Below are 57408 nucleotides of genomic sequence, written 5' to 3' on the forward strand. Positions count from 1 at the left end.
CCATGTGCAAACGATGTCAGAATAGAGTTAAATTTCCTATTGATTGACATATTCCGTCAAAGGTAATAGATTTCATCCTGACACTTTTGCCTTTGGAGGCATCTTGCAAGGTCAACGCATCGGCTATGTCCGCGTCAGCAGCTTCGACCAGAACCCGGAACGGCAATTGGAGGGTGTTCAGGTGGCGCGGGTGTTCACCGACAAGGCTTCTGGCAAGGACACCCAGCGTCCCGAGCTGGAAAGGCTGCTGGCCTTCGTCCGCGAGGGCGACACCGTGGTGGTGCATAGCATGGACAGGCTGGCACGCAACCTTGATGACCTGCGCCGCATCGTCCAAGGGCTGACACAACGGGGCGTGCGCATGGAGTTCGTCAAAGAAGGGCTGAAGTTCACCGGCGAGGACTCACCGATGGCCAATCTGATGCTGTCGGTCATGGGAGCCTTCGCTGAGTTCGAGCGCGCCCTGATCCGCGAACGTCAGCGCGAGGGAATCGTGCTGGCCAAGCAGCGCGGTGCCTACCGGGGACGAAAGAAATCGCTGAACAGCGAACAAATTGCCGAGTTGAAACGGCGAGTTGCGGCAGGCGACCAAAAAACCTTGGTGGCCCGTGACTTCGGCATCAGCCGCGAAACCTTGTACCAGTACCTGCGGGAAGACTGACCATGCCACGCCGCTCAATCCTGTCCGCCACCGAGCGCGAAAGCCTGCTGGCACTGCCAGATGCCAAAGACGAACTGATACGGCACTACACGTTCAACGAAACCGACCTGTCGGTGATCCGTCAGCGTCGCGGCGCCGCGAATCGATTGGGCTTCGCTGTGCAGCTTTGCTACTTGCGATTCCCTGGCACCTTTTTGGGCGTCGATGAGCCTCCGTTTCCGCCCCTGTTGCGCATGGTGGCCGCGCAACTCAAGATGCCAGTGGAAAGTTGGAGCGAGTACGGCCAGCGCGAACAGACACGGCGGGAGCACTTGGTCGAGCTGCAAACGGTTTTTGGGTTCAAGCCCTTCACCATGAGCCACTATCGGCAAGCCGTGCATACATTGACCGAGCTGGCCTTGCAGACCGACAAAGGCATCGTGCTGGCGAGCGCACTTGTCGAGAATCTGCGGCGGCAGAGCATTATCCTGCCCGCCATGAATGCCATCGAGCGCGCAAGCGCCGAGGCCATCACCCGTGCCAACCGACGCATTTACGCGGCGCTGACCGATTCTTTGTTATCACCCCACCGTCAGCGCCTGGACGAACTTCTCAAGCGCAAGGACGGCAGTAAAGTGACGTGGCTGGCATGGCTGCGCCAGTCGCCTGCCAAACCGAACTCTCGCCACATGCTCGAACATATTGAGCGCCTGAAATCCTGGCAAGCACTTGATCTGCCCGCAGGCATCGAGCGGCAGGTTCACCAGAACCGCCTGCTCAAAATCGCTCGTGAAGGTGGCCAGATGACGCCTGCTGATCTGGCAAAGTTCGAGGTGCAACGACGCTATGCCACGCTGGTAGCGCTGGCCATCGAAGGCATGGCCACCGTCACCGATGAAATCATCGACCTTCACGATCGCATCATCGGCAAGCTGTTCAACGCGGCCAAGAACAAGCATCAGCAGCAGTTCCAGGCTTCCGGCAAGGCGATCAACGACAAGGTGCGGATGTATGGGCGCATCGGTCAAGCGTTGATTGAGGCCAAGCAAAGCGGCAGCGATCCGTTCGCCGCCATCGAGGCCGTTATGCCCTGGGACACCTTCGCCGCCAGCGTCACCGAAGCGCAAACATTGGCGCGGCCTGCCGACTTTGATTTCCTGCACCACATCGGTGAAAGCTATGCCACGCTACGCCGCTACGCGCCGCAGTTCCTGGGCGTGCTCAAATTGCGGGCTGCGCCCGCCGCCAAGGGTGTGCTCGATGCCATCGACATGCTGCGCGGCATGAACAGCGACAGCGCGCGCAAGGTGCCCGCCGATGCGCCAACCGCATTCATCAAGCCGCGCTGGGCAAAGCTGGTTCTGACCGACGACGGCATCGACCGGCGTTACTACGAGTTATGCGCCCTGTCGGAGCTGAAGAACGCGCTGCGCTCCGGTGATGTCTGGGTGCAGGGTTCTCGCCAGTTCAAGGACTTCGACGAATACCTGGTGCCGGTCGAGAAGTTCGCCACTTTGAAGCTGGCCAGCGAATTGCCGCTGGCAGTGGCCACCGACTGCGACCAATACCTGCATGACCGGTTGGAATTGTTGGAGGCGCAACTCGCCACAGTCAACCGCATGGCTGCGGCCAACGACTTACCGGATGCCATCATCACCACCGCGTCAGGCCTGAAGATCACGCCGCTGGACGCGGCAGTACCAGACGCCGCGCAAGCCATGATCGACCAGACAGCTATGCTGCTGCCGCACCTCAAAATCACCGAGTTGCTGATGGAGGTCGATGAATGGACGGGCTTCACCCGCCACTTCACACACCTGAAGACCAGCGACACGGCCAAGGACAAAACCTTGCTGTTGACGACGATCCTGGCCGACGCGATCAACCTGGGTCTGACCAAAATGGCCGAGTCCTGCCCTGGCACCACCTACGCCAAGCTGTCTTGGCTGCAAGCCTGGCACATCCGCGATGAAACCTATTCGACGGCGCTGGCCGAGCTGGTGAATGCGCAGTTTCGGCAACCCTTCGCCGGCAACTGGGGTGACGGCACCACGTCATCGTCGGACGGCCAGAACTTCAGAACCGGCAGCAAAGCAGAAAGCACTGGTCATATCAACCCGAAGTATGGAAGCAGTCCAGGACGGACTTTCTACACCCATATCTCCGACCAGTACGCGCCCTTCAGTGCCAAGGTGGTCAACGTGGGCATTCGTGATTCAACTTACGTGCTTGATGGCCTGCTGTACCACGAGTCGGACTTGCGCATCGAGGAACACTACACCGACACGGCAGGCTTCACCGATCACGTGTTTGGCTTGATGCATTTGCTGGGATTTCGCTTCGCGCCGCGTATCCGTGACTTGGGCGAAACCAAGCTATTCATCCCCAAGGGCGATGCCGCCTATGACGCGCTCAAGCCGATGATTAGCAGCGACAGGCTGAACATCAAGCAAATACGCGCCCATTGGGATGAAATTCTGCGGCTGGCCACCTCCATCAAGCAAGGCACGGTAACGGCTTCGCTGATGCTGCGCAAACTCGGCAGCTACCCGCGCCAGAACGGCTTGGCCGTGGCGTTGCGCGAGCTGGGGCGCATCGAGCGCACGCTGTTCATTTTGGATTGGCTGCAAAGCGTGGAGCTGCGCCGCCGCGTCCATGCGGGGCTGAATAAGGGCGAGGCGCGCAACGCGCTGGCCAGGGCGGTCTTCTTCTACCGATTGGGTGAAATCCGCGACCGCAGTTTTGAGCAGCAGCGCTACCGGGCCAGCGGCCTCAATCTGGTGACGGCGGCCATCGTGTTGTGGAACACGGTATATCTGGAGCGTGCCACCAGTGCTTTGCGTGGCAACGGCACGGCGCTGGACGACACATTGTTGCAATATCTGTCGCCGCTGGGGTGGGAGCACATCAACCTGACCGGCGATTACCTATGGCGCAGCAGCGCCAAGGTCGGTGCGGGGAAGTTTAGGCCATTGCGACCGCTGCCACCGGCTTAGCGTGCTTTATTTTCCGTTTTCTGAGACGACCCCTTTTTCTGCTTCGCTGGCTACAAACGGCCCTGAAACAAAAACGGTTTCATCGTTGTGTCGTTCATGATTTTGAATGGCTCATTCACCTTGGCCAACAACGGCTAATGACCTCAAAATTAAAATCACGGTTAGAATATCTGTGGCGTTCGTGTTGTTGTGATATGGCCAGTCAAAGTGATTTGTTTCGTTTAACCTACGCGACCGAGCTGCTTAAAGATTTGGGCTGGGACAGTGTGGTACTCAGTGAAGACCGCTGGCAAAAACTGATAATGAAAAAGCCGATAGTCACTGCAATTCCCACCTTCTATGTGACTGCCTCTGCTTTAACCACTGGATTCAGTGATGAAGGAAAACAGATAGACTCGGTGGCGTTTTGGGTGCTGGGTGATAAAAAACAATTTAGCGAAGTCTTCAAACAACACCATCTTTGCGGTCAGTTCGATGAAAATTTGCCACACTATACGTTGTTGTTCTTACTGTAGGGTATGGATTTGCAGAGTTTTTCTCAAAAATACACTTAACGCACAGTTTGTGTATAGTTAGGCTTTAGTCCCTATGAGACTCAGTTGTTCGAAATTTAAGCTAAAAAAGGATATACTCCATGAGAAAAATCAACATAAGCTTAAACGACTGTTTTGGTGAAAAAATCAAAATGATTAGAGGGCGAGAAAAAAATTTTTCTCCAGATATTAATTGGTTTTCTAAAATGGATATTGAACGTTTAGATACATATATGACAAAATTTCAATTCAATTCATTTGAAGAAATTCCTCAAGATATGTCTAATTTTTCATACCCACCTTTTGAGGAAATTAATTTCGAATTACCATCGCTACTCAAGCCTGAACATATAGCTAAACTTCCTCTTCAACATCAGAAAAAACCAATAATAATAGAAGTAGACGGGCTTCTTTTTTTAAAAAACCTTGGGAAAGGTGCTTTTTGTATAGACCCTCGCCGTTGGCACAGAATTAAAACTTACATAGCCCAAGGGAATGTGACTTATCCAGAAGGGTTAAATGATGAGTTTGGTGTTTTTGATGGCCGTCACAGAACTCTTCTATTGATGCAATTATATAAGCGCAGATTTGTGCCTGTTGTCGTAGATGAAAAACAGTCTAAAGAATTTATAGCGGCTGCAAAACGATTGAAAGCGCTAAAATTCTAAATTTTGATAGATATGATGTTAGGATTTCCGAGTTTTTAGTTCCACTAATTGGGGCCCGCTTGGAAAACAGAAAATATCCTACGTTAAGGTTATGTTATATACAAATTGATATCAACTCTAGTTCCAACAAGTTTAAAAACTACAGTGGTAAAGAAAAATGCGTTCCCATTTTTAAGAGGCTAAAAGATGTCAGTAATAAGAGCAATAACAATACAGAATTTTAGAAGCATAAAAGAGTTTAAGTGGCATCCAAAACCAGGGCTTAACTGTATAATTGGCCCAGGTGACACGGGAAAATCCACAATTCTAGATGCTATAGACTTAGCGCTCGGAGCGAGACGAAGTTATAATTTTACTGATGCTGATTTTCATGGTCTAAATACTCAAGAGCCTATCGTGATAACAGTCACTATCGGTTGCCTAGATGGTGAGCTCATGAATATTGACAAATACGGCTTTTTTCTTCGTGGTTTTAACCACACATCACTTGAAATACACGATGAACCACAACCGGGTGATGAAACAGTTCTTACCATTAAACTAATAGTTGATCAGGATTTATACCCAGACTGGCGCTTGTACTCAGAAAGAGCAGAAAGTGAAGGTTTAGAGAAGCGTCTGCAATGGAAGCATAAAGAGTTACTAAGCCCAGCTAGACTTGGAACTACTACATATCAACACCTCGCTTGGGGTAACAGCTCTATCCTCAATAAACTCTCAGAAGATACCCTCGATGTTTCAGCAACACTTGCAGAATTAGGAAGACAAACTAGACAACACTTCGCAGATCAGCAAGTTGATGGTGTTAATGATGTTCTATTAAAAGTACAAAAAATCGCAAATGGATTGGGAGTACCAGTCGGTAAACTTAAAGCGCTATTAGATGTCAATGGAGTATCCCTTTCAAACGGCGCTATAAGCCTTCACAATGATGACAATACCCCTTTACGTCAACTAGGCACTGGCTCATCTAGATTGCTTATTAGTGGGTTACAAAAGGCTGCAAGCAAATCAAACATTATTTTAGTTGATGAAGCAGAATATGGGCTAGAACCATATAGAATAACTCGTTTGCTAAATGAGTTAGGTTCCAAAGATACACAGCCAACTCAGCAGGTGTTCATTACTACACATTCACCATATGTTCTCCGAGAGCTACAGGCTCAACAATTAAATGTATTAAGAAAAGTATCTTTAGCTACTCAAGTTTTTGGTAATACCCAAGAATCTCATAAACTTCATAGCCTTGAAGGAACCGATGAGCAACAATCGACTTTGCGTGCTTGCGCTGAATCATTCTTCAGTAAAGCTGTAATCGTTTGTGAAGGTAAAACAGAAATTGGATATGTTCGAGGAATTGATCTTCACAATCAAAGCACGAATTACCGTAGTATTAACGCACGTGGTGTCCATTGTGCCGATGGCGGTGGAGATAGCATGTTCGTAAGAGCGGAAATTTTTGCTCAATTAGGTTATCCCACCGCCATATTTAAAGACTCAGACAAAGCTCAGGAACATGTAGGACCTTCTCAACTGGCTGCGAGTAAAGGCATCGCTATCTATGAGTGGGGTAATAATTCTGCAACTGAAGATGTGCTTTTTATGGCTTGTCCGGCTCAGGTGATTCCTCAATTACTGGCTATTGCAATTCAGCGAAAAGGCCAAGCAGCAATCGAAGACCATATTATTGCTCACTCACAAAACCAAATAACGCTTGATGTTTGTCTAAATCACTTTCAAGAGAGTTATCGAGCGATTTTAGCCAAAGCTGCAAAAAAAAAGTCATGGTTCAAAGATATCGAACCAGCAGAAACGTTTGCACGGAATGTGATTGCTCCCAATTATGCTCAATTTTCAGAAGCTCTCACAACTACGACTAACCAACTGTTTCGATGGGCTATAGAGCAAGGTGATTGATAATGAGCATAGAAGCAATTTTCGATAATGATGTTGGCTCTATAGTGGCTCCGGCAGGGTGCGGTAAAACCCAGTTGATCACTGATACTCTGGTGATAAAACCAAACAAGCCATATCTTGTCTTAACTCATACGACGGCAGGTGTAGCCGCTCTAAAACTAAGGTTGAAAAAATTATCTGTCCCAACAAAGAACTTCTTTGTTACAACAATAGATGGTTGGGCTTTGAAATTAGCAAAAAACTTTCCTGTTTCATGTCCTATACAAACCTCTCCTGAAAATCCAAAGGCATTCTATCCAGAGTTAAGAAGAAGTGTTCTTGCGTTACTCCAAAATGGGAACGTAAACGACATTCTAAGAGCATCATATTCACGACTACTTGTTGATGAGTACCAAGACTGTAACTTGGTGCAACATCAGGTAGTAACAGAGCTATCGTCATTAATTCCGACGACAGTTTTCGGCGATCCGATGCAGTGTATATTTAACTTCGCAGGAAGGATGCCTGACTGGAACACAGAGGTTCAAGCAAGGTTTCCTCAAATACATGAATTAACAGTACCATGGAGGTGGAATAATGCTGGTTCCCATGGTCTTGGACAGTGGGTACTCGATTGCCGAAATATATTGATCCAAGGTAATAAAATAGATCTTTCGACATGCCCTGGTTATGTTCACCACAAGCCATTGTCCGGTGTTGCAAGCACTGACTTACAAGCTCAACAAGCTGCTCAATATGATATTTTTAATAGAGCTCAAAATGAATCTTTGCTCGTAATCGGTGATTCAATAAATGCAAGATCTAGGCATAAATATGCTCAAAGTAGTAGGAATATTGATGTCGTTGAGCCAGTGCAACTCGACGATGTAGCTAATGCTGCTCGCTCTTTTGATAGTGCGCAAGGCATAGATTTGGTTGATGCCATTCTTACCTACTCGGGTGAGATGATGACCAATGTGCAAAGGCCACAGACCCTACAAAGATTACGCACTATTCAAGCAGGGAGAAGTCGAATACCTATCACTTCACTGGAGACTGCTCTCCTCAATGTTCTCCAGAATAGCTCTCGCAATAATATTCTGACGGCTTTGCTGCAATTAGAGTCTAAACAAGGAGCTAAAGTTTATCGCAAGGCTGCATTTTCAGCGCTGAAAGACACTATTTCACTTTCAAGCTCTATGCCTGACCAGACCATATTGGACGCCGCTTCATCAATTCGTGAGCAACTCAGGCTACATGGCGATCGACGAATATCTCGCCGCGCAATTGGATCGACACTGCTACTGAAAGGGCTAGAGTGTGATCATTCACTAATTCTTAACGCTGATAACATGAATGCACAACATCTATACGTTGCTTTATCAAGAGGGGCAAAATCAACAACTGTTTTTTCTCAAAGCAACCTGATTGGCCCATAACGGGGTATTTTGACTTAAAGAACGGTTTGTCTGATTTTTCTAATTTTTATATTCAAAAACAGTATGTTACATTATCAGTTATCTTTCTTTGATTTTATTTTAGTCTTATAACTACTTGAATATAAAAGAATTATTAGTTTTAATGTTTTCATTAAATTAATAGATATTTCAGGTAAAAATAGCCTGTATTGAGCTGATACTTTATATGGTGTTAACTTTTAACCAGAAATCCCACGTAAAACATAACATTTTGAGTATGTTTTATAGGCTATATTGCTTAGACAAAGTGATAATCATTTAACGGTCGTTAATAGCTATACAATAATCCCCTTTAAACTATGAATTTTGAAAAAAATTAAAGTTACTAAAATTCAATTAGTTAAATAAAATTCGCGTCACGGTAAGAAATAAAAATTTCGCCTTAACTTTTTGGATTATAAGAGTTTTAGAGTGGTCGACGGACAAACCGTTCTTTAAGTCAAAACACCCCAATAAGGCGAACATTTTACGTGATTTGATTGACATGTTGACTTGGACTAAAACGAATGAAATTTTTTACTTATCGTCCGTGAGCTAACTAATTCATTGAAATTGTGTGATTAAATTCATTGAATATGTGGGAGAAAATGTAAATTAGGCTTAACGTGAACATTGAAAGCCGAAAAACAGACAGGAAATTAATTCCGCGTTATGATGCACATTCTTTCGTGAGGAGTGAGTAACCGAATAATGAAACCTAAGCACACGCCGACGGCACATGATGCGGCTTTTAAAGGGTTTATGACGCAGATTGACAGCGCAAAGGACTTTTTTGACATTCATCTGCCTGAGCACATCAAAGCGTTGTGTGATTTCAGCACATTGGCTCTGACAAATTCCTCGTTTATCGATAAACAGCTGCGATCTCGATTATCCGATGTGCTCTATTCGGTGCAAACCACCGAAGGTGAAGGGTATATCTATCTTCTCGTCGAGCACCAGTCTACGCCCGATAAACTCATGGCCTGGAGACTCATGCACTATGCTTTCTTAGCCATGAACCAACATCTTCAGCAAGGGCATAAAACGTTACCGTTAGTCGTGCCGGTACTGTTTTATCACGGTGGTCGTTCACCCTACCCCTATTCTCAATTGTGGACCGATTGCTTTCCGTTACCGGATATGGCTAATGAATTATATACCCAGCCGTTCCCGTTGGTTGATGTAACGGTGATTGACGATAACGAACTAGTTAATCATCGCAAAGTGGCCGTGATGGAGCTGGCGATGAAGCACAAATATTTGCGGGATGAATTTGACACAATTATCCCGCTATTGGCACAAGCGCTCAATCAACAGTATAATAATGATAACGACATCGTCACTATCCTCAATTATCTGTTCATTGCACTGGACTCCCCCAACTTTGAACATATTGTCCAGCAATTGAGTGAACAGGCAGATAGGCATCAGGAGGTTATCGTGAATATCGCACAACGCTTACAAGATAAAGGCGAGAAAATCGGTTGGGAAAAAGGACTAGAGCAAGGACTAGAGCAAGGTATTGAGAAAGGACGTGAAGAAGAACGACTGCTTGCACATCAGCGTCAACTGGATATGGCGCGTAACTTACTTAAAAATGGGGTTAGCCTTGACCTTATCATTGAGAGTACCGGCTTAAGCCGCGAAGAGCTGATTTCCTTGCAGTAGCTTCACCCTATTCCTTTGTCATTTTTTGTGCTTAACGCAAACGTCGCTAGCTCAATGAGTTTAGCGATGTTTTGCGCTTTCTCATAACGTTTATAGCTTCGCACGCTCACCCCCAGTTCTTCAGCCGCGCGTTCCTGATCCCAATTCATTCCTCGTCGCCACAATTTCAATTCAAATCCAGTCATATGTATTATTTATAGTGTTAAAAGTGTCATTTTGTCACTTTTAACAAGTTTATTTGAGATTGTAAAGTGAAGAATTTAGATCGACATTTCTACCTTATTCATTTAGGGAAGATGGCGTATAATCATCCAAATAACCATTTTATACGGTGTAAGGAAACCCAAATGAAAGATATTAATTTAATCTCACTCACACAAGCGGCAAATACATTAAGTGAAGCCTATTTTACGCGTTATTATCAATATTATGGTATCGAGATTAAACCGGATGAAGTCGAAGTATTAAAAAACTTTGTCAAAAAGTTAGGTTATGAATGCGTTGATAAAAGAATATTTAATCATTTTTTTGTCGGTTACAAAATCCCTCAAATCAGTAAAGAGTTTGATTTACTCCGAATTGGTGACAATTATATTGTCAATATAGAACTAAAACGCGAATGTACCGAAGAAAAAATAAAAAAACAATTAATCCAAAATCGCTACTACTTGAAATTTCTCAATGAAAAAATTTTTAATTTCACCTATGAGTTATCGACAGATTCGTTATATTTTCTAAAAGATGATAACCTAAATGTAGTCGATTTTAAATTTCTGCAAGGAATATTATTAGGTCAAATCTTGAGTGAGATTAAAAATATAAATTCATTATTTAATCCTTCGAATTATTTAGTTTCACCTTTTAACTCAACGGATAAATTTTTAGACGGACAGTATTTTTTAACAGGGCAACAAAGTAATATCAAACGGGATGTGGTTGCCAGAGTTAATGCTTCTTCAGCGAATCATTTTACGGCGGTTATTGGTAGTGCTGGTACAGGAAAAACTCTGTTAGTTTATGATATTGCAAATGATTTGAAGTCTGCAGGTAAACGAATATTGATCATTCATTGCGGGAATTTGAATCTAGGGCAAGATAGTCTAAACGCACGAGGGTGGAATATTCTACCGATAAGAATAATTGGTAACATTGATGTCAATGAGTATGATGTTATCATCATCGATGAAGTTCAACGAATGCGTTCTCATCAATTTGACACGTTTATTCAAAAAATATTAGCATCTAACTGTAGGTGCATTTTTTCATTTGATAAATTACAAACATTAGATAATTCAGAAGCTCGTAATAATACTGCGGGTAAAATAGAGCTTTTACGAAATATTCAAACTTTTCAATTAACAAATAAAATCAGGACAAATAAAGAAGTCGCTACTTTTATTCGAGGGATATTTAATAACAGGAAAAATGATCCTATATTAAATTGTGGGAATATAAGTTTTGAATATTATGCCTTTATTAATGATGTTAAATCAGCAATGCAGTATTTAAAACAGTCGGGATGGGAAGTTTTACAACTTACAGCCGATGTAAGAGAGCAAAATTATCATGCCCGATATTTAGATAGAACAAACTATGTTTCTCACCGTGTTATTGGACAAGAGTTTGATAATGTCGCCGTCATTATTGATGACTATTTTCATTATAACATCATCGGTGACTTAACTTATCGGGTAACCTCTTATTATAATGCCGAAAAAATGTTATTCCAAAACATGACGCGCACGCGCAATCAACTCAAAATCCTGATCCTCAATAATCCCGTTATCCTCGACCGTTGCTTAACTCTCTTAACGCCTCGGAAGTCCCAGTAAACGAATTGATTTATCGCTTTTTTCTAAAGCACGGTTTTCCCTATTGAGTGACACGTCCTCCAAAGTGTCACTTTTTTGCCCTCTGCCAAATTCTCCTTCTACGCCATTTTACGTGATTTTTTCTTTTAGCCAGCCGATTGCTTTACCTATGCTCTTTTTTCATCGTAGCAGGCTTTCTGTGCGGTCGATTTTTTTCGGGGGTGTGGAGGATTTTAGTCAATTTGCGTTTTACCGCTAGAGTGTGCAATTCCCTATTTTGGCTGCATATTGGGGTATTTTAACGTGATTACCACTAAATGTGGGCGTGTTGGCCTTATTCAGCTGCGCACTGCAAGTCAAAAAATTGCGTTTTACCCGTTATTAACGGCAAATGTGCAATCGGGAGCAGAATTTACGACGTGAGAGTATGGTTAAAAAATCAGCGAATTACTCTGACCGATCATCACTGATTCTTTTAGGGGGAATTAACTAAAAGGCTCTAGGGGGCACACCAGAACCCCTGCATAGTAGGATTTTTCGATGAAATGGCCGCCAACCCAGGCTCCACGCTAGAATTGCAGAAAATTCCGTCACCAAAGCTAAAAACACCTCAGAAAAGTATCCTAATTTTGTTGTGCAGAACAGATAAACAACAGACGAACTAATGAGTGGTATAAACAATTCTTTAGCTTGAAAGTTATAAAGATTATACTCTTCAATAAATTAGACTAAAAACTCAAAGGTTATCTTATGTGGCGAATTGAACTAGAAAGTATAATTAAGAAATTAGATTCGGATTACGAAGTTGCGAAAGAAGAAACATTATGTTTTTTAGGTGCTGTTTATTGTGCCTTCGAATCAAATTCAGAAACCTTCAAGTATGCAATTGCTTTTATAGAAAGACATTTATCGAATAGTGATTTTTTTGCCTACGTCCTATTATCCTATGAAAATCAAGAGGTAATAAAACATGCTAAATCTATTGATAAAATTAAAGATTATTCATTCACTATAGAAGATATTAAAATTTATAATAATTGTGATTGCCTATTAAGGCACAAAAATATTATTAGTCTAAGCTTTATTATTGAACATGGACAAAAAATAAAATTGAAACCTAGTTATGGTAGTTCTTATGAATTTGGATTAAAATATGAACGTGAAAATGTTGATAGTTCAACGTATAACTTGCAAAAAATAAAATCAATTAAAAACAAAATTGATTTATTTGAAATTATAGAAAAACGATATTACTACCCTCCTAATTCAAATGTAAATATTTCTGATGATCAAATCAAACTGTACAAACATAACTATAAGTATTATCATATTTTAAATAATGTTATAGAACAATTCAATATAAACAAATCAAACGACTTAACTGAAATAAGTGTTGATATTGATTCAATTTTACAGGAATATGAAAGTAACGGTGTAAGGTTAAAGCTAGTTGACGTACAGTTTGCTCGATATAACTTATTATCTATTAATGAATTTACTAGCATAGAAAATCATGGACCATTTAGTGCTCTGTATGATAATCGAATAAAAAAGAAATTGCTAATTAATACAAACCTAAAGTTATTAAATGTTTTTAAAGAATTAATCGACTGCGGTTATATAAAAAACTTAGCATTGAAACCAATGAGCATCATTAACGTTGGATTCGGATTGGAGTCTATAGAGCGAGGAGCTCCTCTTGGTGCGTCTCTAAAAATGCTACCTTCTTTATCTTGCTTTTATGGGATAAATTATAATGATAAATTAATAGTCACACATAACAAAGAAAAGCAAGAAATTACATTTGAAGAATTAAGAGATGATTATAACCTATTGGATGACGGCTGTGTTGTAACTCAAGTTATTCATTTAAAATATGAATATAATCAAGATTGTGAAGAATACTTCATTGAGCATTTAGATCATGAGTATATTTTATATGATTCCGCTGAATATGACTCAAAAGAAAATAATTACCAAAAAAAAGGCAGCAAAGATAAAATAAAAACGTTCAAAATTGACAACTCCAAAATTCCTTTTTTCTATAAACATAAAGGGAATTATTTGTTGCTCATTATTCTTGAATTATATTTTTTAAATAAAGAATTATTAATAGAATATTTTGAAAAAGTCACTAAAAGCGTGTAGATAAACTTGATAAATGCCAGGAATAATCTGGCTTTTGAAGTTAGTATTCATCGGATTGGGACCACTCTAGTTATGAAAGCGTGTGCACTGTTGAAAATTTGAATGACCTCTTATGCTAAGTTACCAGCCCTCTACGGAAGTTTTTCTCATGAATACATTTATAATATAATCAATACTTTTAGCAGTATTATTTATTGTTACCCATTGATTTTATGTTCAGATGTTTTTCTTTATAGTCTTTTTAAGACGGTAAAATTGAGCGTGTTTAATACCCGATAGTTGCATAATTTCAGTATCTGTTAACGATAGTTTACCTGATAATTTTTCTGTTATTAATTTTTTTGCTTTTAGTGCGTTGTCAGAAATTGGACGGCCTTTATACCGCCCTTTTTGCTTGGCAATAGTTATCCCTTCACTTTGGCGTTGGCGTATAAATGAACGCTCTAGTTCAGCTACAGCACCTAGAAGTGTGATCATGAATTTACTGGTTGGGTTATTATCAAATCCTATTTGATTATCAATAAATTCAACCTTTACGCCCTGCTCCGTTATTTCAGATAAAAGGGCTAATAGGTCTTGAGTGTTTCTGGCTAATCTATCAACTGATTTTACTCTAACTGTGTCACCATCACGTAATTGTTGTTTCATGGCGTTGAGTTCTGGACGGTCAGCGGATTTACCTGACACTCTATCGATGAAAATCTTATCACATCCAACAAGCGCATCTGTTTGGCGTTTTATATTCTGTTCTTTTGTACTTACTCGAACATACCCAAATATCATGTATTAAACCCCCTAATGACTAGTTGAGAAATAGTGTCCGTAATCATCCTTAATATGTTTACCCTTGTGAGATAGTGCCACTAACAACGGCTTAATTGCATCATAAGTCGTGTTGCTCAGCCCTAATTCCTTTGCATCGATTGACTTGATTGTGTTTACCAAGGTTAACAATGTGGCGTTTTCAGGAAGATTAGTAATAATAGTTTTGAATGCGGCTCTATCATCTGCATTAACATCAATGTCCATAGCTGACAGCAACACATCAATAAGAGTGTCAACATCATCTCGTTTCACTGCTTCAGTAATTGGATTCAGTTTGTTCATTCCATCTTTCCTTAGTTTGTATCATTAAGATTATATAAAAGATAAGGTATCATTTTAGCATTGGTTATAGCTTAAATGATATATAAATAGATATTAACCTCATTCATATCATTTAACTATACTCAAATGAGACATAATAAATACAACTCAAATATTAGAATTTAACTAATAGCTTCTATTAAACATAACTTCTATCTTGCAGCTAGATATCTTTCAGCATGCAACTATCTTGTAGTTGTCTATAATAAATGTAATAAGTTAGCTTTCTTTTAGGTGGCTGCAAGATTGCAGCTATCTATCTTTTAGCATTCAACTATCCTGTAGTTGTCTATAATGAATGTAATAAGTTAGCTTTCTTTTAGATAGTTGCAAGATTGCAGCTATCTATCTATTATGTATTAAAAATACTGCGGAGGTTATATGGCGTGGATAGTAGCGTTTATTTCTCAAAAAGGTGGTGTAGGGAAAAGTACTGAAGCGAGGGCTTTAGCTCGTGAAGCAACAATGGGAGGATTGAAAACCAAACTGGCAGATTTAGATACAGAGCAAGCAACTTCTGCTGATTGGCATAGAAGGCGTTTAGCAGCAGGATTGCCACCCGCAGCTTCTGTCGAGGTTTTTTCTACTGCTGCTCAAGCATTATCAACTACAGAGGCATATGACTTATTAATCATTGATGGACCAGCTCGAGCTAGTAAAGGGACATTAGAAATCGCAAAAGTTGCCGATCTGGTTGTTCAGCCGACAGGAGCATCACTAGACGATTTAATCCCGGCGGTTAAAGTATTTAATGGGTTGCTCAAAGATGGTATTCCTCGTTCAAAGTTGATCTTTTCATTGAGTAGAATCGGAACTGATGCAGAGGAAAATGATGCAAGAGAATATATCAAGGATGCAGGCTATGAAGTTCTTAATGGTTGTCTTTTGGAAAAACCTGCATATAGACAGGCTCAAAATGCAGGGCTAACTATTTCAGAAACTAGATACAAAGGACTTAATACACGTGCAGATGAATTGATTCAATCCTTAATTAATAAGATAGGAGAATAATATGGTTGATGTTTCTAAACTAAAACGAGGGAAATCGAGGCTGGGAACTCCTCCATCTTCAGAGGAAACAGCTCCAGGTTTATCTGCTCCTGAGATTGCTCCATTACCACAAGAATCTCAGTCAATATCAAATAAGAATACTGTTGCTGATAATCATTATATTAGAAAAGATGGACGATCGGCACGCAAAACGAATCGAACACTTGCTTTTGCTACTCGTGTAACTATTGAGTTCGACAAAGAAATTCGCGAAATAGCTGAACGAGAAGGATTGTTACTTGTTGAGGTATTAGAAGAAGCGCTTAACGCTTACAAGGAAAAGAAAGGTTATTAGAGGTTATTGCAGCAAACTAGCTGCAATAATTTTATCACATGTATCTTGCTGCAAACTAGCTGCAAGATATAAGCTATATATATGTTAGATTGCAGTTTGATTGCTGCTAGATTAATGGTTTAATTTGTTATAAGATACTCAATATGAGTTGTATTCCATAGTTAGTTATTATTAATTCTCAAATTGAGTATTGGTTAATTATGTTTATTACTCAATTTGAGTAATATGTGAGGGTGTATGAAATTATATTGCGACGATGGCTCTACAAATGTGAAGCTGGCATGGTTTGATAATCAGGCACTTCAAACTAAATTATCAACGAATTCATTTAAAAAAGGGTGGAAAATTGAAGGATTAGGTGGAAAGGGGACTTTTAACTATGAATTGGATGGTCAAAAGTTCACTTATGACGAGGTCAGTGAGCAGGCAATTAGAACGACTCATATTGAGTATCAGTATACAGATACGAATGTCCTTGCTATCCACCATGCACTTTTAAGTAGTGAGCTTGAACCTCAAGATGTCGATTTGGTTGTCACTTTACCCATCAGTGAGTTCTATACGGCAGATTGTCAAAAGAATGAATTAAATATTCAGCGCAAGATTGAAAATGTTCTACGCCCCGTAAAATTAAATAAAGGAATAACCTTTACGATTAAAAGCGTCGAGGTGATGCCTGAATCTTTACCTGCCGTGTTAACTCAATTAGTTAATGATAATGTGGGGGAGTTTGAAAAGTCACTGGTGATTGATTTAGGCGGAACAACACTGGATGTGGGCGTGATTGTTGGTCAGTTTGATGGTGTGAGTGCCATTCATGGTAACTCTGAAATTGGTGTCTCAATGGTCACTCAAGCTGCGCTGAGTGCATTAAAGATGGCCTCCAGTGATACGAGTGCGCTGGTTGCTGATGAATTAATAAAACAACGCCATAATGACCAGTTTGTACACCAAATTGTGAATGATGAGTCAAAAATTCCGTTAGTATTGGAAACTATTGAGTCTGCAATAAAACAATTAGGAGAGCGTGTTGTCGATGAACTTAGCCAGTTTAAAAATGTGAATCGTATTTATCTGGTTGGAGGCGGTGCATCTTTGATTGAACCAGCGATCAGAAAAGCATGGCACCTGATTGATGATAAAATTACACTGTTAGACTCGCCCCAAACGGCTTTAGTTGAAGCCATTGCCTATTTTAAAGAGGATTAACTCGATGAGTCATGACCGGAAAAAATTTACATTATATCTTCACCCCGAAAACCCAGCGGACAAACAGGCTTTAGAAGTGATTGAGTCTATACCTCGTTCAGCTAGGGGGGAATTTTTCCGTCATGCATTTATCTGTGGTGCGGCATTACAACATCTCGATACTCGATTGCCTGCTTTGTTGGCCACACTCTTTAATGAGACATTGACGGCAGAACAGCTTGTGATGTTAATTTCCCAAACAACGGGTTGGAAACCGTCACAGGCTGAAATTCAGGCTGTCATCAAAGCGATTGGCGTTAGTTCAACGTTGAAAGAAGACAGCAGTATCACAGAGATAAAAGCGGATCAGCCTTTAGCGAAAGTGAAAAACAAGTTGTCAAAACTAGTGTAAAAAAAGTATTCGGGAGATTTGTGTAGTGTGAAAATATGCAGTATATTAATACTGTTTATTTATACAGTGTTTGGTAGCCTATGCAAATCCCTATTTTTGAAAGTCAAATTGCTTGCGGGTTTCCCAGCCCCGCTCAAGATCACATCGAGCGTCGTTTGTCGCTTGATGCAGAACTTATTCGCTATCCTGAAAGTACCTATTTTCTTCGTGCTTCAGGGGATTCGATGAAGGATGCGGGGATTTTTGACGGTGACTTATTAGTCGTTGAAAGTCACCTTACTGCCCGTCATGGGGAAATTGTCGTTGCTGAATACGATGGCGAATTCACCTGCAAGTACCTGCAAATCACACCGACTAAAGCGCTTATTCCTGCTAACAGTCAATTTCCATCTATCCCCATCAATGACGATACGGAAGTGAAAATCTTCGGTGTCGTTCGTTATGCCGTGCATACCTGTCGGTGAAAGACATGTTTGCGCTCATCGATGTTAATTCCATGTACACCGCCTGTGAATCTGTCTTTAGGCCTGATTTAAAAGGAAAGCCAATTATTTGCCTTTCGAATAACGATGGGTGCGTCATTGCGCGTTCAGCTGAAGCAAAACCCTATATCCGTATGGGAGCCCCTTATTTTGAAATAAAGTCGATTATCAAACAAAAGCAAGTGGTTGTTTTTTCTTCGAATTACCCGCTTTATGCCGATTTCAGTAACCGGTTTATGGCGGTAGTCGCTCAAATTGTGCCTCAAATTGAGGTTTACAGTATTGATGAATGTTTTTGTAACCTGACAGGCATGGGTGCGTTGTATTCCTGGCATGAGCTTGGCCATAAATTAAAAGAGGATGTATTCCGGTGTGCTCACTTGCCTGTAGGAGTGGGGATTTCCAGTACCAAAACGCTAGCTAAACTCGCAAATCACGCCGCCAAAACATGGAAAAAAACAGGCGGCGTCGTCGATTTAAGTTCACCCAATCGTCAAAAAAAACTCATGGCACTCGTGCCAGTAGGGGAAGTTTGGGGAATCGGCCGTAAACTGGCAAAACGCTTAAATCAAAGTGGGATTGAAACAGCCTTGGATTTAAGTCGGCTACCAACGTCCCAGGCACGTAAACTGTATTCCGTGGTTTTAGAGCGAACGGTGCGGGAGCTCAACGGGGAATCGTGTCTTCAGTTGGAAGAAATTGCGCCCGCCAAGCAACAAATTATTTGCTCTCGTTCGTTTGGCCATAAAGTCATGGACTACGAGTTAGTTCGCCAATCGGTGTGTGCCTTTGCTGAACGTGCAGCAGAAAAATTGCGCGAAGAAAAACAATATTGTCGGTTAGTGACATTGTGGGTACAGAGTAGCCATTTTTCTCATCATGAGCCGCACTATTATCGACAAGAAACCCAAGCCTTGGTTTATCCCACACAAGATACGCGCGAGATTATTCAAGCGGCCGTGACTTTATTTGACCGACTTTGGCTCCCCAATGTGAAATACAGTAAAAGTGGTATATTACTCAGTGAATTTTCCCCTTCTGGACAAGTGCAACTGAATTTATTTGAGAGTGGCCATCGTTTTCGTAAAAGTGGCGAGTTAATGCGGACAATTGACCAAATAAATCATGGAAAAGGCGCTATCTGGTTTGCAGGCCAGGGAATACAATCGCAATCCGCTTTATGGAAAATGAAACAGCAATTTCTTTCGCCGCGTTGGACAACTCGATTATCTGATATTCCTCGCGTTCGCTGCTAATTGTTCAGTGACTAATTATTAATCAATGGACTATTTTCTTCCGATATCATTTACTTGTTCTAACTATCCACATCCGATTAAGAAGTTATCCACTGATTTTGTGAATTCTTATCGTTAGAGGTTCATGACCAGAGCTTCATATTATGTACTAGATTAAATCTGTTTGTGTTTGATTTATCATTACTATACCGTCACAGTTAAGTTCCAATATCCGTAGAGTGCCAAATAGAGACGTTATAAATATCTCAAGCTTATAAAAATAGCGATTGGATAAGTTGACCGCTATACAACAATTCACTAAGTTGACTAAAACATTCATCATTATGAGGATGCGGATGATTATCACGATGGAATTCTTAATGGCCGGTGCAACTAAAAGAGGCTCCCATAAACGGCGGCAGATTGAGTTACTGGGAGAAAAGTGGCCGCCCATTAGCGGATGGAAGCAACGGGTAGTTGGTAAGGTCATTTCTGATGAAGCAGCGGAAGAGTTTATTAAATTAGGTACTGGAGAGGTTATTGATGAAACTCATGATAAATCTAAAACTCGATACTGGTTTAATGCCCAAAGCCCAATTGATATCTACTTGTATATCCTTGAACTTTCAAATGAATGCTACTACGTCGGATTAACCTCTAATATAAAAAAGAGAATGGATGAACACTTTAATGGTAAGGGGGCAGAATGGACCCGATTAAATACACCTCTTCGATTGATTCATACGATCAATACTGGAACTAAATATGCCTGTGATGCAGAAAAAATGGAGAATGAAGCTACTGTTTTGCTTATGCTTAAATACGGTATCAATAAAGTACGAGGGGGAGTTTATACTCAAACAGAACAGAAGTTAGTTGAAGCGCAATTACGTGCTCATGGAGTCTGGGAACGAATAAGGCAAACTGAGCTTGAAAAAAAAGGTTTTAATTTCGAGCTTAACTGGAGTGATGCACTGGATAATTTTCTTGATATCGCTTTGAACTATTACGATTCAGGCTCTCCGGAGCATATGCATGAAACAGTATTTGCGACCATTTTCTCTTTAACTCGTTACCCCTACTGGGATGAAGATTTTTCACCATGTTTAGGTTGGGATTTTTGGAATAAAAAAGGAATTCTTCCCGTTTTATTGTCTTTCAAACATGCTCGTGCGGTAGGAAGTAAATCACCTTCAGCTTATGACGTTCTTGCCGCAGCACTAAACAGAGGTAAAAATGGTAAACATCCTTTAAGGCGTTTATTCCTGCTGGGCTGGCAAGTTTTTCAACCGCCAACAACAGATAAACAGGCGGAGACCGTTACTCGGTTCATGTCTTATCTCGATGAAGATACAGAATTTGATCGGCAGTATGATGCCTTCGTATCAATACTTTTTCCTGAAATGAGAGCACTGTTGCGATGACAATAGCTAAAGTAGACTGCTTCCCCATTCTTAAAAAATAGGTATTCAGTATTTCAACGGCCTGTTTTCCTTATCATTAATACACCACATTTAAGCTGTGATGAGGATGGCGGCAATATCTCCTTTTTGCTCAATGAGGACATTGTAACGTTACCGTTACAATAATAAATATTGCCTTTATCTTCGCTCTTCATCCTATCCTTTATGTGACGGCCTGCGAATTAAGCCAGGCATTGAGCCAAACTTAATTCGACCCCCCTTTATCCACTTTGACGCACAATCGGTGCAGGTTCCCCGTACACTTTCGTGAGCCCAGCTTTTGAGGGCTGGCCTCACTGGTTCACCTCATGTGGACAATGTGGATAACCGGCTTGAAAGGTCAACCACTGCGCCTTTTTACGCTAACGCGTGGCGCAAAGGGCAGGGGTGCAGCTCCCTGCGGGACCGCCCTGACTCACTGCTTAGCTGCGCTAAGCGTTAATGGCGACTTGCCGTTCGCTTCTCTCGCTGCAAGTCGGGTGCTGCCATTTTCTTCACCTGTGTGATTAATCTTTCATCGAGCCCCTCCGCTTGGCCTAAAACATAGCCTCGTCTCCTCATACAGCAAGGGTTAAGTGAACTCCACCAAAATTCTTGCCGCTGCGCTTTCCAACAATTTTGTCTCCGCCCTTGCTTCCTTCCTCGTCTCGGCTATGTACGGCCTTTGCAGCGGAGGAACTCGACGAAAGAAATCATTAATACAAAGGAGGATTCAAAAATGTCATCACATCAAAACCTTGCAGCTCCAGAATCTAACGAAAGAAGGGTTACAACCCCACTGACGCATGAGCAGAAAGCCGATTTATTGCATTACATTGCGCCATTAACACGGTTATTAGAGTTGTTCGAGGGGGGGATTTCACCGGAGTTATACGACGAAGAAATCACGCTGCACAGTGATGCGTTCGATTCCAACAGTATTTTTATGAAAGACGGCTATCCGATTGGCTTTAGTGACAATTTAAACAACATGTTCTATCTGCGTCCTGAACTCATTCAGGCATCTTAGGTGCTAAGGGAGTTGTTGACCCTCCCTTAGCTTAGACACAATAAACTACATAGGTGATTAATATGTCTACATTAGAAACTATCATTAACCCAAAACAACGTAAAGCAAAAAAAGGTGCAAAATCGGCTCAGGCCGACGCGATTTATCAGGCATTAGACAGCATGGAAGCGCATGTGTTGCCGTTATCGGTATTGGTACAGAGTGAACTCAATGTCCGTAAACGCCCAATCGATGAAAAAGCCTTGTCAGAACTGGCAGACAGTATTCAAGCGGTCGGGGTGTTACAAAACTTGGTGGTTTACCCGATGGACAATGACGTCTACGGGGTTGCTGCGGGTCAACGTCGTTTACTGGCGTTACAACAATTGGTGACAAAAGGGCATTTAGCGTCGAGCTTCCCTGTGCCCGTCAAAGTGGTTTCAGAGTCCGATGCGCTGATTATTTCCCTGACGGAGAACAGCCAACGTGAAGCCATGCATCCAGCCGACCAACTCCATGCTTTTATCGAGCTACAAAAAACAGGGAAAAATGCGTCTGAAATCGGTGACTTGTTAGGGTTTAGCACTCACCACGTGAAAAAATGTCTGCGTTTAGCAAACATGGCTCCCGAGCTATTAGCCGAATTGGATGCGGACAATATCACCCTAGACCAGCTGCAAGCGTTAGCCGGAACGCCTGACCATGACCGCCAAGTCATGGTATGGAACAATGCCATTGGGTGGAAAAAAGAGCCACGTTACTTACGTGAAGCGATTGAAGAAACCAAAACCCCCGTCGAAAATAATCGCTTGGTGAATTTTGTTGGATTGAATGCCTACGAGCAAGCAGGGGGAACCCTTGAAATTGACCTCTTTACCGAAGCCGGATTTATTGAAAATGCGCCACTATTAGAAAAATTGGCGCTCGATAAACTCACTGTCTGTGCGGAACTGTTAGCGGATATTGAGGATTGGCAGTTCGGTATTGCCCGTTTAGAACGTCCGAGTTTTTACGGTAATGACGGGGAAACCTTGTCACTCAGTCATGCGCCCGAGACGGTCATTCCCCCTGAATTTGCGGATTTACTGGCTGAATTGCGTGCTCGTGAAACAGATTTACGTCAGCAATCATGGGAAACGGATGATGAAAATGAACAAGCTGACCTTTGCCAAGCCGTGGCAGACTGTGAAAAGCAAATCGAAGACATTAAAGATCGTACCAAAAATCAGGCGTGGACAGCAGATGGAAAAGCAACAAAAGGCGTAGTGGTCTACCTTGACCGTGATGGAGAACCGTGTGTCATCCGTGGCGTCATTGACCTAGAGCAGCAGGAAACGCAGAACAGCGAAGAGGAAAGTACCACTGAAAATCTGAGTGAGCAATCAACGACTCAAGTTGAGACGGTTTCTACCTACAGCGCAGCGTTGTGCAAAAGTCTCTCTTCTGAGCGCACGTTAGCCGTTCAAGCGGCATTAACACAGCACCCGAACGTGGCACTGGCGATTTTGGTTCATGATGCGTGCATTCAGGTGTTTGGTTCAGGGTATGCCAAAACCGCGTTTAACATTAAGTTTTCATGTACTCAGGACGAATTACTCAAAAATGCCCCGACAGCCCAAGACAGCGAAGCATTACAATTACTCAATACGCAATTTGAGTCATGGTCAGCCCGTCTCCCCGAAGGGTGGCAATCCGATTTCTCATGGTTGTTGTCATGGGAGCAAGCGGATTTAGTCGCATTACTGGCGTTTTGTTCCGCGCAAACGTTGAGTGAAGTGAACCATCATGCTCCGCACGATAACACGTTAGCTAAAGCCTTGCGTCCAATTGAACAAGCGATTGCCTTCGATTTTCGCCAGTGGTGGCAACCGACGAAGGCCAACTTCTTTGGTCGTATCAGTAAAGACCAAATCAGTGATTGTTTAGCCGAGGCTGGCGCATCAGATAAAGCCCTTGAAGCCGTCAAAATGAAGAAAGGGGATGCCGCTGAGTTGGCTGAAAATACCCTTAAAGATACCCATTGGTTGCCGAGCTGTTTTCTAGATGCAAACGCTGACACTCACCACACCGATAACGCGCAATAATCATACTGGAGACACTGCCCGAAAGGGCAGTGTGAATCATCATGACAACGATTCCAAACCATTTAGCTCTTGTTCCCTTTAATGACCGTCAATATGCCGCTGCAAAAGCCATCCTTTTTGTCGAAGATAAAATGCAAAAAGGGCAATACCAAAAACGATTTCCCTATGCCTGTGCGTTAATTCGCATTTTTACGGGGAATAAAGGGGCTATAACCGCAAAAGATTTGCACACTACGTTGGTGTTATCTTTTGATGACAAGCGCGAAATGCCATCAAAAAATCGCTATCTTGCCGCCCTTGATACGTTTATTCAGTCCCGTGGTTATATTTGTCCGTTGCCGTTGTGCGATCATCATGTGCGCGATTTTTTTCCTGAGCTGGATTACCGCGACCGTGAACGGCAGGGGCGAAAAATTCAGTCTCAAGTCCAAGTTGTGAGCCGTGCCCGACAAAAAGCCCAAATAAAAGCGCAGCAACAGTATCAAAATCGATTAGCTCAAGCTGAAATTGAGTTAGCCTTTATTACCCCCAGTGAATTTAAATCGTGGTACAACCGGTTTAATCATGATGGGATTGAAGAGTATGATTTGATTGAATTGCTTGTAAACTGGACGACGCGATTTAACAATTTAAACTTGAGAAAATACCTTGATTTTGCCCCGTTGTGGTCGGCTCTCTTGGATTTCAATGACGATATCGATACCCGATCATACGGTGAGCAATTATTGGATAATTATGCCATTCCCAATAAATTAATCGGTTAAAAGGGTGTTGACGATGAATGAATGGAATGTGGTTTTACTCGAAACTGAAGACAGTTTGGTTCTAATGATGCGCGGTGAACACACAAAAGAAACGGTCATTAATTCGGCAATTGCTGCGAATGAAATTTCACAGAGTGACCGCGAAACGTGGTTAGCCAGTGAAGATATCAACGTGGGGTATTACAAGGCGGTGCCTAGAGAAGGGTATGCGACCTATTATTATCCGGTCAGTCAGGACGTTAAAGGGGCATTTTTAGCCACATGTCTTGTGCTATTTTAAGGATGAGATAAGTGAAAAATATTGAAAATGATGTTACTGAAATCACCGAGCAGCAGCGGTTTGAGTTAGCCTATCAGGATTTATGCAAAATAAAACACGGCGTAAGAACACGCTATTTTGCTGAAAAAATGGGACTTTTCGTTTGGTTTTTGACGTTAACTGTCGGGTCTGTATGGCTGATCTTGGCGAATTTACCGATTGTGGGCTTAGTTGTTCCCGTGGTACTGGTCTATTGGTGCTTGAGCATCACTCTTTTCATTAAATTAAAGTTATTTCTCATTTTAAATAGTGAATGGAAACTTAATGCATTATTACATCAATATACACCAATGAATGTCGAATTATACCGCGCATTGCAAGAAAATGTTCGGTATTCACCCGAACATTTTCTTGTTGAGCTTAAGATCTGGTTAGCAAAAGAAAGTCAGTATTTCGGTTTAAAACCAGTCTATACGGTTAAAAAGAGATTGAGTTTTACTGAGCGAGTGATTAAGTAAGTTACAGCTTTAATTTTAATAACAATGAGTTAAGAGATTTTTAGCATAAACATAAAATAACCCCTTATGGGTTCCTACGGCAGCTCGACGTTATCGAGCTGTCGCCTACACTCCAACGCCATTCGTTTTACGAATGGGTTTCCGCAGAGCCGCAAGCGTCTCTGTCCTTCGGATAGCAAGCGAAACCTAACTGCACGGCATTTCGTGCTTCGCACGGCCGTTAAAGACGCCACGCGTTGCGTGTCGGCCGATTACCTCCTCATCCGACGGTTATTTTCTTACTATCAGCCCATTCGCTAGGGCTATTGATTACGCCCTCAAGCTCAAGAACTTGCAAGGGTTCGCTTCGCCGCGTTGCGCCCCTGCAAAACCTTTCCCTTGTTGGCTTCATCGCCCTTGCCGCGACTGAACTGACAGTAAGATGAATTAACACTTTCAAAGAGAACTACGAGGCCATCGGTGAACGTCAACACCGCCACGCCAAAACCTCCAGAAAGATGAGTTAAAAGCCAAAAACAAGGAGTATCACCATGAATTATCAAGTTTTTATTGCAGAAATCCATAAGCAAAATGTAACAGGGCAAGCGGATGACGTTTATCACTTCAATTCCATTGCTGAATTCTTCACTTTTCTGAGAAAAACGAAATTCGCGGAAAAAATGAACATGAATTACCAATATGCCTTAACCGATGGAACAAAAAACACCGATTTAACTTACCGCGAAATTGAAAGCGCCAACCACCTTAAACCGTTTAAAAAACGGGTTCGCCAATACCGTTAAAGCGACCTATTGAATAGCGCGAAATCGTAACGCGCTATTCAATATCGAGCCAGTTCGATATTGAACCCACCACTAAATCATAAAAGGAGAAAGAGTATGTATCACGCATTAGAGCAGTACGAAACAGACAGTTACCAAGAAACCCAAAGCGCGGAATTGATGTATTGGATAGGGCGTGAACAAGCGGCTAAAACAGCCCCGACAGAAATCACCTTAATGCAATTTATGGATGCGTTATCCGTTATGCCCCCGTTAGATTGGCAAGGCAATAACAATACAGAATCATTTAAGTTGCAAGAAATGGTCATGGGGAACGTGACTGACATTTTTGTCAAAGTGGACGGGCGCTATTTCACGTTTAGGGATGTATCAACGTTATCTCACGCGCAAATTATTTCGCGTGTGCGTTGTGCTGGATTACTGGCGCAACAATGAAAAAAGCAGGCTTGCGCCTGCTTAATCCGTGCCTTGGGGAACTTTTGCGAGGAACTCAAGGCATATCATCAACTCAAAGGAGAAACTCCGATGAATTCAACAATCATGGCATACGCTGCCAATCCTGTAAAGCCCAAAATGCCCGTCGCGTCAAAACGTCGGGTCATGCGTCACGATATCGCGATTAGTGATATTGAGCCTACCTATCGGGCAATGGCGCGACATATCGACAAACAGCTTAAACGCAAACAGCCCGTTCGCATCCCTGCAATGAATAACCATTGTTTAGGGCAACTCTTGCGTTGTTTGGAACTGCGTAAATCGTGGATTTAAGTTAACTCACTGCCCCTTTTCAGGGGCAGTTTTGGAGCGTCGATATGTCACAATTGAGTTTTTTTGATGTAGATTTAAGCCAACCCGTGAAAACACCCAGTCCTATCATCTCAGGCTCACCCAATAAGATAGACACAAAGACAGACAAAACAGTCGAAAAAGCAACCCTAACAATGGCTAACACCAAGTCAAAGCGTGATTTTCACACCGAGTTTATTCAATTATTTAATCAAACCGCACGTTATCACAGTCGCTTAGATGTATTTCACGATTTTATTCATGTTGCCGCGATTTCATTAGAAAACAGTGTAAAAAAATGCGAAGAATTGGAACAAACCTATTTTAAGGTGATTGCGCGTTATGAAAGCGCTGATTTGGATGCGTTTGCGAAACTATTAGCCCTTTGTGTTAACGCCTTAGACCAACAAGCCACCGATTTTTTAGGCGCGGTGTTTATGTCACTTGAGTTAGGCGAAGGGGCATGGGGGCAATTTTTCACCCCGTTTCATATCAGCCAGCTAATGGCAAATCTTATTATCGGTGATTGCAGCACGATAATTGAAAAAAATGGCTATATCAGCGTGTCCGAGCCAACGTGCGGGGCGGGCGGAATGGTGATTGCTTGTGCCAATTCTGTGTTACAACAAGGTTTTAATCCGCAAATGCAAATGATCGCAGTGTGTACCGATATTGATGAGGTTGCCGCCCGAATGTGCTACGTCCAACTGGCATTATTGGGGATACCTGCCATTGTGAATATTGGCAACAGTTTAACGCTGGACGTTCGTCAAACGCTGTATACCCCGATGTTAATGTTAAATTCATTTCGCTTTAAATCCTTTTTAACAGCCTAATTCACGTTATTTCAAGGGGATTTGTTCCCCTTTTTGCGCATCGGCTTAATCCTGGCATCGAGCCAGGCTCAATCCGACAACACCAACCCCTGCGCCTTTTTACGCTGGCGCGTGGCGCAAAGGGCAGGGATGCAAGCTCCCTGCGGGAGCTGCTCCTGATAAACCGCTTAACGTTGTTAAGCTCAAAGGACGCCTTGCGGTTCGATTCTCTCGCCGCAAGTCGGGTTGCGTCATTTTCAGCCACAGTGTTGTTAATCTTTCGCCAAGCCCCTCCGCTCGGGCTTAAACATAGACTCAACTCGTCATCCAGCAAGGGTAAAATGCACTCCAGCAAAATTCTTGCCGCTGCGCTTTCCAACAATTTTGCCTCCGCCCTTGCTTCCTTCCTCATTTCGTCTATGCACGCCCTTTGCAGCGCAGGAACTCGACGAAAGAAATCATTAACCCAAAGGAGGCACTAAAATGACTCAACAACAAAACCTTGCAGCGAGAGAATCTAACGAAAGAAATGGAAAAGACCAAATCGTTATCACGACTATTGAGGTGAAGAATGCTCAAGCTCGTTTAAAATTTTTACCTTCAAAATTAGGGCGGTACTGTATTGCCTTTGAAAATGCAATCTATAACTGGATGACTCGGAACGCCGTAGCCTATAACGGCGGTTATTGGGATTTTTATACGTTGTCGAATGGCGGTTTTTATCTGCAACCGACAAAAGGCTATATGCTCACTTCACCGAATGGATTTATGGACGATGTAAGTGCTCAAGAAGCGGGAATTATTGTCACCTTAATGATGTTAAGCCATTTTTCATTTGTGACCTATGAAAAAGGGCATCACGAAGATTGTGAGCGTATCTCTGCTTATTTTCATCAATTACGGGATTTTATTTTCACATTATCCCCTGAATCACAAACCAAAATATTAAACGCCATTGATTAACACTATCCCGCGCAAGTCTCAGACTTGCGCTTCATTAAACATCATCAATCAATAAATCAGAAAAAGGTAAATGAATATGGAACAGCAAACATTATTATCGGTTGGTCAAGTGGTTTACACTAATTTATATAATCTCGGCAAGGGGGTTATAGTTAATATTCATGGCGAGCAAAAACCACAAAGCATAAAGAATATGTATAATGTTATGGTCACAGGGGGCAATGCTGAATTTGATATCGTATTCTTTAATGGGAATAAATCAAATCGTTTACCGGAAAGTATTTTACACGGCGTACAATGGAAAATTGAAAATGAAACGGTTGATAAAGAAACAATTAAATCATTAATTGAAAAAGCTGAGGCACATGAACAAGCAGAAAAATCCGAAGAAGAACGAAAGATAAATGAATTTAAACAAGGTGTCGAATTCCAAAAAAGCAACAAAGAATATTCGCACTTAACACAGATAACCTCTAATTCAGATAAGGAAATCAAAATCGTCGGTAAAAATATCCGCGCTGAATTAAAAAAACATTTTCCAAAAACAAAATTTTCAGTTCGTAAACAATATTACAGTACTTACCATGTTTCATGGACAGATGGTCCGACAGTGGATGAAGTCGAATTTTTAATCAATAAATATGAAACATCGCGTTTTGATAGTTATACCGATTATCATTATAGTGAAACATCACCTTTTAACGTAGTTTATGGTGGTGCTGATTATGTTTTCACACATCGGGATTACAGTGATGAAATAATAGCATTGGCAATCAAATCATTGATTGATAAATATGGTGAGTCTTATGAGTTTGATACCGAAATTATGACGGTTGAAAATTATCATCAAGGAATATTATACAAAATAGGACGAGAACAAATTATTGGGAATGATGGGATAGGTGGAGAAATTGGTCGAGTATTAAGAAAAACCAGTTATTAAAGAAAACGCGCCATAAAGGCGCGTTTCTCGTTTTAATACTAAGCCACATGCATTACTTAATATCAAACATGATTATAGCGTTAAAAATAGAAAGTAAAAGGAATAAGTTTAATTATTTTTTTTAATGTTAAGATAAATGTGATAGACCTCAAGCGCGTATTGATTTCTTTTTTGTTCTTGAGCCTCGGATTTTTTCAATCCTGCATTATAAGCCCCCACACCTTTCCAAATATCCCCTTGTATGCGAATAAATTTCGCGAGATAAAATGCACCCGTATAAATATTCATGCATGGGTCTTGCCTTAAATGATTTTCAGTAATGCCATACTGGGCTAATTCATTAAAGTTTTGCGAATGAATTTGCATTAATCCAATCGCGTATCGTGTCGATGATGCTTGATTAATTGCATTCGGTTGGAATGAACTTTCACGAAAGGCAACCGCGCGTAATAAATCAGGGTCAATTTGATAATCATTTCCTGCTTTATCATAGCAATCAAACGAAAATGAAAAAGGTGAAAAAAATAACGCAATGAGAATAAAGATCATTCGCATATAAACCCCATGAAATAATAAATACGCTTAACTCAGAATCGCCCATTTTAATTAAAAAATAAAGCACTATTTTAATGCGAGCCAAAAGAAACGAGGAGCAATAAATACGCTCCTCTGAAAGAAAGACATCACACACTACGCAAAATTTCATTTTGCAAGAATTTATCATTAAATCAGGGTGTTAATTAAAAATAAATGGGTGAAAATTTTAAAAACCTTCGTGTTAAGTGCTAAATGAGTGCTGGAATGTGGCTAAATTAGTGCTGTTTTGTGGCTATTTTGTGGCTAATCTAATTAAAACATTAAGTTATAATATACAGTGCTCCATTAGTGCCTAGTTGTTAGCACTAATAGAGTGCTTAAAAAAATTAAGGTTAGCACTTCTAAAGCACTAATAATATGATACTATTGATTTTAATAGGCACTCAATTAGCACTCAAATAAATAGGTTAAATAAATGGCAAGACAAAACGTATATATGTCACAAAAAGTTTATGATGCAATTAGAATGATTGTTGATGAACGGCGAGCTGATGGCGCAAGCCATGCTGATGCAAATATGTCGAGTGTTTGCTCAGAAATGCTGGATATTGGTGTTCGTGTCACAATGAATTTAAAGAAGAAAGCAGGTGAAACAGGTGATGATGGAATGACATGGGAAGATCTCTATAAAAAACAAATGTTAGAAGATTCAGCAAAAACGCGTCAATGTATTCAAATGATTTTTCAGATGCTATTTAATATTAACGAAATAAAAGAAGATAGCCGCTATGATTTTAGGGAGGGTATAACTGAAATGAAGCGTGAGACAGAAATGCTGATTAATAGTTTTTTTCCGGAAGATTAAGTTAAAATAAATGTGGTTTCTATTTACTCTAGAATAATATTTTACTATGTAATTTTGACAATAAATATCACATTAATTCAAATTAATAATTGATTGTTTATTTAATTAAAGTTATTATTTAACAATGCCAACATGATTGGTAAATCATAAAAAATATGAATCGCTCAATAAAGGAGTTCTGACCTCCCCTATTGAGCTAAACAGATAACCTAGCCTAAAGGAGATGGTTAAATGTCTACATGTGATCCTATTGATCTAAACGCAATAAAACAAGAGGTTTTGCTCGATTTTTTTGATTTTCATCTTAAAAAAGAGGAAGTATGGGCCATTTTAAACGAGAACTCTGTTTTTTTAGCTTCCAATTTGTTCAAGCTAACAGGTATTGAACAATTTTTATATAACATTTGTTACCCTTCATTTTCTAATCTTCTTAATAGTGATTTTCTGAATGTAACCTCAAAGAACATTGTGGTTTCTTTCCCTTCTTATTCTCTTAATCATCAATTAAAGGAACCTCCTATTTATTTTATTCAAATTTCAAAATTCAATGATGATTCGTTTTTTTTAAAAGCCATGAGTTTATTTTCAAATAATTTAAGTCTTTATGATATTAATATAATTAGTAAAAACAAAGATATTGAAAAAATCCCTTTAGAAAGGTTTAAAAATGTTAATCCATCTGATGAGTTGTTAGAGGATGAATGGAAAATAGCATGGTTATTTATTTCAGGTATGTCATATAGACAAATCGCATCATTTCTAAATTTTTCTAGAACTACTATTGAAAATAAAATGAAATCTGTATATGGAAAACTGGAATTGTTAGGTGAGGGAAACTTTAAATATGTTGCTGAAGTTTATTCATGGAAAAAATACATTCCTCGTGATTTATTAAAGGATTTCTTTATACATCTATTCTAATGAACTTGGACGGATGCCCCATATTTGTAACAATCTGTAAATGTGGGGCAGTTGTCTAATTCCATTATTTTTTTTATTAGATATAGTGTTTAAAATTTCACTTAGGAATTCACGTTAATGACAACTGAAAAATTTAAGGCGATAAGATTAACTATCCCTATTTCTTCTAGAATTCATGAATTGTTAGCTAATTCAGCTAAATCAGCTGGTCGCTCTAAACAAGATGAAGCATTATTAAGACTTGTATATAGCCTATACAATGAATCTGAAATAACAGGAAGTTACTGGGATATAGCTAAATAAATTATTTAAATTTTAATTTCTTGATTTTATAAACTGTTAAATAAAAAGACAGCGGGAAGACTTTGCCATTAAAAAATGGATTTGTCGGGCTGGGGCGGTAGCGCATTCAATTCATCATGTTTTTATCACGCTTTATTTCTTTGTGTTTAATGAAGGAATAAAGCGAGCTAAAGGCTCAGTTACTATCTAATACTCTTTAAGGGTTTATTTTGAAAATAATGAAACATCTATTAACAAGGAAATTGCTATGTCACAACTGACTATCGAAAATACGCCAGCCCGTAAGAAGGGATTATTTAAACGTGCTATTGATGCGATGAACTTTAAACTGGGAAAAACTTTATTCCGTTTAATCGGTTTACCGATGATGGCATTTTTAGTCTCTAAAGGGGCAATGGCGGCGGATGACTTAATGGCCGCGGGGCGTGAAGATGCAGAAGCGAGCTTCGGGGAAGATTCAACACTGATTTATTACTTCATGTTAGCGGAAGTGGTGTTGGTCTTCTTAATGTATTTACGTAATCACAACCCAGCGACATTCGTGTTAATCCCTGTGTTCTTTGTGATCACCGGTATTATCTTTGCCATTATCCGTGCCCGTGCACCAGGCGTGACACCATAAGAGACGTAATTTGGTATTGAAGGAACAGCGTAATGGAAGAAGAGCGCGCTAAGCGATTCATCTTTCCTCAGACGCTGACGGAGCAAAGCCGTCCAATCGGCTTACCGCTCGATGAAACCTGTGCCATTGCTCTCCCATTATGCTGGGGAGTCATGGACAAGCAATATATTGCAGGGGTTGTCGTTGGCGCTTTGCTCTGGTTTGCACTGAGGTATTTCAAAAAAGGGAGGGGAACAGATTGGCTGATTAATGCGTGTTACTGGTATTTGCCTTCCTTCTGTTTTCAGGGAATGTACAAACGACTTCCCGACTCCGCGTTCAGGCTCTGGTTAAAATAACAGGAGGTCACGGTGAAACTGAGCGCAGCCAAATCTGCCCACAAATTCACATCACTCATTTTCATTATATTAGTTTGCTTATTAGGAGGAAGCATTACAGGGAATATTCTGGCGTGGTCGAATATTGCCACTTTAATTGATAGCCGTGAAATGACCTATATCCCACAGTTCTTTGAAACCCCGTTTACCCTAAGTCGTTCGCATGCGGATGCCAACTACCTCGAACAAACCGCACAGTCGTTGATTTTCTTACGTTACAACGTATCACCAGAATCGGTTAAAGCTAATCACAAAGCCTTATTACGATTTTTTGATAATAGTCAGCGACCGCAGATGCAAGAGATTTTGGCTGAAGAAGCGAAACAAATCATTGAAAACAATGTCACCAGTGCCTTTTATTTGTCCGGAATGGATGTGTATCCCAATTCTGGCATTGTCGATATTCACGGTGATATCCAAACGTGGATTGGCAACCGTAAATCGCTACCTGAACGGGTGACATTACGATTAACTCTGAAGTACGCAAATGGGCTCACGACAATAGGGGGCTTTGAGGTACAAGTCGATGAAAAGAAGAAAAAGTAAGTTAAGTCAACTGGCATTATTGGCCCTGAGTTTGGGCCTCTTTTCTGCCTTCAGTTTAGCGGAGCCCGTTGCAACTTTACCTGTAAAAATTCCTGTTTCACCCGATTCACAAGTGCGTGTGGCCTTTAGTAACAGTGAGCCAAATATGTTGGTGGTGCCAGGCGACCGGATTGTCGCGATTGATAGTGCACAAGGCATGTTTATCAATGGCAACCAAAAAGGGGCAACGGGTCAGCTCAGTGGTGGCGTAGTGTTGATGACCACGCAAACCAAACCGTTTACCTTTTATGTCCGTACCGCAGGCGGTTTGACCGTGTCAGTAGTGGCGGTTCCGCAAAAACGGGATGGTCGCGTGTTGCAGTTGGTGTCGTCAGTCCCTGCGAAACGTCCAGCCGCCAAACAGTGGGAACGTTCGTTACCTTATCCCCAAATGCTGATTGGACTGCATAAAGCATTACTCAACGGCGAAGTCCCGCAAGGTTTTGCAAAAGCACCTGTTACCGTTACGCCAACCTTGTCATTACCGTCGGGGTATGTGGTGTCTGCGGATGAAATGTGGAATGGCGGCGAAGTTCGGGTATACAAACTGGCGGTGCGTAACACCACGGCCAACGCTAAACCGATCACTGAGCGATTGTTTAATGCTCAGGGGGTAAGGGCAGTATTGATTTCGCCGTATAGCGAACAGGTGTTACCGGGTGCGACCGCAACCGTGTGGTTAACGGTGAGTAATGAGGTGACGCATGGCTAATTTAAATGTGAAAACGCGTCGTAAACAACTCGTGGTTTTTTTAATGGTCGCGTTAGGAGCCAGTGCCATTGGTGGGGTTGCATGGTGGTTCAGCAAACCCTCAAAACCCAAAACCAAACAAACGGTACAAAAGCCTGTTCCGAACATGACGGGGGTAGTCTCTTCCACCTTTGACCGTAAAGTCGGGCAAGCCGCCATGGCGGATTTGCAATCCACCGCATCACAAGTGGACAAGCAAATGAAAAGCGTGAACGCCCGAATCGAACGTTTAGAGCAGGAAAATAAAGCGTATCGCGACAAAATTGAGCAACAAGATAAAGACTTAACGACGTTGCAAGACCAGCTGAATGAGGTGAGTAATGGGTTGATCCATGGCGACAATACCTTACCTCAACTTCAACCTCAAACGCTGCCTGTTGGCACCATCCCAACACCGAATGGTCAAGCCAGTCAGCCGATTATCCCGCCGCCAACGGCATTTTATCAAGGCGGGCAATATCCCGTTGGGCAACCTCAAATCAATGTGAACCCAGTACTAAAGCAAGGCTTACATTCGATGACCATCGAGTATGAAGAGGATAAGGTGGATAACAGCTTACCCGCTTTACCTTATATCCCGTCAGGGAGTTTTGCTAAAGCGATGGTGATTGAGGGCGCGGATGCCAATGCTTCTGTCACGGGGAACAGTAATCCATCACCTATGCAGTTTCGCTTAACGGGTAAACTGATTATGCCGAACAATGAAGAGTATGACTTAAGTGGGTGTGCGGTGACGGCGGGGGTGTATGGTGATATTTCCAGTGAACGCGGACTCGTTCGTACAGATCGTCTGTCTTGTAAACTGTTTGGCCATACGATTGATATGCCCTTTAAAGGTCATGTTTCCTTTATGGGGAAAAATGGGATTAAGGGAGAACCGGTCATTCGAAATGGTGAGTTAGTCGGTTATGCCTTTGGCGGCGGGTTTATCGAAGCGGTCGGCTCAGGTTTTTCCAAAGTGGGGAGTGAAACCGTTGGTATCGGTGCCAGTAGCACGACCACGATGGCAGATGTGATGCGAGGCGGAGTCGGTGGCGGTGTTCAACAATCCGGAAAAATGTTGTCGGAATACTTCATTAAACGTGCTGAGCAATACCACCCAGTGATCCCGATTGGTGCTGGAATTGAAATCACTGTCGTTTTCCAAGAAGGCTTCCAATTGGAATTTATTGAACAGATGCGCAAAAAGAAAAGTAAGGATGCCGTGGCCGAACCTGTTCAGCAAACGCTCAATCAAGGCATTACGGTGACGAAACAAGCGTTACAAGAAATTTCACTCGGGGATGCGGTGCCATCCACAAATTACCCGCAATACCCAACACAACAATAACGTCTTTTACGCCTCCTTATCGCCAACACCAGGGCAATCCTAAGGAGCAGTTATGTTAACTCTACCCACTAAAACTAATACAAAAACGCGATTAAAAGCGATCCTTCTTATGGGGCTTATCAGTTCACCTGCAGTGATATTGGTATGTACCGACATCAGCTGGGATGGATTGCTTTTTCTCGCTATCTATACCGGTTTGAGTGCATGGGTGACTCAAATCTTAAATAACGACTCTCAACAAAAGTGAATGAACAGATGGATAAATGGTATTTATTGTATTGCAAAACAGGGCAAGATTTACGAGCGATTGAACATCTTGAACGCCAAGGGGTGAATAGTTTTTCCCCGCGTTATGAAGCGGAGAAAATGGTGCGAAATCGGAGACGCAAAGTGATGGAGCCCCTGTTTCCAAACTACTTGTTTGTGAAATTCGATTATGAAGTGATCCATTTTTCGACCATTAACTCAACACGGGGTGTGAGCTACTTTGTACGCTTTGGCAAACTGCCTGTGGTGGTGCCCGATGAAATCATTGCGACTTTGATGGTGCCAAATTTTATGAAAGAGGTGAGTGAGCAGCTACCGCAAAAAGGAGATGAAGTGGTCATTTATGACGGTATCTTTCAAGGTGTGCGCGCGATTTACAGTGAACCTGATGGCGAAGCGCGTTCGGTGCTGCTCCTTAACATCCTCAACAAAGAAGTGCCTCGTGTTGTTGAAAATCGTAACTTTGAAACTATCAAATAGAGTAGGTGAAAAATGTCTCCTGTTGCTTTGTTTTTTTCCTTTATCATCGGTCTAGTATTTGCTTTGATAGTTAGTTCATTTTTAAATGCAGGCAAAATAGTCATTGGATGGTGCGTAGCTGTCTTTGCATTAATCTTTGGTATCTTTTATATATTGATTTTCCAAAATGAACCAATAAATCCAAAAAAAGGTGAGTATTACGCAACACAATGCCAATTAATTGAAACCAATATTGATAATGGATTATTTCAGTCAAACACCAATAAGCTCAAGTGCGGTGATGTGATTGAAAATGTTACTGTCGAAAAATATCAAGAAGCCATTCAAGCCTACCAGAACAGCAATGTTCAGATGAATAAGCTAAATTAAAAGTTAATATGAAACGCAAATTAAAGATTAACTGGCTAGGGCGCTGCGTGGTATGTGGCAGTGAGAACAGTATTGTCGAAACCGAGTTTGGCTCAGAAGATTTCCTATTTGAAAAAGATAAAATTACCTGTGCAGGCTGTACTCATCAAGGCCTTGTAGTCGTTGAAAATGATGTTGCCTATGCAATTTGGAATACCCCTGAAATCAGGGAAATACCCGAAAAATGCGAAGAGAAGGATTAAATTCATTTCAGCCTTCGGGTTCGTATTCAGTCATTCTATCCCATTCATTTAATTACGTACCTGTCACTTTGCTCAATTTGATGACTTTAATCAGTGAGATTATGGAGATATTTAATGTTTGATAAACACGAGACAAATCAATCGGTAGTCAATAACTCAGCCCATAACCCAAGGCATTTAGTGAAAGTTACCGATAGGGATGGCAAAGTCACAGTAATTCAAATTGAACGTATTCATATGATTTCGACCTTTAATGGTGGTACGTTTATAGATTTGATAACCGGCAGTTATATTAAATTAAACCTATCCGTAGAGGAATTATTTGACCAAATTCAGTCTCACTTGGAAAAAATTCCAACATTGGATAATTAAGCGAATGGAGTAATCTCCTAATGACACTTTTAACTCAAATTACTCAACCGCATTTTTCAACTAAAAATACAATGACCGACATTGCGTTGATGATGAAAAGACAGCATATCCTCAATAACTATCATATTTCATTTTCAAACGAACTCGGCGAATGTGTTTGTCAGGCGTTATATAAAAATTCCGTTCTTGGTGTTGCAAAGGTTACCAGCCACACGGATATCGCACATATTCACAGTATTTCGATACACCCTTTTTTTCGGCAAGCAGGAATTGGACGAAAAATGATAGAACGTATCGTTAATGAGTTTTCTGGGGCGTTCACCACAGCCATTGCAGGGCGTGCGACTGACAACCTGAGTGTGAGCTTTTTTAGGGCGTGTGGGTTTGATGTTCAAAACAGTGGCGCAATAAAGCGGCGGCTTTCTTACGATATAGTTGAGCATGCAAAAACCTTTTTAAACAAACGGTTTTACGATGTCGTAAGAACAAAAACCTTTACCCTTGAAAAGGCAATCACCACATTTTCCGATGAACAGAAAGCCCAATTGATGTCTGAAACGGTAAATTGGTGGCTCTATCAAAATAGTAATGTGGATATTCACATCATCAATATTGAGTCAGTCGACAATACGTCACCAGAATGGTTGTTGGCGAATAAAAATAGCTCATTCTTTGGGGTTCGAGTCTGGTATCGGGTTAATAACCTGATTTAAATAGATAACGCTATGACCAATCCAAAGGAATATGTATTTCAATTAAAAGAGATGCGCACTTTTGAAAATGATGTTTATCGGAGAAATTCATGAAAATAATACCTAATCTTAAGTTGCGTTTAAATAAAAAACGAATGCTTCGAGATTATCGTACTTCTTATGTTCAAGATGGTGATAGCGGACTATGCCGAGCTGTTTACGAGGACTTTGTGTTAGGGAAAGCGGTTGTCTCAATACAAGGAGATGAATTATATCTCCACGATATTGTTGTTCACCCTCTATTTAGGCGAGAAGGTATTGGCAGCATATTAATAAAACGCCTTATTAACCAGTTTATAGACAGTGAAGTGCTTTGTTTTAAAGGAAAAATTGAAGATGAATCGATTTTAAGTTTTTACACGAAGCTAGGTTTTACCTTTGATAGTAATAACATGATATATCGCTCTTTAGAGGACAATACAGTGGAACAATTCATTAAATTTAAAGATTTTAATCCATTCACACTCTCGATGGAGCCCGATGGTTATTTTAGTGAGCAATTAGCGTGTGAAGCACTGAATTTATGGTTTGCAGAGAATAAGGCTTTGAATATTAAAATTATCAATATCGAAACAAAAGAAGATAAGTCATCCAGCTTTATCATGAGGACGGGACGATCGTTTCAAGGTATTCGCGTGTGGTATACGACAGGAATATAACATGCTCCCCAGCTTAAATTTAATTCTGCACAATCGTTAGAACCTTATTTATCACACAAATTGCATTATTACCCGTTACTTAACTTTGTTTCATTGGAGGGTGTTATGGCTAGCCTCGAGGAACGACTGTTTCAATTTAAAGTGATGCGTTGTTTTGTGATAGTTAATTTGTGCATCGTTGTCATTAACCTCATGGGATGCCTAGTTGATTATTTTACTTTGTCATTCAGGGATATTCCCTATATTTCTATATTGGTTTCCGTCAGTGCAATTATCGTCGTATTGATGATTGGTGACGATAGAAAAGCCAGCTTTATTTCAGGGAAAGTCGGATTTCCTTCACGCAAGAAAATGGTCCTATTTATCATCAAATGTCTTAGTGTTTATGTGTTTTTCTTTTCCGTAGGACTCGCCATTAGATTCAGTTAACTCACGTTTTTTATTCGATATTTCTTGTTGTTCTCTTCTTTTTACCCACTTCGTATTCAAAAAGGTTTAATTATGAAAAAGCTCCTCATTCTAGGCGTATTAACCCTGCTCGCTGGTTGTACTGCGGGCATGAAAGATTCCTTTGATTGCAATGCCACGGCGCAAGACAGCTGTATGACGATGGAAGAAGCCAACCAAAAAGCGGCACAGCAAAATGTGTCTTGGAACCATCCTGCTAATGGGGAGGGCACATCCCAAAAGCGAGCTGAGCTGCCGCGGTTAGCGCCGTTGGCAACACCTACCATACCTGTTGTAACAACTGCGTCTCCGGCTCAAACAGTTCGGACTGTGGTGCAGGATAATCGCGCTTCCTCACAGACAGTGAACGCGTTGGGGGCATTTGAAACAACATCCGCGCCCATAAAAAAATCGGTTCCGGCTAATTCATTACCTCCGATTTCACAGCCAACCCAAACGTGGTCGGGTTGGGCCGATATTGGTATGGCGCCCCCAGTTCGACTTCCCGCGAGTACCGCGCGATTATGGATAGCTCCGTGGATTGATGAAGAGCAAAACTTTTATCAACCGGCCGTCGTTTCCTTTGTCGTGAAAGAGGGCCAGTGGAAGGAGCAGTTACAATGACCCAAAAACGTGGCTTCTTGCAAAAATTGAAGCAACTCGGCAATCCCCATGCAAAAGATGCGGGTGAATCCCCGTTTATGGAGAGCCTATTCAAAGGACTACTTTCTAGCTGGAAACAACCTGACGGGGCACGAAAAGCCCATGAAGCCCTGGAAGAGATGGATTATCCGTCTTTTAGCAGTGTCTTACCGTACCGCTATTATGACGCCGACTCGGGGCTTTTTATTAATAAGGAGACGGCAGGTTTTGTGCTGGAATGTGCCCCTTTGATTGGTGCGAACGATAAAATTGTCGATGCACTGGATTATTTCCTGCGCAACAAATTGCCTCGCAAAACCCCACTCACTTTTTTGTTGCTCGGCAGTAAATGCATCAGCGGCATGTTGGATTACGGTCTTAGGGACTTTAGCTGGGATGGGGAGTTGGCGTCAAAATTCAATGCCATTACCCGTGCTTACTATGAAAACGGGGCGATGAATGGTTTAGCCAACAAGCAAGGTTTGCCATTAACATTGCGGAACTATCGCCTGTTTGTCATCTATGCCGAACCGGTTAAACGGGCGGATGCGTTGACGCTGCAAAATTTGAATCAAACCTTGAGTGTGGTGCAGCAATCCCTCCTCGGCGCCAGTATCGGTTCGGAGCGATTGGATGATAAAGGCTTAATCAAGTTGGTGCGTGAAATGGTGAATTTTCGTCATCACAATATTGCCGAGCCGTCCGACGAAATCGAACCGTATGAAGAACTCAATGCGCAGTGTGTTGACCGTTCGTTCGTGATGGAGCTGAAACCCGAAGCCATGCATCAGAGCTTAATGGATGAAAAGGGGAAAAAATCACATACGCGGATACTTAACTATAGCCTAGCCAAAAACCCGCAGCGGTTTGCACTCTGGCAAGGGGGCGATAATCTCAGCAATTTACTTGACCCTGCGGCTTCCGTGTCATGCCCGTTTGCCATTACGTTGACGTTGGAAGTCGAGGATTTAGTCCGAACCCAAAACGAATCGATGACCAAATCAGCCACGTTTAATAAGCGTGCCGAATCCAAGTTCTCCAGTTGGGTGCCAGGTGTGAAGCAACAGGCGAAAGAGTGGACCGAGATCCGAGAACAGCTGAGTAAAGGGCAATCGGCGCTCGCACGATACAGTTATGGTATTACGTTATTTTGTGAAGATGATGACGATAAAGCCCTGAATGCTGAAATGGCCCTAATGAATACCTTTAATAGCAATGGGTTGACCCTATCACCCCCGAGTTTTATGCAATTGCGTAATTACATGGCGTTGTTTCCGTTTGTGATGCAAGAGGGCTTGTGGGGCGATATGAAACGCTCGAATGGCACACTGCGGGCTAATGCTTTTAACGTGGCCAACTTGTTACCCGTGGTTGCTGATAACCGCATTTGTCGTAGTGGGTTACCTATCCCCTCATATCGTAACCAGTTGTCTTATCTCGATATCTTTGATGATGATTCGGGGCTGGGGAACGATAACTACAATATGGGGGTGTGTGGCACCTCGGGGGGCGGTAAGTCCTTTTTAGTGCAAGCCATTATCCGCCAAATTCTCGACAGTGGCGGTTGGGCGTATGTGTTGGATATGGGCGCATCCTACAAAGGATTGTGTGAAAGTGTTGGGGGCGTTTACGTTGATGCTCGCGACCTTAAATTCAACCCGTTTGCGGGGGTCGTCAATATCAAAGAAGCGGCAGAAAGTATTCGCGACTTGCTATTGGTGCTGGCCAATCCGTCAGGGGACATGGATGACACCTCTAAATCTATCTTGTTGAACGCGGTTCAAGATGTTTGGGAGGGGGCGGCACCGAGTAAACGTCAGGGTAATGCGGTGCTTATCGATGATATTTCAGAGTACTTAACGTGGCAATTAGAGCACGGTGTTTTTGAAGACGCTGACTCTGTGCGCAATAAGATGCACGAAATTGTTGTTTCATTACAAAAATACACGACTAAGGGGCTGTACGGAGAGTATTTCAATAGCCCTAATCCTGCCCTTAATGACAATGTGCGGTTTACCGTACTGGAAATGGGCGGTCTGCAAAATAAACCTGACTTGTTAGCCGCCGTCATGTTTTCCATGATGATCTTTATTGAACAGCGCATGTACTTATCCCCACGGGACATTAAAAAAGCCGCCATTATCGATGAAGGTTGGAAACTACTCGACAGTGAAAATAGCTTTGTCGGTAACTTTATTGAAGGGGGCTATCGTACCGCCCGTAAACATCGTGGTGCTTACATTACCATTTCTCAAGGTATTGAGGATTTCGATGGTGAGGATGCAAGTGTGGCCGCGAAAGCCGCATGGAGTAACTCGTCGTACAAAATTATCTTGCGTCAAAACTTGGAGTCGTTCCGTAAATATAACCAGAAAAATCCTGACCAGTTCAACGTGCTTGAACGTACCGTGGTGGAAGGCTTCCCCTCGGCAAAAGAGGCGCACTTTAGTGCCTTTATGTTACGGGTGGCAGGACAAGTGTCTTATCACCGCTTGTTGATTGACCCCATCAGTCGCACCTTGTTTTCCACCGATGGGAAAGACTACCAGTTCCGTGAAAATGCCGCGGCACAGGGACTTTCCCAGCAAGCCACGTTATTGGCGTTAGCCCAACAAAAATTCCCAAGAGAAATGGAGGCCTTATCCCAATGGCAGAGTCAAACACGACATTAGTCGATAACACGCAAAAAACGCCCGCACGGGGCACGAGCCGTCGGCGTAAAGCCTGCTTGAAGGCCATGAGTTTTTTTATGGTGATTGCGGTGATCCTGAGTTTCAGTATTTCGGTGTTCGTGGTGCGTTGGCTTGCCCCTGTTACCGTCACTTTCGACATGGCGGGCACGGTTAACCAATATCAGCAACAAATGGCCATGCAGTTTAACGCCGAAAATCCGCTGAGTGAGCAACAAATCGCCGATGCCACTCACCGTTTTCAAATGGCGCTCAGTGACAGTTTATCGGAGTACCAACAGACGCATCAGGCCCTGATTTTAGTCACGCCTGCGGTGGTGATGGGCGCAGAAGATATCACGGTCGATATTCAAGCCGCGATCGCCGACAAAATGGCGCAATAAGGGAGGGTAGATGAAGCGAATTCGACAGTCTACGTTAGCGGTATTGTTCTGTTTACCCTGCCTTGTTACTGCCAAAGATCTCGGTGTCTGGGGGGATGTCTATCCCGTTCAAGAGCAAAGCATGTTGGACTTTATCCAGGGGCGGTTAAAACAAATGGAGGGTACAGGGGAAATTGCGCAGATGCAGCAAGATTTTAAAGATCGTGTGATTGAAAATACCCTGCGTCCACCGCCTGTGGATTGGCTCAGTACCGATACGGAAGCACATACTCTGTGGTACGACCCAACGTTTACGGTTCAAGGTGATTATGCTGACCACAATGGTGTGATGTTTGCCCGTCAAGGCGACAAAATAAACCCGCTGAGTCACGTGGCACTCGGGCAAACCCTGTACTTTTTAGATGCAGATGATCCGCGCCAAATCGCGTGGATGAATGCACAGCAGCCCGCGACCTTGCGTTATAAAGTGATTTTAACCAACGGCAATATCAAAGAGGCGACGCAGGCACTCAATACCCGCGTGTACTTTGACCAAGGGGGCAGTTTAAGTCGTCAGCTTGGGCTTCAGTATATTCCGGCGGTGGTCACACAAGAGGGCGACAAACTCAAAATCGTGTCGGCGGCAATGCAGGAGGGGCGCTAATGAAAAAATGGCTAGTCAGTGCGTGTTTACTCGGCAGTATTTTTCTGTCAGCCCCCACGAAAGCCGATACGTTATGTGAGGGCAACTTCGTTAACCCGATCACCGATATTTGTTGGGATTGTTTGTTCCCGATGACCATTGGCAATGTGTCTGTATTTCCAGGTGTGGCACCGGATACAGAAAACCCCTCGATGCCGATACAAATTTGCCCGATGGGGATTTTATACCGCATTGGTTTAGCGATTGGCTATTGGGAGCCCTTTGCCCTGACCGATGTGACCCGCTCACCGTATTGCATGGTGAATTTGGGCGGCTTTAACATCAATGTCGGTAAAATGGGCGGGGGTAAAGGTACGCAAAATGACCCTGCCACTCAAGGGGCGTTCTACCATGTGCATTGGTACAAATACCCACTGACCTATTGGCTCAATATCATTACCTCGGCAGGCTGTTTAGAGCGCGGGGATATGGATATCGCCTATTTGTCGGAGCTAGACCCCCTGTGGAATGACAGTTCGTTGTCGTCAATTATTGCCCCTGAAGCGTTTGTGTTTGCCAATCCTATCGCGCAAGGGGCGTGTGCTGCCGATGCGATTGCCAGTATTGGCAGCAAGCCCTTAAATGCGCTCTTTTGGTGTGCCGGTTCACAAGGCAGTATGTATCCGTTTACGGGGTATACGGGGAATGAATTTAGTCCGCAGGCTTCCTCGGTTCTGCTGTCTGAGCGCATGGCGTTTAAGTTACATCGGCAAGGGTTGGTGATGAACAGCGTCGGGAAAAATCAGGAGGTGTGCTACACCTATCCGTCGCCGATTATCCCGAAAGACCGCTATCGCTATCAGATGGTGAATATGTACCCGGATACCGCGCAATGTCACCCTTTTGGTCGTTCCGTGATGCGCTGGCAAACCGGGCATGCCTCACCCAACAGTCGTAAAAACTTCGGTTATCTCATCTGGCGTAAACGTAACTGCGTTTTCCTCTAACACGAGGTCCTTTTCATGAAATCCGTTTTCTTTTTATTCGCAAGCTTGGTGCTTGTGCCGACGAGTCATGCCTTAACGGATGACCAACAGTTTTTAGAACAGCTGCGCGACCAAAGCGCGGCCATGCTCGAACAGTCCTTGCCGCCGGATGGCTTTAAGCCACCGGAAATCTCGGCGAAGGATAAAGCTTGGATTGATAGCTTATTGGCCAAACAGCAGCAAGCGCAGCAACAAGTTGCCGATGCGGTTAAAGCTCAAGCAGCTCAGGAAACTCCGTTTATCTATTTTGTGTCGTTTTCTATTCCTGAAGCGGGACTCAAACAGATGGTGCCGGAGGCGACGCAGCTTGGTATCCCCACGTTGATTAATGGCTTGATTGACAATGACTTTCGCAAAACGGCCAGTGCCGTGTTTGAACTGACCAAAGATAGCGGGGAGGGTGGCGTACAAATCGACCCGAAAACCTTTGCCCAATACGGCATTACGCAAGTGCCTGCACTGGTGGTGCGCTGTGAGCAAGGCTTTGATGTGATGTACGGCAATATTCGTTTGATATCCGCCATTGAACGGATTGCCAGCAGTGGCGATTGTCATCAGGTTGCTCAGGATTGGCTGGTATCGAGGGCACGATAATGAAACGGTTATTGATTGCATTATGTGGCGTGGGAGCTCTGTCACTGGGGTTTGCGGGCAATGATTATAAAGCCGGGTCGGAATTTGCGAATAGCCTGAAAAATACAGGTACAAACACGATAAAAAACACCAACCCCGCCAATATCATTCCGAACTATACCGCTAATCCGTCAGAGAGCGGCTATTACGGCGGGGTGACGTCAGGCGCGGCCTCGGGATTGGAAAATGCGGGTGTCAAAGCGATGAATGACACCGATGCGGGGCAAACCACCATGGAGGTGATTAAAAATCGCCCACCGGACAAATTAGATTTGGACGCCCCGTTCTTAAAAGCGGGCATTGACATGCGGGAAAAGGCGGAGTCAGAAAGTGGGCAAATTACGGTGCCGTGTCAGGATGTGACGCTGGATAAAACCGAAATCACGTCACACCAATGTGAGCGAACGCCCGCCGCCAGTTTAGCCTGTACTCGCACAGCCAAAATCACCTGGGAGGAGGTTGACGGGTGGGAAAACCAAACGATTGTTGTGCCGCCCTCTGATTTTGCTTACCACTGGCATGGTGACCGCTGGTCGTTTTCTTTTAAATCCCCCGTCACGGGCACCATTCAAAGTGCAACCTTAACACTGAACTCGGGATTTTTATTTAATCAGCATGTCATTTTTATGAATACGACGTTTCAAATGTTAAATGCAAGTCGCTATACATTAAATGCACGAAATATGGCGTTGAAAGAGGGAGAAATTATTGCCTCCAATCGGATTTGTGTCGGTAACAATGGCGAATTGTGCCGAGTGGGTATTCAAGAATTGGTTTATCAAGCCTTTGCGTCAACAAAAACGGCGACCTTAACCTTAAATATGATGGTGACGGTCAACGTTAAAACCCCATCGCCCAAAATTGAATGGGTTGAACATTGCCCGTTTGATAAATCCGAAGAAGTGAAGGTGGAAACGCAATGTACTGAAAAAGGGGGCACCAAAACGGTCACGGTGGGTGGTAAAAAGTACGATGTTTACAGTGAGTGTTGGCAGTACACCGATTATTACGCCAAGCAGTCAGCAGACAATGGCAGTTGTGGTGACTACATGAAAAATCCCGCGTGTACCATTGTGAAAACCACCTGTATTGAATCCGTTGGCAGTACGTGTTTGCGTGAGCAAGCGGTCTTTTCCTGTGAAAAAGGACTGACGGGAGGCGGGAAAATGTGCGGTGTTGAGCTGATTTGTGCCAGCGGCGAGTGTGACCAAATCAAAAATGATAAGGCGAACAGTTTCCAAAAAGCCGTATCCGCTTTAGCGGCCGTGGCGGCGGCTGGGGAAGATGTGGCAGAGCTCAATGACGTGAATGTCAGGGCTTTTACAGGCCAGCGTTATACCTGTCGTAAAGCCGCAGCAGGGTTTAATAACTGCTGCAAAAGTGGCGGTTGGGGAAGTGATGTGGGGCTAGCGCACTGTGACAGTGAAGAAAAAGCCCTCGGTAAAGCCAAAAGTCGCAATCTGACTATTTATGTCGGTTCCTATTGCTCGAATAAAGTGCTCGGGATGTGTCTTCAGAAGAAAGAAGCCTACTGCGTGTTTGACAGTAAACTGGCCAAAATCGTGCAAGAGCAAGGGCGTGGCGGGCAGTTACGGATTGGGTTTGGTAGCGCCAAAAACAGTGATTGTCGTGGTATCACCGTTGATGAATTGCAGGCCATTAACTTTGACCGATTGAATTTTGCGGATTTCTATTCCGATTTGGAATCGGGCACCGATATTCCGGCTGACCAAGAACTGATTGACCGCGTAAAAAATCAAATCGCCAATGGCTTGCAAGGCCAAGGAGGACAAGGATGAAACGCCTTTTATTGATAATGCTCGGCAGTTTGATGATTTCAGGAGGCGTGTTAGCCAACCATAGCGAACAAGCAGAAACGCGAACCTATGTGGATGAACCTATCGTCGGTTGGCACTGGTATAACGAGCCGCAACCGGAAGACGAGGAAGAGCCGCCAGAGCCAGAGCAAATCCCGCTTTCGACGTTATCACCGACCTTACAAAAAAAGGTCATGCAAAAGCTAACCGCAGAAGCGTTAGACACTGCGATTATGCAACCAACTCCTGAGAATGCCGCGAAATTCGTGGCACTTCAGCGGTATTGGCTCAATCAATCTGGAAAGTTTGAACGCTCTGTGCAAAAAGCCCTGCTGCTACATCCTGCACTTGATTACAACTTGGAGCATTCCTTTTATAACAGCACGGTGCCTCAGCAGCTTTCTACATTACGCAATAAAGAAAAACAGGCTATTTCGCAGTTAGCATCTCAGTACGGATTGTTTTTCTTCTATCGGGGCGGTGAGCCGTTAGATAACCAGTTAGCCAGTGTGGTGGCGCAGTTTGCTGAACAACACGGGGTTGTGCTTATCCCGATATCGGTGGATGGTCAGCGCAGCCAGCAATTACCAAATACTAAGCCAGACAACGGGCAAGTGGCGAAAATGCAAATCACCCATTTTCCTGCCCTGTTTTTGGTTGACCCGAAAAACGAATCTTACCAGCCGTTAGCCTACGGTTTTATGACGCAAGATGCGCTAGAACGTCGCTTTTTAGATATTGCGACCGATTTTACCCCGAACTATTGAGAATAAAATGATGGAAAGAACCTTAAAAGCTCGATTAATTGAGAATGCGTTATTGTATGTCGGCATTGCGCTCATGGTAGCGGCCGTGGTGTTTTGGGGCTTAATTGAAGTGTTACTGAAGGTGCGTAAAGCCAGTATCACTGACGATTTACTGTTAACTCTTCAATGGGTACAAGATATGGGCACGGTCTTTATCTTTGCCGTCGGGGCTGCGGTGGGTGTGGCCGGCTTTTTGTATGCGGCTGTTCGTGCCTGGCAAGCCTTTCAGGGCGGAGGAAATAAGGAGAAACACCCATGAGAGCGTTACTTTTTTCCTTTTTGCTGTTTAGTTTCAGTGCGGCTCAGGCGAGTGTGATGGATGAAATTGCCGCGCTAGAATCTCATAAAACGGGAGGGAACGCCCAGTCCAACATGAGCACTGAAACTTTCAAGCCAGAAACGATTGTTCCTGCCAAACCGCCAGTGAAACCGTATTCGTTACCCAATGGCAAAGTGGTGAATTTGAATGATTATACGTTGGTCCTTTTTATGCAGTCGAGTTGTCCGTATTGTCATCAATTTGACCCACAACTTGCATTGTTATCTGCGCAAACGGGATTAGGTGTATTCCCGTACACGCTCGATGGGAAAGGGGATATGGCATTTCCGAATGCCATTCCTGCACCGCCTGACGTCGTGCAGTCTTTTTTTGGTGCAGGGTTGCAAGTCATCACGCCCACGGTTTTCTTGGTGGACGTGAATACGCTACGCACTTATCCCCTTTTGCAAGGGCTGACCGATATGCAAGATGTGATGAATCGGGTTAACAGTAACTTGATGTTAGCAACACAATAAAGGGATAGAGGGTATTCTTTGTTCCTAATAATACAACGCAGAGAGTAAAAATATGACGCAATCTCATTCAAATACGGTGAATATTCCAGAAATGAAAGCACCACTACAGGAAGAGGTAGCAAAGAAAAATAGAATTAAAACACAAATAGAGGAAGTCACTGCAGACCAAAAAATCATTGCCGAACGCAACTATGACAGTTTTCTCAATTTGATTGGGTATCTCGCGGCGGGAGTTGCGTTATGGATATTGATGCAGTGGCAGTTTATGTTTGTGTTTCCTAATAATGCTGATGTTTTGGATGAACACTTACGATTTAAAGACATTTGGAATATGGCTATGTACGTTGTTCCGTATTGTTTTTGGGGAATGGCAATCAAACACATGACGATCCTGGTCATCACAATATTGAATCTTTGTTATCTCGAGTTTGGGGTATATCGCCTTAAAAAGAAGTTGGCGAAATGAAAAAGCGAGATTATCACATCATTGACCCGCTGATTGATCTGTTATTGAAAACATTCAACTAATCTAGTTTTGGTTTTCATTCTTCAATCGAATAAAGCCATTTCGTTCGTTATATCCCTTTAATCTCACGTTTAAATTTAATGCCGACACGCAATAGTTTGCGGGTGATGGCACTCAATAAGGTTTACCACAATGAATGATTTAATTAACCCTATTCCTTACCAGAATAGTGCGATAAACCCTGCCTATGTGATGTGTCGGCATGTTGATATTCAATGCGGAGGCTCCAATGCGTAAAGGATTTATCGCCGTCATGTGTTCGGCGTTATTCGGTCACACGGTGGCAGTTGCCAATGTGAATGGCGACATGAATAATTTTTTCAATAAATTGGGTTTTGAAGGGAATGCGACCGAAGCCCGCGCATGGGAAGGGCAAGCTGCAGGCTATGCCACGGGCGGCAACTTGTTTATTCGTAATCAAGTCAAACAACTGCAAATTGCTTCATTTACCCCGCCCAATATCAATGCAGGGTGTGGGGGGATTGATGCGTATTTGGGGTCATTCTCTTATATCAATGGTGAGCAGCTTCAGCAGTTTGTGAAACAATTAATGCAAAACTCCACCGGTTATTTCTTTGACTTGGCGTTGCAAACCACCGTGCCCGAACTGAAATCTGCTAAAGATTTCTTACAAGACATGATTTCCGGTATTAACAGTATGAATATTTCTTCCTGCCAAGCTGCACAAGGTATTGTAGGCGGCTTATGGCCAACTAATACTGTTCAATCACAAAAAATTTGCCAAGATATTGCCGGGCAAACGAATATGTTTTCGGACTGGGCGGCATCGCGTCAGGGATGTACTGTTGGCGGGCAAATGAATAACGCCTTTAATCGTGCTCCAGATAATATGAAAGATCAGGTTATCCAAAATAAAAATCTGATGTGGGAAGTACTCAACAGCAACAAGATGTTGGATGGTGATAATGAGCTCAAAGAGCTGATTATGAATCTTACTGGCACCTTAATTTTTGGAAAAGATAATCAGGTTACGACCACAATACCCAAGGTTAATCGGCAAGAGCTGATTAAGGCGTTAATGTATGGAGGAACGATTAATATTGAAGGATGTGTCTCGGTCAATGGCTGTTTAGAACTTAAAAAGAAAACGGTAACAGTCACAAAAGCAAATGGCTTAAATTCTTTGGTATCGAAAACCATTAGTCAAATACAAGGCAAGTTAAAAGACGACACAGCGTTAACGCCTGCGGAAAAAGGGTTTATTCAAAGTACGTCAATTCCAATTTTGCGATATTTGGTTGACCCGATGCAGCTTAATCTAAATGTGTCAATATTACCTGCACTGTCCGATTACATCGCGTATGACATTTTACTTCAGTATCTTTTAGAGCTGATTGACCAAGCCAAAATAGCAATGGCTAATCGAAACTTCCCTGAAGAACCGATGAAATTGTTACGAGAAAACGTTTCAGAGGCGAGCCGACAATTAGAAGACTTACAACGTCAAGTTGATGTGAAAGCCAATGTGTTAATGGAAATGGAGCGGCAGATGAGCTACTTGCGTCAGCAAACATCCAGTCAACTCCAAGAACGTTACCAGCGTAATTATCATTTCAATATGTTTACTCCAGAACAAAAATCAAATCAGGGAGGGTGATGAAGATGGCATCTATCGATACGGTGTACGTTTTAGGCGGTGGTGAATACCTAATGCAGGTCTTCAATGGTGTAGCGGCGATTGTGGGTTCTTCATCATGGGAATCCATGTTCCGCATTGCATTGCTGATTTCCGCTGCCTCCTTCTTTGTGGTGTACCTGCGAGGGCATGACCCGAAGGAGGTCATCAAGTTTGCCGCTTACATTATTTTGGTTTCAAGTGTGCTCCTTGGGCCTAAGCGTTCCGTGCAAATCATTGACCGAACCGACCCCACGGGAGTTTATCTCGTTGATAATGTTCCGCTCGGGTTAGCTGCACCTGCGCATATGATTAGTTCGATTGGTACGAGTTTAACGGAGCTGTATGAGTCGATTTTCCATATGCCAGACTCTTTAAGTTACAGTAAAACGGGCATGTTATTTGGGGCAAATTTAGTCGGAAATGTCAGTGATGTTATGTCGACAGATGGGGATATTGCTGAATTAATGAGTTTGTACACCAAAAATTGTGTCATTGGTGACATCTTAATTAATCACAAATATTCCTTTCAAGAATTAATGAACAGTCGTGACCCTTATACGCTGATTTTTCAAAAACCGAGCCCTTTACGGGGCGTGATGGTGCCTGAAGGAAATAAAAAAGCACAACCCGCCGGATTTTGGACATGTGAAGATTTGGCCAAACGCGTACTCATGCCCGCGATTGGTGCCGATACTCAAACAGGTGGAGAAACGTGGGCTTATGCCGTCAGGCGTATCTTTGGAGGTCGTCCTGATGCGAATGTGTTGTTTAGCGCCATGCTTGGGGATAGTTACAATTATTACTACTCTGGCAGTGAAACTGCCAGTCAGTTAATGCGAAATTCCGTGGTCATGAATGCGCTTAAACAAGGGATTGCTGGATACAGTGCACAAAGTGGCGATACGGCCAGTTTAGTGAATTTAGCCTCTACATCATCGTATAACAAAATGCGGCTTTCATGGGCCACATCGACAACGGTGGCGACCAATTTTACGCCGTTGTTATATACCATTTTGTTTTCGTTAATTGTTGCATTGTTCCCCATTTTTATACTGCTGATGACCGTTCATGCACTAACGACACGCATGTTATTTAACTACATCATGTCCATTATTTATCTGCAATCCTGGGCACCAATGTTCGCCATACTCAACCATGCAACGAGTTTTTATTTGCGTGGGCAAACCAATGGATTGGATTTCAACCTAGCAAATCAGGCGCATATTCAGCAAATTCACAGTGATATCGGATTAATTGCGGGTTGGTTAACCTTGTCCATTCCGTTTATTGCCATGGCGATTGTGAAAGGGCTAGGGCCAGCTGTTGCACAGGCAGGGAACTATCTCGGTACAGCCATTAACAGCTCGGCCTCGGCGAGTTCATCACAAGCCGCAGATGGAACGTGGGCGTTTAATAATATGCAGACCGACAATGTGGCAGGTAATAAGTGGGATACCAACTCGAGTTTCCGTGATGGTCAAATGACACGACAACTCGCCAGCGGTGCCATGAATACGGTAACCAGTGGTGGTCAAGAAATTATGGATACCAGTGGCGCAATGTCACGCTTGCCTGTTTCCATTAAAGGCAGTGAGGCGATGGTGAGTTCGTTACAGCAAAGTGCTAAACATGCACAGGCAACGGCTGCGCAAGCAATGAGTGCTTTCCAAAGTTCGGTCAATGTAGCAACTAATCAATTAGCTCAATTTAGTAAAAATTTTGGTAACAGTGCGACTGTGTCCGCTATGACAGATTCTGGAATAAGTAGCAATCAGAGTGAAGGTTACAGAAAAATCAAGAATGCAGTGGATTCTCAGCGAAAAGCGGATAACAGTACAACGGAAGAGGCACTATCGAAATTATTCAGTAATAGCGTAGATTTCTCTAAAACAGCAGGAGCAAAAGCTGAAGGGGGATTCTCTTTACCAGTATTTGGAGGTGTGCAGGGATACCTTGATAGTAATGCCAGAAATACGGATAGCACACAAAATAGTACCCAAGAAAGAGGTGCTAGAAATCAAGATGCAGGAAGTGAAGAAAGTGCTCAACGGACACGGGAATTTAATGAAGGGCTTGAGCTACTCAATAGCAGTAAAATATCAGATGGTACAAATAGTCACGATAATGAGGCTAGCTCGGAAATCAGTCAGCTCAGTGTAACGCTGAATACAGCTAAAAATCAATATGAGCAGTATTCTCGCAGTACGACCGAAAGCCAAGAGTACAGTGATATGGCCAGCTATGTGACGAATAATAGTGCGCAGATTGACAGTAACTTAGACCAAGAGTTTGCTAATTATGTACGACAAGCCGTGCCAAGTCGCGCTGATGCGATATTAAGTAATACGAGTGATTTAGCAATAGCAAGAGAACGTGAAGCGTTGGCAAAAGATTTTATTAATGACCGATTACTTCCAAATGTTAAAAATGATTACGCACAAAATCGGGCGAGTATCGTTGCCATGGATAAAACGGCATCAGCGGGAAATATCCCTTCAGGAGAGAGTTTAATGGCTGAATATGATGGTCATGTGCAGGATGTTAATACGCTCAGTCAGAATGCTGGAATAAAACATGACACTGCTCAAAAAGTCACCGAAAAAGAAAAGGAATATCAAGATAAAATTGGTACAGTAAAAGGAAAAATAAATGAAGGCGCGGTGGGAATTCAACGACGTCATGATGAACTCAAATTAAATCACCAAGAAAAAATACAAGAGCATGAAGTGAAAATGGAAAAAGAAAGAGAAAAGCACATGGATGCAGGATTAATTACGGATACTCGAAGGGTTGAAAAAACACCAGACTCTAATGGACTTATGAGTAAAGAAAAGTATTATAAAAAGAATAGTGATTAAAAGGGAACATTTATGAATAAATACAAAAAAATAATTTTCATTAAAAATATAGGATTGCTGCTATTGTGCTTATATTTAGCATTCAATGCTGAATACAAAACTATTAACTTTGAAAGATATGCGTTTATTTTTAATTCGTTCTTTTTTGGCGTAGCTATTTTTTGGAGTTATGTGTCATTTAAAATAGTTCCAACTTCAAAAATGAAGGAAAAGGCATATGTTCAAGTTTTTTTAAGTATTATTATATTTATAGCTCCAGTAATTGACTTGTTAATGGATAGGTTATTCACAAAGTTAAATACACTTCTTTTTGTTCTTGCACAAGTTGATTGTGTATATTTTATAGGTGCGATATTAATTAATTTCAAATCTAATTTAGACTCACAAAAAGTGAAAGAGCTTATGAGTGAAATCTTTAGTAATCAAAAATCTAATTAAACCCTAACGCACTTCGTTTGTTAACGGTCCATTCCCCTAAATAATAAATTTTTCAGGGGAATAGCCCCTCTCGTTTCTAGAGGTTTCTAATGGCGGATGAAATTGATGTCTCTCAAGCTGAGAGCGAGTTTTTGCTGTCTTTAAGGTTGAGTCAACGTGCTAAATATCAAGGTCAAAGTGCAAAAGTTTGTATCGAGTGCGGTGAGAGTATTCCGCTGGCACGCCGACTTGCCTTACCTGGTGTGCAGCATTGTGTTAATTGTATCAAGCACCAAGAGTGTTCTCGCCTAAGATAATCACGTTTTTAAATTATCCCTTCCTACTTTTATATCGACTATTAAATTGAGGTTATTATGAATAAATCAACACTGAATAAAGTGGGTATTACCTTGTCTTTATTATTCTTGAGTCAATTTTCCTATTCTCATGAAATAAATAAACTCAATAAAGAGATGCTAAATTATCATACGCAACGGGATGTCATTATCAGTTGCAGCCAATACGTTGTTGGCTATCAGTATCCTAATCAATCAAATCAAGAAAATGTGAATCAATATTTGAATTACCTTCATGTGCTCTCACCTGATTTAGAGTTCATTTTTAATGAACTCGAGAAGATGAGTTCAAAAAAGATAATAGCTGACATTCCTGTATATATTAAAACGAACAATTTGAGTCGAGAGCAAGGTATCACATTTTGTGCGCTTAAATCTAAACAGTCAGTCAATGATATATTAATGCAATAAAATTGAATTATTTATCTCTTCTAATTTATTCGCTATTCGTTATTTCGAAGGAGTGATCTTATCATGAGTTCAACCAAGCATATTACGCAGGGTGGACAAGTCTTTAGCTATATGCTCGGCATGTTCATGCAGGTAAATAAACGGATTTCGTTTTGGCTCGTTAATTTTTATTTAATTCTATTACCCTTAATTTTTTATTTAAAAGTCCCTCTACAAGAAATTAAAAATGGCGGTCTGTATTGGTGGCTTTATTTCACGTCGGCGGGCGAGAAAGCCTTATATCGAGTTCCGCCACTTTATGATGTGCATTTTGATGGCCAACTCTTTCGATTTACGTCGGCCAATATTTTAAAAGATCCCTACATGATGTATGCAGGCGACATCTTTCTGCAAGAACTCTGGCTCTCTTTTGTGTGGGCCTCCGTGTTTGTCGGCATTCTCGCCTTTGTTATTTACCGTTTTTTGCACCGTTTAGGTCAGCGTCAAGCCAAAGACGATGTGATTGGAGGGCGGACATTAACTGAAGATATTAAGCTCGTCCGTAATATGCTCCATGCTCGCCGTGAAGCCTCCCCGATTACCTTTGATGGGCTCCCGTTGAAACTCAACAGTGAAGTGCAAAACATGTTGATGCACGGTACACCAGGGTCAGGAAAATCCAATGCGATGAATAAGCTGCTTATTCAATTACGGCAGCGGGGCGATATGGTGATTGTGTTCGATAAGGGCTGTTCTTTGGTCAAAAAGCACTATAACGAAAACATCGATAAATTACTCAATCCATTAGATGAACGTTGTGAAAATTGGGATTTGTGGCGAGAGTGTCTCACAACACCCGATTTTGACAGCATGGCGAATACGCTTATTCCCCAAAGTACGTCAGAAGACCCGTTTTGGACAGGCTCGGCGCGCACTATCTTTACAGCGGTATCCGCTAAACTCGGATCTGATGATAAGCGCAGTTATAACAAGTTATTGCGGACGTTATTGGCCATTGATCTCAAAACGTTACGCGCGTATGTGGCGGGGACGGAAGCCAGTAACTTGATGGAAGAGAAAGTAGAAAAAACCGCGATTTCAATCCGTGGTGTTCTGACTAACTACGTCAAAGCATTACGCTACCTGCAGGGGATTGAGCGCAACGGTAAAGCGCCATTTGCGATCCGTGAATGGATGAAAACTGTCAATGAGAAAAAGGCGCGTCACGGCTGGTTGTGGATCACCAGTAATGCCCGTCAACATGAATCCTTAAAACCGTTAATTTCCATGTGGCTAGCACAAGCAGCCAACTGTTTACTGGAAATGGGGGAAAATCCGGAGCGTCGTGTTTGGTTTATCTACGATGAATTAGCCTCACTGCATAAACTCCCTGAATTACCGCAAGTATTGTCTGAAGCCCGTAAGTTTGGGGGATGTTTCACGCTTGGCTTTCAGAATAAACCGCAGCTGGACTATACCTACGGCCGAGACTATGCCGATGCGATGATGGATTTACTCAATACCCGTTTTTTCTTTCGTTCACCGGATGAAAATGTGGCGAAGTGGGTACGTGACCAGCTCGGGCAAGAACGGATCAAACGGTTCAGTGAGCAATACAGTTACGGTAAAGAGACAGTACGTGATGGGGTTTCGTTTAATAAACAGCAAGAAGACAGCGATTTAGTTAACTACTCCGATGTGCAATCGCTACCGGATTTGACCTGTTATATCACATTACCCGGCCAATATCCTGTTGTTAAACATGCAATGCGCTACGAAAAAATCAAACCCGTTGCGGCCGAATTCACGGCTCGTGCGATTAATGACAGCTTAGACCAAGAGATTGAAGCTGAAATTAACGAGCGATTAAAAATGGGCGCTATCCCTGACGGTGTGAACCAGGTCATTGATAGCTT

General features: G+C 42.5%; 65 protein-coding genes (1 of these 65 cut by a window edge). 61 read left to right on the forward strand and 4 right to left on the reverse strand.

All coding sequences use genetic code 11. From position 1 onward, the window contains the following. Nucleotides 1-103: 103 nt before the first annotated feature. The 7 genes from ACU696_RS00220 to ACU696_RS00250 all read left to right on the forward strand — a co-directional run bounded on the left by ACU696_RS00220 (nt 104) and on the right by ACU696_RS00250 (nt 9861). Complete coding sequence (locus ACU696_RS00220; RefSeq protein ID WP_001162012.1) at nt 104-661, forward strand: recombinase family protein; 558 nt, start codon at nt 104-106, stop codon at nt 659-661. 2 nt (nt 662-663) lie between these two features. Further along, nucleotides 664-3636, forward strand: coding sequence for a Tn3 family transposase (locus tag ACU696_RS00225; RefSeq protein WP_001138073.1), 2973 nt, complete (start codon nt 664-666; stop codon nt 3634-3636). A 38-nt stretch (nt 3637-3674) separates the two neighbouring features. Further along, entirely contained in the window at nt 3675-4151 is a 477-nt protein-coding gene (locus tag ACU696_RS00230; RefSeq protein ID WP_447343018.1) for a DUF2913 family protein, read from the forward strand. A 119-nt stretch (nt 4152-4270) separates the two neighbouring features. Then, nucleotides 4271-4837, forward strand: coding sequence for a hypothetical protein (locus ACU696_RS00235; protein WP_447343001.1), 567 nt, complete (start codon nt 4271-4273; stop codon nt 4835-4837). Between the two features lie 186 nt (nt 4838-5023). Next, the gene (locus ACU696_RS00240; protein ID WP_447343002.1) at nt 5024-6754 is read left to right on the forward strand and encodes an ATP-dependent nuclease; all 1731 of its coding nucleotides are present in this window, start codon (nt 5024-5026) and stop codon (nt 6752-6754) included. 2 nt (nt 6755-6756) lie between these two features. Next, entirely contained in the window at nt 6757-8172 is a 1416-nt protein-coding gene (locus tag ACU696_RS00245; protein ID WP_094962749.1) for a UvrD-helicase domain-containing protein, read from the forward strand. A 729-nt stretch (nt 8173-8901) separates the two neighbouring features. Next, complete coding sequence (locus ACU696_RS00250) at nt 8902-9861, forward strand: Rpn family recombination-promoting nuclease/putative transposase (protein ID WP_094962748.1); 960 nt, start codon at nt 8902-8904, stop codon at nt 9859-9861. A gap of 2 nt (nt 9862-9863) precedes the next feature. On the opposite strand, the gene ACU696_RS00255 is transcribed toward ACU696_RS00250, so the two are convergent. After that, nucleotides 9864-10046: a helix-turn-helix domain-containing protein gene (locus tag ACU696_RS00255; protein WP_222961142.1), complete on the reverse strand. Its 183-nt coding sequence runs from the start codon at nt 10044-10046 to the stop codon at nt 9864-9866. A 162-nt stretch (nt 10047-10208) separates the two neighbouring features. On the opposite strand from ACU696_RS00255, the gene ACU696_RS00260 reads away from it, so the two are divergent. Both ACU696_RS00260 and ACU696_RS00265 read left to right on the forward strand, forming a co-directional pair. Then, on the forward strand, nt 10209-11693 hold the full coding sequence (locus tag ACU696_RS00260) for an ATP-binding protein (protein ID WP_447343003.1): 1485 nt from the start codon (nt 10209-10211) through the stop codon (nt 11691-11693). Between the two features lie 729 nt (nt 11694-12422). Continuing rightward, nucleotides 12423-13820, forward strand: a complete 1398-nt coding sequence (locus ACU696_RS00265) for a hypothetical protein (protein ID WP_322958051.1) — start codon at nt 12423-12425, stop codon at nt 13818-13820. A 216-nt stretch (nt 13821-14036) separates the two neighbouring features. Here the strand turns inward: ACU696_RS00265 and ACU696_RS00270 are convergent, their stop codons facing one another. Next, nucleotides 14037-14603 (reverse strand): recombinase family protein, encoded by a 567-nt coding sequence (locus tag ACU696_RS00270; RefSeq protein ID WP_447343004.1) that lies wholly within the window; start codon nt 14601-14603, stop codon nt 14037-14039. Nucleotides 14604-14615: 12 nt separating this feature from the next. Continuing rightward, complete coding sequence (locus ACU696_RS00275; RefSeq protein WP_322958049.1) at nt 14616-14927, reverse strand: hypothetical protein; 312 nt, start codon at nt 14925-14927, stop codon at nt 14616-14618. A gap of 420 nt (nt 14928-15347) precedes the next feature. On the opposite strand from ACU696_RS00275, the gene ACU696_RS00280 reads away from it, so the two are divergent. From ACU696_RS00280 to ACU696_RS00370, 19 genes are all read left to right on the forward strand, one after another. Then, the gene (locus ACU696_RS00280) at nt 15348-15977 is read left to right on the forward strand and encodes a ParA family protein (RefSeq protein ID WP_006663415.1); all 630 of its coding nucleotides are present in this window, start codon (nt 15348-15350) and stop codon (nt 15975-15977) included. A 1-nt stretch (nt 15978) separates the two neighbouring features. Continuing rightward, nucleotides 15979-16311: a hypothetical protein gene (locus ACU696_RS00285; protein WP_070928826.1), complete on the forward strand. Its 333-nt coding sequence runs from the start codon at nt 15979-15981 to the stop codon at nt 16309-16311. A gap of 237 nt (nt 16312-16548) precedes the next feature. Continuing rightward, nucleotides 16549-17520 carry a plasmid segregation protein ParM domain-containing protein gene (gene parM / locus ACU696_RS00290; protein ID WP_109912989.1) on the forward strand — a complete coding sequence of 324 codons (972 nt, stop codon included), beginning with the start codon at nt 16549-16551 and terminating at the stop codon, nt 17518-17520. A gap of 4 nt (nt 17521-17524) precedes the next feature. Further along, nucleotides 17525-17911 (forward strand): plasmid partitioning/stability family protein, encoded by a 387-nt coding sequence (locus ACU696_RS00295; protein WP_109912988.1) that lies wholly within the window; start codon nt 17525-17527, stop codon nt 17909-17911. 80 nt (nt 17912-17991) lie between these two features. Then, complete coding sequence (gene umuD, locus ACU696_RS00300; RefSeq protein ID WP_447343005.1) at nt 17992-18375, forward strand: translesion error-prone DNA polymerase V autoproteolytic subunit; 384 nt, start codon at nt 17992-17994, stop codon at nt 18373-18375. 5 nt (nt 18376-18380) lie between these two features. Continuing rightward, on the forward strand, nt 18381-19649 hold the full coding sequence (gene umuC, locus ACU696_RS00305) for a translesion error-prone DNA polymerase V subunit UmuC (protein ID WP_210850865.1): 1269 nt from the start codon (nt 18381-18383) through the stop codon (nt 19647-19649). 359 nt (nt 19650-20008) lie between these two features. After that, on the forward strand, nt 20009-21052 hold the full coding sequence (locus ACU696_RS00310; RefSeq protein ID WP_210850866.1) for a GIY-YIG nuclease family protein: 1044 nt from the start codon (nt 20009-20011) through the stop codon (nt 21050-21052). Between the two features lie 347 nt (nt 21053-21399). Continuing rightward, a complete protein-coding gene (locus ACU696_RS00315; protein WP_447343006.1) occupies nt 21400-21597 on the forward strand; it encodes a hypothetical protein in 198 nt (65 codons plus the stop codon). A gap of 212 nt (nt 21598-21809) precedes the next feature. Further along, nucleotides 21810-22100, forward strand: a complete 291-nt coding sequence (locus tag ACU696_RS00320; RefSeq protein ID WP_226693742.1) for a hypothetical protein — start codon at nt 21810-21812, stop codon at nt 22098-22100. Nucleotides 22101-22162: 62 nt separating this feature from the next. Beyond that, nucleotides 22163-24163 carry a ParB/RepB/Spo0J family partition protein gene (locus ACU696_RS00325; protein WP_447343007.1) on the forward strand — a complete coding sequence of 667 codons (2001 nt, stop codon included), beginning with the start codon at nt 22163-22165 and terminating at the stop codon, nt 24161-24163. Nucleotides 24164-24204: 41 nt separating this feature from the next. Next, on the forward strand, nt 24205-24927 hold the full coding sequence (locus tag ACU696_RS00330) for a plasmid SOS inhibition protein A (RefSeq protein WP_094962793.1): 723 nt from the start codon (nt 24205-24207) through the stop codon (nt 24925-24927). 13 nt (nt 24928-24940) lie between these two features. Beyond that, nucleotides 24941-25207 (forward strand): hypothetical protein, encoded by a 267-nt coding sequence (locus ACU696_RS00335; protein WP_210850869.1) that lies wholly within the window; start codon nt 24941-24943, stop codon nt 25205-25207. Between the two features lie 11 nt (nt 25208-25218). Next, nucleotides 25219-25704 (forward strand): hypothetical protein, encoded by a 486-nt coding sequence (locus ACU696_RS00340; RefSeq protein WP_210850870.1) that lies wholly within the window; start codon nt 25219-25221, stop codon nt 25702-25704. Between the two features lie 530 nt (nt 25705-26234). Continuing rightward, nucleotides 26235-26486: a hypothetical protein gene (locus ACU696_RS00345; protein WP_210850871.1), complete on the forward strand. Its 252-nt coding sequence runs from the start codon at nt 26235-26237 to the stop codon at nt 26484-26486. 96 nt (nt 26487-26582) lie between these two features. Continuing rightward, on the forward strand, nt 26583-26921 hold the full coding sequence (locus ACU696_RS00350) for a hypothetical protein (RefSeq protein WP_166685661.1): 339 nt from the start codon (nt 26583-26585) through the stop codon (nt 26919-26921). Between the two features lie 90 nt (nt 26922-27011). Continuing rightward, entirely contained in the window at nt 27012-27254 is a 243-nt protein-coding gene (locus ACU696_RS00355) for a hypothetical protein (protein WP_109912981.1), read from the forward strand. Between the two features lie 44 nt (nt 27255-27298). Continuing rightward, nucleotides 27299-28108, forward strand: coding sequence for an N-6 DNA methylase (locus tag ACU696_RS00360; RefSeq protein ID WP_247602713.1), 810 nt, complete (start codon nt 27299-27301; stop codon nt 28106-28108). A 462-nt stretch (nt 28109-28570) separates the two neighbouring features. After that, complete coding sequence (locus ACU696_RS00365) at nt 28571-29050, forward strand: antirestriction protein (protein ID WP_210850872.1); 480 nt, start codon at nt 28571-28573, stop codon at nt 29048-29050. Between the two features lie 76 nt (nt 29051-29126). Next, nucleotides 29127-29993, forward strand: a complete 867-nt coding sequence (locus tag ACU696_RS00370; protein ID WP_447343008.1) for an LPD29 domain-containing protein — start codon at nt 29127-29129, stop codon at nt 29991-29993. A gap of 108 nt (nt 29994-30101) precedes the next feature. On the opposite strand, the gene ACU696_RS00375 is transcribed toward ACU696_RS00370, so the two are convergent. Continuing rightward, the gene (locus ACU696_RS00375) at nt 30102-30548 is read right to left on the reverse strand and encodes a transglycosylase SLT domain-containing protein (RefSeq protein WP_210850874.1); all 447 of its coding nucleotides are present in this window, start codon (nt 30546-30548) and stop codon (nt 30102-30104) included. 457 nt (nt 30549-31005) lie between these two features. Here ACU696_RS00375 and ACU696_RS00380 point away from each other — a divergent pair, with 457 nt between their 5' ends. The 33 genes from ACU696_RS00380 to traD form a co-directional block, all read left to right on the forward strand. Next, nucleotides 31006-31395: a relaxosome protein TraM gene (locus tag ACU696_RS00380; RefSeq protein WP_210850875.1), complete on the forward strand. Its 390-nt coding sequence runs from the start codon at nt 31006-31008 to the stop codon at nt 31393-31395. A 231-nt stretch (nt 31396-31626) separates the two neighbouring features. Next, entirely contained in the window at nt 31627-32316 is a 690-nt protein-coding gene (locus tag ACU696_RS00385; protein WP_094962784.1) for a helix-turn-helix transcriptional regulator, read from the forward strand. A gap of 117 nt (nt 32317-32433) precedes the next feature. Then, on the forward strand, nt 32434-32619 hold the full coding sequence (locus tag ACU696_RS00390; protein ID WP_094962783.1) for a TraY domain-containing protein: 186 nt from the start codon (nt 32434-32436) through the stop codon (nt 32617-32619). Nucleotides 32620-32866: 247 nt separating this feature from the next. Further along, the gene (locus ACU696_RS00395; protein ID WP_094962782.1) at nt 32867-33241 is read left to right on the forward strand and encodes a type IV conjugative transfer system pilin TraA; all 375 of its coding nucleotides are present in this window, start codon (nt 32867-32869) and stop codon (nt 33239-33241) included. 32 nt (nt 33242-33273) lie between these two features. Next, the gene (gene traL / locus ACU696_RS00400) at nt 33274-33579 is read left to right on the forward strand and encodes a type IV conjugative transfer system protein TraL (RefSeq protein ID WP_094962781.1); all 306 of its coding nucleotides are present in this window, start codon (nt 33274-33276) and stop codon (nt 33577-33579) included. Between the two features lie 12 nt (nt 33580-33591). Further along, complete coding sequence (gene traE / locus ACU696_RS00405) at nt 33592-34164, forward strand: type IV conjugative transfer system protein TraE (RefSeq protein WP_094962780.1); 573 nt, start codon at nt 33592-33594, stop codon at nt 34162-34164. Further along, on the forward strand, nt 34145-34915 hold the full coding sequence (gene traK / locus ACU696_RS00410; RefSeq protein WP_094962779.1) for a type-F conjugative transfer system secretin TraK: 771 nt from the start codon (nt 34145-34147) through the stop codon (nt 34913-34915). The genes traE and traK overlap by 20 nt, the downstream gene beginning before the upstream one ends. Then, nucleotides 34908-36284, forward strand: coding sequence for an F-type conjugal transfer pilus assembly protein TraB (gene traB, locus ACU696_RS00415; RefSeq protein WP_094962778.1), 1377 nt, complete (start codon nt 34908-34910; stop codon nt 36282-36284). Before traK ends, traB begins: the two co-directional genes overlap by 8 nt. Nucleotides 36285-36336: 52 nt before the next feature. Further along, nucleotides 36337-36531, forward strand: a complete 195-nt coding sequence (locus ACU696_RS00420; protein WP_094962777.1) for a hypothetical protein — start codon at nt 36337-36339, stop codon at nt 36529-36531. Between the two features lie 8 nt (nt 36532-36539). Then, nucleotides 36540-37031: a transcription/translation regulatory transformer protein RfaH gene (gene rfaH / locus ACU696_RS00425; protein WP_094962809.1), complete on the forward strand. Its 492-nt coding sequence runs from the start codon at nt 36540-36542 to the stop codon at nt 37029-37031. Nucleotides 37032-37043: 12 nt separating this feature from the next. Beyond that, on the forward strand, nt 37044-37400 hold the full coding sequence (locus ACU696_RS00430; protein WP_094962776.1) for a hypothetical protein: 357 nt from the start codon (nt 37044-37046) through the stop codon (nt 37398-37400). An 8-nt stretch (nt 37401-37408) separates the two neighbouring features. After that, on the forward strand, nt 37409-37642 hold the full coding sequence (locus ACU696_RS00435; RefSeq protein WP_094962775.1) for a hypothetical protein: 234 nt from the start codon (nt 37409-37411) through the stop codon (nt 37640-37642). A 114-nt stretch (nt 37643-37756) separates the two neighbouring features. Beyond that, the gene (locus ACU696_RS00440) at nt 37757-38014 is read left to right on the forward strand and encodes a hypothetical protein (RefSeq protein WP_094962774.1); all 258 of its coding nucleotides are present in this window, start codon (nt 37757-37759) and stop codon (nt 38012-38014) included. 20 nt (nt 38015-38034) lie between these two features. Beyond that, nucleotides 38035-38727 carry a GNAT family N-acetyltransferase gene (locus tag ACU696_RS00445; protein WP_094962773.1) on the forward strand — a complete coding sequence of 231 codons (693 nt, stop codon included), beginning with the start codon at nt 38035-38037 and terminating at the stop codon, nt 38725-38727. Between the two features lie 89 nt (nt 38728-38816). Beyond that, on the forward strand, nt 38817-39425 hold the full coding sequence (locus ACU696_RS00450; protein ID WP_094962772.1) for a GNAT family N-acetyltransferase: 609 nt from the start codon (nt 38817-38819) through the stop codon (nt 39423-39425). A gap of 105 nt (nt 39426-39530) precedes the next feature. Next, the gene (locus ACU696_RS00455) at nt 39531-39854 is read left to right on the forward strand and encodes a hypothetical protein (RefSeq protein WP_123382824.1); all 324 of its coding nucleotides are present in this window, start codon (nt 39531-39533) and stop codon (nt 39852-39854) included. A 72-nt stretch (nt 39855-39926) separates the two neighbouring features. After that, nucleotides 39927-40496 (forward strand): type IV conjugative transfer system lipoprotein TraV, encoded by a 570-nt coding sequence (traV, locus tag ACU696_RS00460; RefSeq protein WP_094962770.1) that lies wholly within the window; start codon nt 39927-39929, stop codon nt 40494-40496. Nucleotides 40497-40573: 77 nt separating this feature from the next. After that, entirely contained in the window at nt 40574-43186 is a 2613-nt protein-coding gene (traC, locus tag ACU696_RS00465; protein ID WP_094962808.1) for a type IV secretion system protein TraC, read from the forward strand. After that, nucleotides 43162-43587 (forward strand): type-F conjugative transfer system protein TrbI, encoded by a 426-nt coding sequence (trbI, locus tag ACU696_RS00470; RefSeq protein ID WP_094962769.1) that lies wholly within the window; start codon nt 43162-43164, stop codon nt 43585-43587. Before traC ends, trbI begins: the two co-directional genes overlap by 25 nt. Before the next feature lie 10 nt (nt 43588-43597). After that, a complete protein-coding gene (traW, locus tag ACU696_RS00475; protein WP_094962768.1) occupies nt 43598-44230 on the forward strand; it encodes a type-F conjugative transfer system protein TraW in 633 nt (210 codons plus the stop codon). Further along, nucleotides 44230-45216 (forward strand): conjugal transfer pilus assembly protein TraU, encoded by a 987-nt coding sequence (gene traU / locus ACU696_RS00480; RefSeq protein ID WP_447343009.1) that lies wholly within the window; start codon nt 44230-44232, stop codon nt 45214-45216. Before traW ends, traU begins: the two co-directional genes overlap by 1 nt. A 15-nt stretch (nt 45217-45231) precedes the next feature. Beyond that, complete coding sequence (trbC, locus tag ACU696_RS00485; protein WP_094962766.1) at nt 45232-45849, forward strand: type-F conjugative transfer system pilin assembly protein TrbC; 618 nt, start codon at nt 45232-45234, stop codon at nt 45847-45849. Further along, complete coding sequence (locus ACU696_RS00490; protein ID WP_447343010.1) at nt 45849-47687, forward strand: conjugal transfer protein TraN; 1839 nt, start codon at nt 45849-45851, stop codon at nt 47685-47687. Before trbC ends, ACU696_RS00490 begins: the two co-directional genes overlap by 1 nt. Continuing rightward, a complete protein-coding gene (gene traF, locus ACU696_RS00495; RefSeq protein ID WP_094962764.1) occupies nt 47684-48472 on the forward strand; it encodes a type-F conjugative transfer system pilin assembly protein TraF in 789 nt (262 codons plus the stop codon). Before ACU696_RS00490 ends, traF begins: the two co-directional genes overlap by 4 nt. Before the next feature lie 7 nt (nt 48473-48479). Next, nucleotides 48480-48770, forward strand: a complete 291-nt coding sequence (locus ACU696_RS00500; protein WP_094962763.1) for a hypothetical protein — start codon at nt 48480-48482, stop codon at nt 48768-48770. Further along, entirely contained in the window at nt 48767-49306 is a 540-nt protein-coding gene (gene trbB, locus ACU696_RS00505; protein WP_094962762.1) for a type-F conjugative transfer system pilin assembly thiol-disulfide isomerase TrbB, read from the forward strand. Before ACU696_RS00500 ends, trbB begins: the two co-directional genes overlap by 4 nt. A gap of 52 nt (nt 49307-49358) precedes the next feature. After that, nucleotides 49359-49772: a hypothetical protein gene (locus ACU696_RS00510; RefSeq protein ID WP_094962761.1), complete on the forward strand. Its 414-nt coding sequence runs from the start codon at nt 49359-49361 to the stop codon at nt 49770-49772. A 289-nt stretch (nt 49773-50061) separates the two neighbouring features. Next, nucleotides 50062-51450: a conjugal transfer pilus assembly protein TraH gene (gene traH / locus ACU696_RS00515; protein ID WP_094962760.1), complete on the forward strand. Its 1389-nt coding sequence runs from the start codon at nt 50062-50064 to the stop codon at nt 51448-51450. Nucleotides 51451-51455: 5 nt separating this feature from the next. Beyond that, the gene (traG, locus tag ACU696_RS00520; protein ID WP_447343011.1) at nt 51456-54329 is read left to right on the forward strand and encodes a conjugal transfer mating-pair stabilization protein TraG; all 2874 of its coding nucleotides are present in this window, start codon (nt 51456-51458) and stop codon (nt 54327-54329) included. A 12-nt stretch (nt 54330-54341) separates the two neighbouring features. Beyond that, nucleotides 54342-54767 (forward strand): hypothetical protein, encoded by a 426-nt coding sequence (locus tag ACU696_RS00525; protein WP_094962758.1) that lies wholly within the window; start codon nt 54342-54344, stop codon nt 54765-54767. A gap of 89 nt (nt 54768-54856) precedes the next feature. Beyond that, nucleotides 54857-55063, forward strand: a complete 207-nt coding sequence (locus tag ACU696_RS00530; protein WP_094962757.1) for a TraR/DksA C4-type zinc finger protein — start codon at nt 54857-54859, stop codon at nt 55061-55063. Nucleotides 55064-55120: 57 nt separating this feature from the next. Further along, nucleotides 55121-55513, forward strand: a complete 393-nt coding sequence (locus ACU696_RS00535; RefSeq protein ID WP_094962756.1) for a hypothetical protein — start codon at nt 55121-55123, stop codon at nt 55511-55513. Between the two features lie 63 nt (nt 55514-55576). Continuing rightward, a protein-coding gene (traD, locus tag ACU696_RS00540) for a type IV conjugative transfer system coupling protein TraD (protein WP_094962755.1) crosses the window boundary here: on the forward strand, nt 55577-57408 show its 5' portion. The gene runs 388 nt beyond the window's last position; only the first 1832 of its 2220 coding nucleotides appear in the window; it begins with the start codon at nt 55577-55579; its stop codon lies off the right edge, out of view.

It is taken from the genome of Providencia sp. PROV_01, from assembly GCF_053098325.1.

Coding starts and splice junctions, on each gene's coding strand:
- ACU696_RS00255 (WP_222961142.1), bottom strand. CDS start 10,046: ATGACTGGATTTGAATTGAAATTGTGGCGACGAGGAATGAATTGGGAT.
- ACU696_RS00435 (WP_094962775.1), top strand. CDS start 37,409: ATGAAACGCAAATTAAAGATTAACTGGCTAGGGCGCTGCGTGGTATGT.
- ACU696_RS00370 (WP_447343008.1), top strand. CDS start 29,127: ATGGAACAGCAAACATTATTATCGGTTGGTCAAGTGGTTTACACTAAT.
- ACU696_RS00510 (WP_094962761.1), top strand. CDS start 49,359: ATGACGCAATCTCATTCAAATACGGTGAATATTCCAGAAATGAAAGCA.
- ACU696_RS00395 (WP_094962782.1), top strand. CDS start 32,867: ATGTCACAACTGACTATCGAAAATACGCCAGCCCGTAAGAAGGGATTA.
- ACU696_RS00265 (WP_322958051.1), top strand. CDS start 12,423: ATGTGGCGAATTGAACTAGAAAGTATAATTAAGAAATTAGATTCGGAT.
- traB (WP_094962778.1), top strand. CDS start 34,908: ATGGCTAATTTAAATGTGAAAACGCGTCGTAAACAACTCGTGGTTTTT.
- ACU696_RS00355 (WP_109912981.1), top strand. CDS start 27,012: ATGAATTCAACAATCATGGCATACGCTGCCAATCCTGTAAAGCCCAAA.
- traW (WP_094962768.1), top strand. CDS start 43,598: ATGAAGCGAATTCGACAGTCTACGTTAGCGGTATTGTTCTGTTTACCC.
- ACU696_RS00280 (WP_006663415.1), top strand. CDS start 15,348: ATGGCGTGGATAGTAGCGTTTATTTCTCAAAAAGGTGGTGTAGGGAAA.
- ACU696_RS00335 (WP_210850869.1), top strand. CDS start 24,941: ATGAATGAATGGAATGTGGTTTTACTCGAAACTGAAGACAGTTTGGTT.
- traU (WP_447343009.1), top strand. CDS start 44,230: ATGAAAAAATGGCTAGTCAGTGCGTGTTTACTCGGCAGTATTTTTCTG.
- umuC (WP_210850865.1), top strand. CDS start 18,381: ATGTTTGCGCTCATCGATGTTAATTCCATGTACACCGCCTGTGAATCT.
- ACU696_RS00525 (WP_094962758.1), top strand. CDS start 54,342: ATGAATAAATACAAAAAAATAATTTTCATTAAAAATATAGGATTGCTG.
- ACU696_RS00535 (WP_094962756.1), top strand. CDS start 55,121: ATGAATAAATCAACACTGAATAAAGTGGGTATTACCTTGTCTTTATTA.
- ACU696_RS00225 (WP_001138073.1), top strand. CDS start 664: ATGCCACGCCGCTCAATCCTGTCCGCCACCGAGCGCGAAAGCCTGCTG.
- umuD (WP_447343005.1), top strand. CDS start 17,992: ATGCAAATCCCTATTTTTGAAAGTCAAATTGCTTGCGGGTTTCCCAGC.
- ACU696_RS00440 (WP_094962774.1), top strand. CDS start 37,757: ATGTTTGATAAACACGAGACAAATCAATCGGTAGTCAATAACTCAGCC.
- traL (WP_094962781.1), top strand. CDS start 33,274: ATGGAAGAAGAGCGCGCTAAGCGATTCATCTTTCCTCAGACGCTGACG.
- rfaH (WP_094962809.1), top strand. CDS start 36,540: ATGGATAAATGGTATTTATTGTATTGCAAAACAGGGCAAGATTTACGA.
- ACU696_RS00250 (WP_094962748.1), top strand. CDS start 8,902: ATGAAACCTAAGCACACGCCGACGGCACATGATGCGGCTTTTAAAGGG.
- trbI (WP_094962769.1), top strand. CDS start 43,162: ATGGCAGAGTCAAACACGACATTAGTCGATAACACGCAAAAAACGCCC.
- ACU696_RS00375 (WP_210850874.1), bottom strand. CDS start 30,548: ATGCGAATGATCTTTATTCTCATTGCGTTATTTTTTTCACCTTTTTCA.
- traF (WP_094962764.1), top strand. CDS start 47,684: ATGAAACGCCTTTTATTGATAATGCTCGGCAGTTTGATGATTTCAGGA.
- ACU696_RS00260 (WP_447343003.1), top strand. CDS start 10,209: ATGAAAGATATTAATTTAATCTCACTCACACAAGCGGCAAATACATTA.
- ACU696_RS00295 (WP_109912988.1), top strand. CDS start 17,525: ATGAGTCATGACCGGAAAAAATTTACATTATATCTTCACCCCGAAAAC.
- traC (WP_094962808.1), top strand. CDS start 40,574: ATGGAGAGCCTATTCAAAGGACTACTTTCTAGCTGGAAACAACCTGAC.
- traH (WP_094962760.1), top strand. CDS start 50,062: ATGCGTAAAGGATTTATCGCCGTCATGTGTTCGGCGTTATTCGGTCAC.
- ACU696_RS00275 (WP_322958049.1), bottom strand. CDS start 14,927: ATGAACAAACTGAATCCAATTACTGAAGCAGTGAAACGAGATGATGTT.
- traG (WP_447343011.1), top strand. CDS start 51,456: ATGGCATCTATCGATACGGTGTACGTTTTAGGCGGTGGTGAATACCTA.
- ACU696_RS00345 (WP_210850871.1), top strand. CDS start 26,235: ATGAATTATCAAGTTTTTATTGCAGAAATCCATAAGCAAAATGTAACA.
- ACU696_RS00320 (WP_226693742.1), top strand. CDS start 21,810: ATGTCATCACATCAAAACCTTGCAGCTCCAGAATCTAACGAAAGAAGG.
- ACU696_RS00430 (WP_094962776.1), top strand. CDS start 37,044: ATGTCTCCTGTTGCTTTGTTTTTTTCCTTTATCATCGGTCTAGTATTT.
- ACU696_RS00240 (WP_447343002.1), top strand. CDS start 5,024: ATGTCAGTAATAAGAGCAATAACAATACAGAATTTTAGAAGCATAAAA.
- ACU696_RS00420 (WP_094962777.1), top strand. CDS start 36,337: ATGTTAACTCTACCCACTAAAACTAATACAAAAACGCGATTAAAAGCG.
- ACU696_RS00455 (WP_123382824.1), top strand. CDS start 39,531: ATGGCTAGCCTCGAGGAACGACTGTTTCAATTTAAAGTGATGCGTTGT.
- ACU696_RS00235 (WP_447343001.1), top strand. CDS start 4,271: ATGAGAAAAATCAACATAAGCTTAAACGACTGTTTTGGTGAAAAAATC.
- ACU696_RS00360 (WP_247602713.1), top strand. CDS start 27,299: ATGTCACAATTGAGTTTTTTTGATGTAGATTTAAGCCAACCCGTGAAA.
- ACU696_RS00445 (WP_094962773.1), top strand. CDS start 38,035: ATGACACTTTTAACTCAAATTACTCAACCGCATTTTTCAACTAAAAAT.
- ACU696_RS00350 (WP_166685661.1), top strand. CDS start 26,583: ATGTATCACGCATTAGAGCAGTACGAAACAGACAGTTACCAAGAAACC.
- ACU696_RS00310 (WP_210850866.1), top strand. CDS start 20,009: ATGGCCGGTGCAACTAAAAGAGGCTCCCATAAACGGCGGCAGATTGAG.
- trbB (WP_094962762.1), top strand. CDS start 48,767: ATGAGAGCGTTACTTTTTTCCTTTTTGCTGTTTAGTTTCAGTGCGGCT.
- traK (WP_094962779.1), top strand. CDS start 34,145: ATGAAAAGAAGAAAAAGTAAGTTAAGTCAACTGGCATTATTGGCCCTG.
- ACU696_RS00325 (WP_447343007.1), top strand. CDS start 22,163: ATGTCTACATTAGAAACTATCATTAACCCAAAACAACGTAAAGCAAAA.
- ACU696_RS00530 (WP_094962757.1), top strand. CDS start 54,857: ATGGCGGATGAAATTGATGTCTCTCAAGCTGAGAGCGAGTTTTTGCTG.
- trbC (WP_094962766.1), top strand. CDS start 45,232: ATGAAATCCGTTTTCTTTTTATTCGCAAGCTTGGTGCTTGTGCCGACG.
- ACU696_RS00330 (WP_094962793.1), top strand. CDS start 24,205: ATGACAACGATTCCAAACCATTTAGCTCTTGTTCCCTTTAATGACCGT.
- ACU696_RS00385 (WP_094962784.1), top strand. CDS start 31,627: ATGTCTACATGTGATCCTATTGATCTAAACGCAATAAAACAAGAGGTT.
- parM (WP_109912989.1), top strand. CDS start 16,549: ATGAAATTATATTGCGACGATGGCTCTACAAATGTGAAGCTGGCATGG.
- ACU696_RS00285 (WP_070928826.1), top strand. CDS start 15,979: ATGGTTGATGTTTCTAAACTAAAACGAGGGAAATCGAGGCTGGGAACT.
- ACU696_RS00245 (WP_094962749.1), top strand. CDS start 6,757: ATGAGCATAGAAGCAATTTTCGATAATGATGTTGGCTCTATAGTGGCT.
- ACU696_RS00450 (WP_094962772.1), top strand. CDS start 38,817: ATGAAAATAATACCTAATCTTAAGTTGCGTTTAAATAAAAAACGAATG.
- ACU696_RS00270 (WP_447343004.1), bottom strand. CDS start 14,603: ATGATATTTGGGTATGTTCGAGTAAGTACAAAAGAACAGAATATAAAA.
- ACU696_RS00390 (WP_094962783.1), top strand. CDS start 32,434: ATGACAACTGAAAAATTTAAGGCGATAAGATTAACTATCCCTATTTCT.
- traV (WP_094962770.1), top strand. CDS start 39,927: ATGAAAAAGCTCCTCATTCTAGGCGTATTAACCCTGCTCGCTGGTTGT.
- ACU696_RS00490 (WP_447343010.1), top strand. CDS start 45,849: ATGAAACGGTTATTGATTGCATTATGTGGCGTGGGAGCTCTGTCACTG.
- ACU696_RS00365 (WP_210850872.1), top strand. CDS start 28,571: ATGACTCAACAACAAAACCTTGCAGCGAGAGAATCTAACGAAAGAAAT.
- ACU696_RS00380 (WP_210850875.1), top strand. CDS start 31,006: ATGGCAAGACAAAACGTATATATGTCACAAAAAGTTTATGATGCAATT.
- ACU696_RS00315 (WP_447343006.1), top strand. CDS start 21,400: ATGTGGACAATGTGGATAACCGGCTTGAAAGGTCAACCACTGCGCCTT.
- ACU696_RS00500 (WP_094962763.1), top strand. CDS start 48,480: ATGATGGAAAGAACCTTAAAAGCTCGATTAATTGAGAATGCGTTATTG.